The organism is Erythrobacter sp. YT30 (assembly GCF_001542875.1).
Taxonomy (GTDB): Bacteria; Pseudomonadota; Alphaproteobacteria; order Sphingomonadales; family Sphingomonadaceae; genus Erythrobacter.
The window spans coordinates 1,821,296-1,878,966 of sequence record NZ_LMAF01000002.1 but is presented as its reverse complement, the minus strand read 5'-3'; the positions used below and the strand labels follow the sequence as shown (position 1 = coordinate 1,878,966).

The following is a 57,671-nucleotide window of genomic DNA, read 5'->3' as shown; positions in this document are numbered from 1 at the left end:
GATGAAATGCGGACTACCGATCCATTCGAGAATTGAGCCTTTTCCGCCCGCGTCGCTCAAACGCAGATAATGCTCAAGCATATTGAAGCTTACCGCGATCATGATCAGCGGGATCGCGGTGCGTTGAAACCTGTTCCAGACAAATCCGACCACACTGCGCCGCGCCAACAGCAGCACTGCAAAGAAGCCGCCAACGAAGAAGAAAGTCGGTGTGACAAACAGGTGGAAGGCGAAAATCAGCCAGTCGAAAAAGACCGCGCGATCCTCATTGCCAGTGATCCATGGCCGCATAGGCGCATAGACAGTGCCCGCATGCAGCGCGACCGACAGGAACATCAGCACCGAACGCGCACCATCGATATCGTGATAGTGCTTGCGCTTCGGCGCGATGCCAGCGATGTTGGAGGCGGTGAGAGTCTCGGTCATTGAGAGCCGTGTCTATACCAGAATCGAGTTTCCTGATTGCAAAATTGCATTGCGTTTTTTGTCAGTGCTGGCGCGCAATACAAATGCCCGCACAGCCGCGTTCGAGATCAGGACTGTCGCGCTCCATTTCTTAACGAGGCGGCGTGAGGCTTGATTTGGGTAAAGGATGGGGTGAGACAGGGACTATGCTGTCCAAAACTATGACCCTAGCTAGCGCCGCCGCGTTGTTGGCCAATACGCAACCCCTCACCGCGAGTGATCAATCTCAAGACGAGCCGCGGGTCTTGGAAATCGGTCCCCACAAAGAAACTTCTACAAAAGAGACAACGCCGCCCAGTCGTGAAGAAATCCGCGCGATGATGGCTATGGCAGCCATAAACGAGCTCGATAAAGGCCCCGATGGTCTAAATTCGATTATCGCACTTGCGCCCAACATAATCGATCAAGTGCGCGCCCAGCAAAACCGCGGACTGCCTCTTGATGGCAAAACCGTGCTCGTCAAAGACAATATCGATACTCGCGAATTGCCAACAACCGCTGGCAGCCTGGCCTTGAAGGATAACTTTACAGGCCGCGATGCACCTTTGATTGCCAATTTGCGCGCGGCAGGCGGCGTAGTGATGGGCAAAACCAACCTGTCCGAATGGGCCAATATCCGAAGCGAGGATTCCACCAGCGGCTGGAGCGCCATTGGTGGGCTTACTCGAAACCCTCACGCCATTGATCGCAATTCGTGTGGCTCATCATCGGGCAGCGGGGCGGCGATTGCAGCGGGATTTGCGTGGGGAGCCATCGGTACGGAAACGAACGGCTCGATCACATGCCCCGCGTCGATCAACGGCATCGTCGGCTTTAAACCCAGCGTAGGCATCGTCAGTCGTACGCATGTTGTGCCGATTTCCTCAACGCAGGACACGGCAGGGCCCATGACGCGGACAGTGCGCGATGCGGCGCTCTTGCTGAGCGCGATTGCGGGCGAGGATCCTGACGACCCCGTAACGCTTATCGCGCCGCGCCTTGCTGACTACAGCGTTGGACTGGATGATGCCTCGCTCCAAGGGGTGCGCATAGGCGTGATGCGTAATCAGATCGGCAATCAGGCTGATCTGGCTGACGTTTTCGAGACAGCCCTTGCGGATATGGAAAGGGCTGGTGCGGCGCTGGTCGACATCGAATTCGACGTGAACAATCAGATGTTTCGCGACAGCTATATCGTTCTCAAATACGAATTGCGCGAAGGGATGGCAGAATACCTGCAATCAATCCCGGAATTGCCTGATGGCAAAACCCCGCGATCGCTCGCCGACTTGATCGCTTTTAACAAAGCCAATGCGGACACCGAATTGCGCTGGTTCGGCCAAGAAATCTTCGAAGCGGCCGAGAAAGAGACTTTCCGCGAGAAGTACGAATTAGCTCGATCAAACGCTTTGCGAATTGCCGGCGAGGAAACGCTCGACATGCTTCTTGCCGAGCACGACGTCGAATTCCTCATCGCCCCAACCCGCGGGCCTGCCTGGGTGAGCGATCTTGTGAATGGCGACAGCTTTAACGGCTTTATCGGTTTTGGATCACCTGCTGCTATTGCAGGCTATCCGCACCTCACCGTTCCTATGGGGCACATAGAGGGCCTACCGATCGGCATCAGCTTTTTCGGAGCTAAATGGGCTGACTATGATGTGTTGAACGTCGGCGCTGCATACGAAAAGGCGCGGACAGCTGAGCTGCCAACGCCTTCGTTCAAACGATGGGAACCGGCCGAGTGAACTCTCGGCCGGTTCGAAGTCTTAGTCAGCCTTCTTGGCAGGCGCCTTTTTGGCCGCAGGCTTCTTGGCAGGAGCCTTCTTCGCAGCCGGCTTCTTAGCCGCTGTCGTTTTCGCCGCTGCTGGCTTCTTCGCCGCAGTGGTTTTGGCAGCCGGTTTCTTCGCCGGGGCCTTTTTGGCTGGCGTTTTCTTGGCAGCGGGCTTTTCGTCAGCATCCGCCTTTTTGGCTGGAGCCTTCTTCGCAGGCGCCTTTTTCGCTGCTGGCTTTTTCGCTGGCGCTTTCTTCTTCGGAGCAGCCTTCGCCTTTTCAGCCTCAGCGTCTTCCTCAGCTTCAATCGCCGCCTGAAGTTCCTCTGCAGTCACTTCACGCTCGGTCACTTCAGCCGTATCAAACAGGAAATCGACCACTTTGTCTTCGTAAAGCGGCGCGCGCAGCTGAGCAGCGGCCATCGGGTCTGATTGCACGTATTGAATAAAGCGCTCGCGATCTTCCTCGCGATATTGCTGCGCCGCTTGCTGGATGAGCATCGACATTTCCTGGCTGCTCACCTCGACGTTGTTCGCCTGGCCGATTTCGGACAAAAGCAGGCCAAGACGCACGCGGCGTTCAGCGATCGCCTGATAGTCGTCCTTTTCAGCTTCGATTTCTTTCAGCGCCGCATCAGGATCTTCTTCCTTGGCCGCTTCCTGCTGAAGCTGGTTCCAGATCTGGTTGAATTCTGCATCCACCATCTGGCTCGGCACTTCGAAATCGTGCCCAGCCGCCAGCGTATCGAGCAGCGAACGCTTCATCTGGGTGCGCGTCAGGCCAGCGGTCTGCTGTTCGAGCTGACCTTTCATGATCTCTTTCAGCTTATCCAAGCTGTCGAGGCCGAGGTTCTTTGCGAACTCCTCGTCGATCTTGGTTTCGGTTTCGACCTTCACCGCTTTCACGGAAACATCGAAAGTCGCCTCTTTCCCGGCGAGATGCTCAGCCTGATAGTCATCGGGGAAATTGACCGTGATGGTCTTTTCATCGCCCGCTTTCACGCCGACCAACTGATCTTCAAAGCCCGGGATGAAGGAGCCTGAGCCGAGCACCAGAGGCGTATCTTCCGCCTTGCCGCCTTCAAATTCTTCGCCGTCGATCTTGCCAACGAAATCAATGATCAGCTGGTTGCCGTCGGCCGCTTTCTTCGTTTTTGCGGCGTCTTTATAGCTCTTGTTCTGACCAGCAATGCCCTGGATCGCTTCGTCGATCTGTTCATCGGTGACAGGAACAACCAGCTTTTCAAGCTTCAGCCCTTCAACGCTTGGCGCTTCGATTTCAGGCAACACTTCAAGCTCAACGGTAAGCTCAGCGTCCTTGCCCTCTTCGTAGCCTTCGCCAAGATTGATCTGCGGCTGCATCGCAGGGCGCAGCTCTTCATCTTTGATCAGACTGTCGACCGAGGACTGAATGACATCGTTCACCACCTGCGCGTGAAGCTGTTCGCCGTGCATCTTCTTCACGAGATTCGCAGGCACCTTGCCAGGACGGAAACCCGGCATTCTGACTTGCGGAGCGATCTTCTTGATTTCAGCGGTGATCTTCTCGCTGATCTCATCAGCGGTGATCGTGATCGCGTAAGCGCGCTTCAGGCCTTCATTGGTGGTTTGCTTTGTCTGCATGGGGCTACTTTTTTGAGAGCTTTCTTCTTCGCAAATTCAAAAGGGGTGCTTCGATCCGGTACCACGCGGTCCGGGGCGCGAATTGGTGCGGGCGAAGGGACTCGAACCCCCACATCTTGCGATACCAGAACCTAAATCTGGCGCGTCTACCAATTTCGCCACGCCCGCATTCCGAACGAAGCCGCGCGGGAAACCAAGCCGGCTCCCGCGCGCATCTGGGAGGCCCTGTATCGCCGCTTTTGCCAAAGGGCAAGCGTAGCCTGCGCCAATGAACAGGACAGTGTTCGCTTGTTTAGCAGCTATGAGCGCACTAAGGCGCGAAAAAACGGGCGTGCAAGCGCCAAACGCATAAGGATGGATATGTCAGACGAAACCCCCGAAACCAAGGAAACCAGCGCAAAGAGCGGCGCTGATGTGCCGCCCGATCACCTCGCCGTGCACCCTGCCAGCCCGCATTTCGATGCCGAAGTGCTGCAGCGCGGCGTTGGCATTCGCTTCAAAGGCAAAGCGCGCACCGACATCGAGGAATACTCGATCTCCGAAGGTTGGGTGCGCGTCCAGGCAGGCAAGACCGTTGACCGCAAGGGCCGCCCCTTAACGCTAAAGCTCACCGGCCCGGTTGAGGCATGGTTTGAAGACCTCGGCGATGATCCGCCTGTGGCGAAAAAGGACTAAATCGCGCCGCCAAGCGTCTTTTCCATGAGCACCTCTCCCCTTCCCCTGACCAAGCCCGAAGTTGTCATTATCGGGCGTCCCAATGTGGGCAAATCGACCCTGTTCAACAGGCTCGTCGGCAAAAAGCTCGCGCTGGTTGATGATCAGCCGGGAGTGACGCGGGACCGGCGGATGGGGGATGCAGAGATTGCGGGATTGCAGTTCACTGTAGTCGACACAGCAGGGTGGGAGGATGAAGATGACCTCACCCTTCCTGGTCGCATGCGCAAGCAGACAGAGGCCAGCCTTGAGGGTGCAGATGCCGCGATGTTTGTCGTTGATGCACGCGCTGGGCTGACCCCGCTCGACAACGAAATCGCGCGCTATCTGCGCGAATATGACGTGCCGATCGTGCTGGTCGCCAACAAGGCTGAGGGGAAAGCGGGCGAATCGGGTGTTCTTGAATCCTATTCGCTGGGTTTGGGCGATCCGGTGCCTTTATCGGCTGAACATGGCGAAGGGGTCGCCGATCTTTTCGGCGCATTGTGGCCTGTAATTGGTGAACAGGCCGAAGCATTCGAAGCCGCCGCATCGGCGCCGGCGGACGAGGAAGACGATGAGGACGCGCCGCTTGGCCCGTTAAAGCTCGCGATTGTCGGGCGGCCCAATGCTGGCAAATCAACGCTGATTAACCGCTTGCTTGGCGAAGATCGCCTACTCACGGGCCCCGAGGCAGGGATCACGCGCGATTCGATCGCTATCGACTGGCAATGGGAAGATCCCAAGTCTGGCGAAACCCGCGATATCCGGCTGATCGACACTGCGGGCATGCGCAAAAAGCGCAATGTCACCGAAAAGCTTGAGAAACTCTCGGTTGCCGATGCGCGGCGTGCGGTCGATTTTGCCGAAGTCGTCGTGCTGCTGCTCGATGCGACGCAAGGGCTGGAGCACCAGGACTTGAAGATCGCCAGCATGGTCCTTGAAGAGGGCCGCGCCTTGATGGTTGCGATCAACAAATGGGACGTCGCTGAGGATGCGAGCGGCTTATTTAACGGCATCCGGGCAGCGCTTGATGATGGACTTGCACAAGTGCGCGGCGTTCCCCTGTTCGCGGTAAGCGCGAAAACCGGCAAGGGGCTCGACACGATGCTGGGCGCTGCTTTCACCATTCGCGAAAGCTGGTCAAAGCGGGTGCCGACTGCCGCGCTCAATCGCTGGTTTGACGATGCGCTCGCCGCCAATCCGCCCCCAGCACCCGGAGGGCGCCGGATCAAGCTGCGCTATATCACGCAGGCAGGCACTCGCCCGCCGCGCTTTGTGGTGTTCGGTACACGGCTTGATGACCTGCCCAAAAGCTATGAACGATATCTGGTGAACGGCATCCGTGCGAAGCTTGGATTTGAGGCGGTGCCCGTTCGCGTGACGCTCAAAAGCCCCAAAAATCCCTACAACGCCAATCGCGGCGGAGGTGGGAATTATTCGAGCGGGGACAAGAAGTCGTGATCGAGCTTTTCTCAGCCGCAGGCATTGCGACGGAAATCATCGAGCGCACATCGAACACGCCTGACGTTCAACGCGCGGTGCAGCTCTCGCTCGCGCCCGCATTCCTGCTGGTTGCTATCGGCTCAATCATGAACGTGATGGTCACCCGGCTGAACTGGATTGCTGGACGCATTGAGAGACTGGATGAATTCCAGCCAAAAGAAGACAGCTCAATGAAAGCTGCCGAACTTGCATGGCTGCGCGCAAGGCGATCGATTTCAAGGAGGGCGATAAAATACTCGACCGGAGCCGCGTGCGTTATCAGCGTGGTGATCGCGCTGTTGTTCGTATCAGTCTACATCGATGCGCGGATCGGCACGTTTGTCGCAGTGTTATGGGTGGTGACGATGGGGCTCTTGATCTTCGCTCTGTCGCAATTCCTGCGCGAGACTTTGTTGGCCGCTGAGGGACCGCGCAAGGGCTAGTAGACCTCTCAAAAGAAAAGGGGCACTCGCATCAAAGCGAGCACCCCATTCGAGAGCAAATGTCTCACTTATCTTGGTTCAACCCTCGCCCTCGCCTGCGGCCTGACTTTGCAGTTGCACGTAGTTTTCCAGTCCCATGCGCTCAATCAGGTCGAACTGGGTTTCCAGGAAATCGACGTGTTCTTCTTCGTTATCGAGGATGTAGGCGAACAGATCGCGGCTCACGTAATCGCGCACGCTCTCGCAATATTCGATCGCATCGCGCAGCAGTGGGATCGCATCCTCCTCGAGCTTCATATCCGCTTCGAGGATTTCCTTGACGCTTTCACCAACCCGCAGGTTGTGGATCGCCTGGAAGTTGGGCAGACCGTTGAGGAACAGGACACGCGCAGCAAGCTTGTCAGCATGCTCCATTTCCTCGATTGATTCCTTGCGCTCATAGGCAGCAAGTTTGGTCACGCCCCAATCATCGAGCACGCGGTAATGGAGCCAATACTGGTTGATCGCGGTCAGCTCGTTCGTGAGCGCCTTGTTGAGAAATTCGATGACTTTTTGATCGCCCTTCATGGCGTGTGCTTCCTTATGAAATGTCACACGCGAATGCGTGCGCGGATAGTGTCTACGCATCGTAATATGCGCATCCACCCCCTCCGCACAAGGGGTGGGCCCGAAATTTTCCTATATTTTTCAGCTACTTGAAAACCGTTCTCAGTAACGGTGCACGCCCTTAGACTGCGACTCGATTGCAAGAGGTCGCGGCGCGGTGTTCGTCGATGATCTGGCCCGCTTTCACAAGGCATTGTCCGCAATTGGGTTTTTTGCCCAAGCTGGCATAGGTCGCCACTGCATCACCAAGGCTGTCTGACGCGGCGTTGCGCAAATCCGTTTCTCTGATTGCGTTACAGATACAGATATACATTGACTGAGAATCACTCCTGCGAAGCGTTTGCAAAAGCAATTTATGCGAATTATTCTCAGTTGCAAGGATTTCTTTTACTACGCAGCGCATCCGCGCCGCGATATCCTCGCTCATGCGATCAAAGATCGCGTCGCTGCGGGCGGGCAGTCGCCCTTGCGGTCGCTGCACGACCGTTTCCACTGGAGACCTCAACGCTTAAGAGGAAACAGCTTCCTATAAGTCAGGCACCGCCACAACCATTCGAGGGGACCATAGCGATAGCGGTCGAGCCACGGCTTTGACCACGCAAGCATCAATATGCAGGTGAGCGCGGTTACCAGGTAAAGCTGCGGGCGGTTGAGCTCTCCGAATAGCCCCAGCGCCCAGCCGTGGAAGACAAACATCATCACGATCGATGTGCCAAGGTAATTGGTGAAGGCCGCCCTTCCTGCAGCGCGTACCCGTTCTGCCAGCCATCCCGTCCATTGCGGTGAATACACAATCAGCAGAGCCGCAAGCCCCAGCACCATCGCAAGCCGCGGCAGCATGCTCCACGCAAGGAAAGCAGCATTGCCTGCGTAAAAGCCAAACCCGCTTTGCTTTACAACCAGCCCAATCCCGAAATGCGCAAGTCCGCCAAGTATCAGACCCGCCCAGCCCCAGCCGATCATCCGATTTCGGGGGAACTCACCGCTAAAAAATCCAAACCGGTAGAGCGCCATTCCAAGCAGCATCAGCGGCAGCGTTTCAAAGACAAAAAGCATCGCATTGGTGGGGATCATGATCCATTCTTCGATCACCCGCTTTTCAACGAGCCCCGCATAATCGCCGGACTGTTTGAGCTCAGCCGTCTCAGCGTCATCGGCGAGCGACTCGTCGATGCCATCGATCAGCCCGACACGCATTTCTTGGTAGACTTCCTGCTCGCCAGCGGGCGTTTCAGCGACGATGTAAAAGAAGGTGAAGACGACAGCGTAGAAAAGCGCCCCAAAGACATAACCGACAATACCAACTGTCAGCTGCATTCTCGCGGTCCAGCGCAGGCAAGCGACTGCGATAAAGCCGATGAGGCCATACATGGCGAGGATATCGCCCATCCAGATAAAGAAGAAATGCAAGCAACCAAAGCAGAAGAGGAGGAATAGCCGCCACATCTGCAAGGATCGCGAGCCGCCGCGTTCCCATACGCGCTCCATAAAGAGATACATGCCTGCACCAAAAAGCAAGGTGAACAGGCCGCGCATCTTGCCATCAATCAGCACAAACTGTGCGATCCACTGCCAGCCGCCTGGATCTGCTGGATCAACCATGAATGCCTCAGGATAGAAATACGCGCTGAAAGGCTGTCCGAAAGCGATAATATTGGCCGCGAGAATACCCATGACCGCGATCCCGCGGATAAAATCGAGCGTGCCGATGCGATTGGCCGACGTGACCGGCGCCTGCGGAGCATTCTCCTGATTGATAGTATCGCTCATGCCGTTCCCCCTTGCATCGCTCAGGGTTTAGCATGTGGTCTGATCAAGGAAACCCAAACCCGCCGAGCAACCGACTGGGCTCGCTCAGTGCAAGGAACAGGTCGGCCTCAAGTCTTCTTGACGAGACAATCCTGGCCTTGGCGTTTCAGCGCCGCACATGCGCGTCGTGCCGCGCTCTGGCTTTCAAAACCAACGGCAAGCAGGCGCGTCACCCGGCCACTTGGCACCAGTGATTTGCGAGTACCTGCAAGCGCTGGGTTGCTGGAAAGCCGCGACCAGAGCTTGTCCGCATTAGCTGAAACGCCGAAGGCTCCCAATTGCAGTCCCCAAGGCCCCGTAGCAGTGGTTGCAAGCGCGCCAGGCGCAGGCGTTGCTGCGACATCGCGATAAGGCGCGCGCTCATTGGGTTGCGGGGTCGGCAGGCGATATTGAGGAACCGGTTGTGGTGCAGGCGGAAGACCTTGCGGCGCTGTCGACGCCTGTGTCGAGGCCGGCGGTGCAGATGCGGTACGATGCGGCGCACGCGGTGCAGGGTCCACGATTGGAGTTCTCATATCAACAGGCTCTACCACGCCAAGGTCGACTGCAGCCAATCGCGTGGCCAAACGCTGATCGGCTTCGCTTTTTAGAGAAACAGCCAGCGACTGTGCCGCCTGGCGTTCCTTGACAGGAATGTACTGGTCCATCTGCGCGAGCGCCTTATTCGCCTGCGGCAAGCCAGCCGATTGAGAAAGCGTCATCAAGGCATAGGCGCGCACCCAGTCTTTTTCGGCATAGTCCGCGTTGAAATGCGCAAGACCCAAAATGTATTGCGCGCGCGGATCGCCGCGTCCTGCCGCTGCTTCAATCAACGGCATAGCCTTATCCTGCTCACCCTGCTGGAATAGCAGCAGACCATAATTATCGGCGGCCTTGATATGCCCCCGCTGTGCAGCCTGAAGATAAAGATCGCGCGCCTTATCGATGTCAGTCGGAACACCCCGGCCAAGCCGATACGCCTGGGCCAAATTGAACATGGCATCGACATCACCTTGCGCCGCGGGTTCGCGCCATTCCGCAACCGCGCGGGTGTAGTCTCCGGCGCTCCAAGCATCGACGCCCGCTTTCACATCGGCCAAAGCTGGTGCAGCAACTAACAATGCAGCAATTGCGCCCACGCCGGACAGCAGACGCCGTTGGCTCCGCATCTGATTGATAGATCGTATGTCCAAGCGCTTTGCCATGGTGATGAGCCCCTTTTGCTTTTCCGTCGGCACGCCGCCCATACCACAAATAAAGGTATGCCGCAGGACGCGCGTCAACTTGCGCCAATTTATAGTGAACGAAGTATTATCATTTCGTTGCAGCGCCTTGGCAACAAAAGACGCCTCTCCAAAGGCGCCCTGTTAACGCAAAATTAGGGGTAGTCTGCGATCTCAATGGCACATCACCGCAATGACGTGGCGATCAAGTTTTATTCAAGGTCTAAGATCAGGGGGACCAATCCTTGCGCGTACTCGCTTTGGCATCGCAAAAAGGCGGATCGGGGAAAACCACGCTCTCCGGACATCTCGCCGTGCAGGCACAGCGCGCTGGCGCTGGGCCGGTCGTTCTCATCGATATCGATCCTCAAGGTTCGCTCGCCGACTGGTGGAATGAACGCGAGGCGGAATATCCCGCTTTTGCACAAACCACCGTGTCGCGCCTCGCGAACGATCTGGCCGCTCTGCGCCAGCAGGGTTTCAAACTGGCTGTCATCGACACGCCGCCTGCCATCACCATGGCGATCCAATCGGTTATCAGCGTTGCTGAACTGATCGTGGTCCCCACTCGTCCCAGCCCGCACGATCTGCGCGCTGTTGGTGCGACGGTTGACCTGTGCGAGCGCGCTGGCAAACCGCTGGTCTTTGTCGTCAACGCGGCAACACCCAAAGCCAAGATCACTTCCGAAGCCGCTGTAGCCTTGTCGCAGCATGGCACGGTCGCACCGATCACTCTTCACCACCGCACCGACTTTGCAGCCTCAATGATTGATGGCCGCACGGTGATGGAAGTCGATCCGGAAAGCCGCAGCGCAGCCGAAATGACGGCTCTGTGGAAATACATCTCTGATCGGCTGGAAAAGAACTTCCGCCGCACAGTGTTTGCTGCGCCCGGGACACCGGTCGCAAACGGTGCTGGCGTAGGCCGCCCCACTGGCGGGTTTGGTCGCCGGGTTGCCAATTAAAAAGAGGAGGACTGGATGATGACAGAAGCCAGTTTCGCCTCTCTTGGCCCGCGTCTGCTCGCTCGCAAAGGCGGTGCAAAGCCTGCCATGCGGCCACAAGCCGCTGCCCTTCCCGAAGAGATCGCAAAAGCGACCGCTGCTGACGGCGATCCGCTGGATGATCTTGGCTGGAACGATATGGGCGGCGATGCGCCTGTCGAGGCCGAGGCAAGCGTTCAGCAGAGCACGGCTGACATCGTACCGATTTCGGCAAAAGCCAATGCACGCAAGGCGCTCGAACTGCCGGACGTCGCGGCAGACGTTGCCGCACCTAAGCCTAAATTGGGCAAGAAGAAAAAGGCGTCCAAAAGCTCAAAGCGCGCCGCCTTTACGCTTCGCCTCGACACGGATCGGCATATCAAATTGCGGCTCGCATCAACCATGCAGGGCGTCAGCGCACAGGCACTGGTGACCAAAGCACTGGATAGGATGCTAGCCGAAATCGAAGATCTTGATGCGCTTGCAGATCGCATGAAGCGCCACTGAGTTAATCACCGAAGATACCAACGGACAACCCTTTGAACGGGCCACAAAACCGGCCATTTGAAACAGGAAAAGACCCATGACACGCAGCCACAACAGCAGCACCGAAGGTCTCAACAAAGGCATCACAAAATCGCCGCGCATCGCCCTTATTATGGGAACGGCGCTGGCCAGCATTGCTTTGACCGGTTGCACGTCAAGCGCACCGCGCGCCGATGCCTCCTTCAGCAAGGCTCAGGTCGCGCTCCAAAAGGGTAAAGCAACCAAAGCTATCACGCATGCAGAAGCCGCCGTCTTGGCGGAGCCGCGCAATGCGAGCTATCGTGCGCTTCTTGGCGCAGCTTATCTTGAAGCGGGTCGTTTTCAATCGGCTGCAACCAGCTTTGGCGACGCGATGGAATTGGGCGATGAAGATCCTCGCACCATCTTGAGCTATGCGCTTGCGAAAGTGGCCACGGGCGACAACGCATCAGCGCTTGCCCAGCTCGAAGCCAATCAGAACGTAATTGGCGCTGCAGATTATGGTCTGGCCGTAGCGCTCGCTGGTAAGCCAGAACAAGGCACGCACGTTCTCGTCAACACGCTTCGCGCTGGTGAAAACAGCGCCAAAGTCCGCCAGAACCTTGCCTATGCTTACGCTCTGGCAGGCAATTGGCGCGCAGCCCGCGTCATGGCGGCAGAAGATGTGCCCGCGCACGAACTTGATGCCCGTCTTTCAAGCTGGGCAGTCATGGCGCGACCTGAAGCGTATCAGACCCGCGTTGCGAGCCTGCTGCAGGTTTCGGCGACTGGCGATGCTGGCATGCCACAGTACCTTGCCCTGTCGAACTTCCCGAGCAGCGAACAGATGATCGCAGAAGCTGCGGCGACTGCGCCTGTCGAACTCGCTGCTGCACCGGCCGAACCAAACGACATTGAAAAGGCCGCATTCAAGCCTGCGCCTGCTGCTTCGTCCGATAAAGCTGATAAGGTCGAAAGCATCGATCCGACTGTTGCCGGCATCCTTGCCGCCACTGGCCAATCGAAACCGAAAGCTGCACCTGAGCCAGCCGCCAAACCAGCTCCGAAGCCAGTACGCGTGACAGCGTCGCCTTCTGGCACATCGGGCAGTCGGTTCGTTTCAAAGCCTGTTGTGCAAAAACTTCCGGCAACAAAATCAACCACCGCGCCTAAGCGCGTTGCTGCTGCGCCAAAACCTGCACCGCAGCGCCGTATGGCCTTGAGCACACCAAGCGCGGACACGCACCTCGTTCAGCTCGGCAGCTATTCGAGCAAGGTAGAGGCAGAGCGCGGTTGGAAAGTGCTTTCAGCCAAGTTCCCTCAGCTCAAGTCGCACGATGTTGTGATCACGCAGGCCGAGGTGAAAGGCAAAACCTTCTTCCGCGTTGCAGCTGCCGGTTTCGGCCAGTCGAGCGCACGCAGCATGTGCCGCACTGTGAAAGCAGCAGGTCGCGGCTGCTTTGCCTACGCTGCATCCAATCCGCCAGCAGGCGCAGTGGATCGCGGTGTGCGGATCGCAGCACGCTCACGCTAAACGCTAGACTGCTTCAAGATTCAGCAAATCACCCCCGGGAGCGAGAGCTTCCGGGGTTTTTTTATTAGAGGGCGATCTCCACCCCGCCCTTGATCAGTGCGCGCACACGGCCCTGAGCGCCTTGCCGATCAAACGGAGTGTTGTCGGCGGTCGCTTCCATTTTGGTCCGATCAATCACCCACGGCGCTTCGGGATCAACAATCGCGATGTCCGCTTCGAGGCCCAATTCGATTGCGCCCGCGGGTACGTCCAAAAGCCTGGCCGGATTGCGCGCCAAAAGATCAAACGCGCGCGGCAGATCAATCACGCCATCGCGCACTAATCCCAAAGTCATCGCCAAAACTGTTTCCGCTCCTGCCATACCCGGAGCAGCATCACCGAATGGCAAGCGCTTATCCTCTGGCCCTCGCGGATCATGGCCGCTTGAGATCACATCGACGACGCCCTCGCCAATCGCAGCAATTGCTGCCTGCCGATCAGCATCGCTGCGCAAGGGAGGCGAGAGTTTGGCAAAGGTTCGGAAGTCCGCGGTTTCCAGATCCGACAATAGGAAATGCGCGGGCGTGATACCGCACGTAACGTTGACCCCGCGCGACTTGGCAGCACGCACCAGATCGAACCCTGCAGCCGTCGTCACCTGCCGGAAATGAAGCCGCGCACCTGTCATTTCTGCAAGCGCAAGGTCGCGGGCAAGCGCTAAAGTCTCCGCCTCTGCTGGAGCGCTTGGCAGGCCCAACCGCGTCGCAACTTCACCAGCGGTCGCTGCTGCTTCGCCCACAAGCGCAGCATCCTCTGAATGAGCAACAACGACGAGATCAAGCATCGCTGCGTATTGCAGCAGTCGCAGCATAACGCCGCTATCGGCGATCCATTGCCGCCCGGTCGCAACTCCGCGAGCGCCTGCATCGCGCATCAGGCCAATCTCCGCGAGTTCACTACCCTCAAGCCTGCGCGTCGCGGCTGCCAGAGGGTGAACCCAGAAATCCGGCTTTCCCGATTTCGCAATGTAGTTGACGCGGCTCGGGTAATCGAGCGGCGGGGATTGATCGGGCATCAAGGCCGCCCGCGTAATTCCGCCAAAGTGAAATGCGGGTTTATCGACCGCGAACACTCCCAGATCGACGATACCCGGCGCGACTAGCATTCCGCCAGCTTCAATCACCTGATCGTCGGCCTCAGCCGAAACATCAGGGCCATGGCCTGTAATCGCGCCATCGACCAGTCGAAGCGCGCCTTCCACGACGCCATCAGGCGTCACCAGCTTCCCGTCTGTGATAGTCAGAGGCCGCGCCTGCTTCATACGCTCCACCCCTCTACGCCGCGAGCAGTGCGCGTCAGCACATCGAGGCACGCCATGCGGATCGCAACGCCCATTTCCACCTGCTGGGTAATGATCGATCGGTCGAGCATATCGGCAACCTCGCTATCGATCTCCACGCCCCGGTTCATGGGCCCGGGGTGCATAACCAGAGCTTCGGGCGATGCACTCGCCAGGCGCGCTTTCGTGAGGCCGTAAAGGTGGTGATATTCGCGCGCTGAAGGGATGAACTGGCCCGCCATCCGCTCTTGCTGGAGGCGCAGCATCATCACAACATCGCAGCCTTCGAGTGCGGCATCGAAATTGGAGAACGGCTCCACCCCCATCGCCTCAATCCCCGCTGGCATCAAGGCAGGCGGCGCACACGCGCGCACTTGCGCTCCCATTGCCTGAAGGCACAACATATTGGACCGCGCCACTCTGCTGTGCAGGATATCGCCGCAAATCAGGATTGTCCGTCCGGTGAAATCTTCAGCTTCCTCGCCGCGCTCTGCCAGTTTTGCACGCAGCGCGAGCGCATCAAGCAAAGCCTGCGTGGGATGTTCGTGGCTCCCATCTCCCGCGTTCAAAACGGGGCAATCAACCTTGTCCGCGATCAACTGCGTCGCCCCACTCGATCCATGCCGGATCACAATCGCATCCGCTCGCATCGCATTAAGCGTGATCGCGGTGTCGATCAGCGTTTCACCCTTTTTCACCGAGCTTTGCGCAGCATGCATATTGACGACATCTGCGCCCAGCCTTTTGCCTGCAATTTCAAAGCTCAAAAGCGTGCGCGTCGAGTTTTCAAAAAATGCGTTGATGATAGTGAGCCCGGCGAGCAGCCCTGCATGCTTGGCGCTTTGACGATTGAGCTCCACCCATTGCTCCGCCGAGGCGAGCAGATAGAGAATTTCGTGCCGTTCAAGTTGCCCGATACCGGTCAAATCGCGATGCGGAAAAGCCAGACGCCCCGCGGGAAAGCGGTCTAGCGCAGGATTCGGTGCCGTATTGTCCATTAAAGCGATGCTGTTAGTCGAGCGGTGTCATTCGCTCAACCCAAGATTTGCGCGGTTTCCCATGGAAGTTTGGGGTTTGAGTGACTAGATCATTGTTGTCTTTGGCAGAGCTATTCACGCCCTCTGCCGCACATGGGAATTCAAATATGGCATTTGTTGGTAAGGTCTGGAAAGTTCTGGTTGGCATAAAGGACGCACTCGTCCTCATATTCATGCTGCTGTTCTTTCTCGCGCTGTTCAGCATTTTGTCCGCAACCCCCAACCCTGGCCAAGTTCGCGAAGGCGCGTTGGAAATCAACTTGTCAGGCTTCGTCGTTGAAGAACGCAGCCTGATCGATCCCTTTGCAGCGCTCGTAAGTGGAGAGGCTCCACCAACCGAATATCAGGCCCGTGATATTGTTCGCGCATTGGACAGCGCGGCAAGCGATGATCGGATCAAGGCTGTTGTCATCGACATGTCGGCTTTTCTCGGCGGCGGCCAGGTGCACTTGCAGGCCATTGGCGAAGCGATGGACCGCGTGCGCGCTGCTGAAAAGCCGGTGCTCGCATATGCGCTTGCCTACGGCGATGATCAGATGCTCCTCGCCAGCCATGCAAGCGAGGTGTGGGCCGATCCATTGGGTGGCGCGCTGATTGCAGGGCCCGGCGGCAGCATCCTTTTCTACAAAGACCTGATTGAAAACCTGAACATCAATGCGCGGATTTACAGGGTCGGTGAATTCAAATCGGCGGTCGAACCCTACGAACGCACCAGCCTTTCAGAACCAGCGCGTCAGAACATCGAAAGTCTTTACGGCGCACTCTGGGAGGAATGGCAGGCCAATGTGAAGAAGGCCCGCCCCAAAGCAGATCTTGACCGTGTGACCGGCGATGCCGTCGCATGGGTTGAGGCATCATCAGGCGATCTTGCCGAGGCGGCGCTTGATGCTGGATTAGTCGATAAACTCGGCAACCGTGTTGAATTTGGCGAACGCGTGGCCGAAATCGCTGGCGAAAATCGGTGGGACGATGGCCCTGGCACCTATGCCAAGAGCGATCTCGGCCCATTCCTCGCCGATACCGCGCCCAGTACGAGCGGCAAGAAGATCGGCGTTGTCACCGTTGCAGGCACGATCATTGATGGCGAAGCGGGCCCCGGCACCGCTGGCGGCACACGGATTGCTGACGTTCTCGACAATGCGCTTGATGATGATCTGGCCGGGCTTGTTGTGCGCGTGGACTCGCCCGGCGGGTCCGTCACGGCGTCTGAAGAAATCCGCCGCGCTATCCTGCGGTACAAAGCCAAGGATATTCCTGTCGCTGTCTCTTTTGCCAATATCGCGGCAAGCGGCGGGTATTGGGTGGCAACAGCGGGAGACCGAATTTTTGCACAGCCTGAAACGATTACCGGATCGATTGGCGTCTTTGCGGTGCTCCCAACATTCGAAAATGCGATTGGCCAGATCGGCGTCGATGCCGATGGCTTTCGCACGACACCGCTCTCAGGACAGCCCGATATCGTCGGCGGCCTGACACCGGAAACCGATGCGATTTTTCAGGCGACGATCACCGACACTTACAGCGATTTCCTTGATCGCGTCGCAAAAGCGCGCGGGATCAGCAAGGACAAGGCCGATGAGCTTGGCCAGGGCCGCGTCTACGACGGGGGCACTGCGCGGCAGCTTAAGCTGATTGATCAGTTTGGCGGTCTTCAGGACGCGCTCGAATGGGTCGCAGGTCAAGCCAATTTAGAGGAAGGCGGCTGGAGCCCGGTCTATCTCGGCGCACAAGAAGACAGCTACGATTCGCTCATCCGCCAATTGCTAGCCAGTGATGCAGATTCCACGCCGCGTGGAGCTGATCTGTTCGCTCGCGCTGCGATGGGTCAGCAATTGCTGGTCAGTCGGGTTGCAGCTGATCTCGAGAGGCTGTCAGGCGCGCAAGGCATTCAGGCCTATTGCCTTGAATGCCCCACTCAGCCGAGCCCTCAAGGCGCTGCATCGAACCGCACCTGGCTATCTGTGGTAAAGGCACTCTTCGTCGACTAGATCGAAAGGCTGGACGCGGCTCGAAGCAGCGCTTGCCAATCGCAAATCCGAACAGTAAACGCCCGCCCTCGCCTTTGGCGCAGCTTTTGAAGAGCGAAATGAGGCGGGCGCGTAGCTCAGTGGTAGAGCACACCCTTCACACGGGTGGGGTCGCAAGTTCAATCCTTGCCGCGCCCACCATTATTTTCAATGGTTGTTTCAGCATTCAGTCCTCTCTTCCTCTGAGCCGGGTAGATCGAGGCAGGCAAAGTCTTTCTGTCCAAAGCTAGCAGCTGTAACTCGTACTGCACGCAGGCGACCTGATTTTACGCTCCAATACCTCGCCATAGCAGCTGTCGAGACGGAGGCTCGTCGCGACAAGAAACGTCTACGTCGTGCCGAAAGCGGAGGGCTTGTCGCTCTGGTTCAGCACAGTGAACACGTAGTCAGTGGCCCTGTGTGAATTGGGGGTCTTGCCAGAGGCACTTCGCCGTCGATCCTGTGACACTGGTCAAGAAAACGTCATGATCTGGGCTGATGTCCGCAGGAAACCAGCATTCATGTCGAAAGATTTATCTCGAGAATTTAGTAAAAACCGCGCCTTTTGTTTCGCTTCGACGACAGGGGGATGGCTGTGATGTGAAACAAAAGCTGCAATTGTAAGCGTTTGGTTATGCTCCGGTCGCATCGACGTAAACTTGACGTTCTACCGGATCACCCGACCGGGCCGCTCTGGCCATTGTTGGGGGATACCAAATGCTGCTTTCACGTTTACTCGCGACGTCCGGTGCGATCGCGCTGGCGGCGGGCCTTGCCACACCTGCGTTCGCTGGCGAAGTTCGCGGCACCGTATCGGATGCGTCTGATGTCGATGCCCTGCAGGCTGTAGAGGTTCGTATTGTTGAGCTAGGGCGCCGGACCACAACTGAGCGCGATGGTACCTTCGTCTTCAACGACGTTCCTGAAGGTTCATACACTATTGTTGCGAGCTATATTGGCGCAGATCCCGTGCAGTACACGGTCGCGGTCCCCGCCCAAGGCACTGTCACACGCGATTTTGCACTGGGGCAGACAGGGTCGCAAATCCTTGTGATCGGCCAAAGCGCCGCGCAGGCTTCTGCACTGTCGCGCAAGCGCGCTGCTGATGGCGTGTCCGATGTGCTTACGCGCGATGCGATTGGACAGTTTCCCGATCAGAACGTTGCCGAAAGTCTTCGCCGCCTACCGGGGATCAATGTCCTGAACGATCAGGGCGAAGGACGATTTGTGGCGGTCCGCGGTCTCGATCCAAACCTGAATGCAACTTCGGTAAACGGTGTCCGTATCCCTTCGCCCGAAGGCGATATCCGCGCGGTCGCGCTTGATGTCGTGTCGAGCGAAATCATCGAAAGCATCGAAGTCAAGAAATCGCTTACACCGGATATGGATGCCGACACGATTGGGGCTTCGATTGAAATCCAGACCACGAGCGCCTTTGACCGCAAGAAAGATCTGTTCGTTGCAAAGATCGGCGGCAGTTACAATGAGCTACGTGACACCTTCACAGCGGATTTGAGCGCCGATTTCTCCACTCGACTAACCGACAATTTCGGGGTCACAGGCGGCATATCGTATTATGATCGCGAGTTTCAGACAGACAATATCGAAGCTGATGACTGGCAGTTGGAAGACGGCCAGATTTACGCCGAGGAAGTCCAATATCGTGACTATCTCGTCGATCGCGAACGGATCAGTGCAACGCTGGGCTTCGATGCGCGCGTTGGTGAAAGCACCGAGCTGTACCTGAAAGGCGTCTGGAGCCAGTTCGACGATCAGGAATTCCGCCGCCGCCTGATCTTTGGGCTCGGCGATGCAAATGTCGGGGGTACAAGCGCCAATCCAACGTTCGACGATACCGACGCGGTCATTGAGGCAGAGCGCGACGTCAAAGACCGCTTTGAACGACAGCGTATCCGGACACTCGTATTCGGAGGGGAGAGCGATTGGGGCGATCTTAACGCTGAGTATTCGGTTAGCTGGGCCAAATCTTCCGAACTGGAAGAAGGCTCAGTCGACCCAACTGTGTTCGCTGCCGAATTTGAAGATAGCGGCCTTGGCGTCGCGTTCGACTTTTCAGAGCTACGCCGGCCTGTCTTCAGCGTGACGGGGAACAACGCCTTTTTCGATCCATCGGTTTATGAACTGGACGAGGTGGAACTGACGGTCCTTTCCGACGCTGAGGACGAGGAGTTCGCCGGACAATTCGACCTTGGCTATGACATTGTCACCGACAGCGGCGTTTTCACAATACAGGGCGGCGCAAAGGCTCGCTTCCGTGAGAAGACGTTCGAAGGCACAATCGAATTTTATGAGCGCGATGATTACACTTTGGCCGATGTGCTCGGCGAAGGGCCATCCAACACTCTCGCCAATCTTGCACCTTTGCCAGGCCTTGGTGAGGCAACCGAATTCTTCAATTCAAATTTCTCGACCTTTGAATTGGTCCAACCGGATTCCGCTATCGATAGTGCGAACCAAGACTACGCCGTCGAAGAAGACATACTGGCGGGTTATCTTCTAGGACGCTGGGAGACGGATAACCTGCTTGTGATCGGCGGCGTCCGGTACGAGCGCACAGACAACACTTTGAACGGCTTCACCACCGCGGTTGATGCCGACGAAAATGTCACTGTGACACCGCTCAATTTTGAGCGCGATTACGATCACTGGCTGCCAAGCATCAACGTCCGCTACGCAGCGCAAGACAATTTGATTATGCGCCTCGCTGGATATCGCAGCCTTGTACGGCCCAATTTCGAGCAGCTCGCGCCGCGTGTTGAAATCGACGAAGACAATGAGGCGGTGATCGGCAATCCCACGCTTGATCCAACGACCGCATGGAACATCGATGCGTCGATCGAATATTACATGGCCAATAACGGCGCGATCACGGCGGCATTCTTTTACAAGGATCTGGACGACTACATCACAGAGCTTGTCCTCGACAGCCCCGGCACATTGTTTGGCGTCGATTTCGAAGAGGCCGAAACATTCATCAACGGCGAAAGCGCCGAGATCTATGGTTTCGAGTTTGGCTTCTACCAAAAGCTCGATTTTCTTCCCGGCTTTCTTGATGGGACCTTGGTTCAGTTCAACTACACATATACCGATGCAAGCGGCCTGATCGCAGACGGCGATATTGGTGACATCAACGCAACACCCACGTTCCGCGAGATCGCGCTGCCGGCAACCAGTGAGAACACATTCAATGCTGTGCTAGGCTATGAGAAGGCGGGGTTGAACCTGCGCCTTGCGGGCACGTATCGCGATGGCTTCCTTGATGAAATCAATGGCGATGGTCCCGATTTTGACCGGTTCACGGACAGCCTGTTCCAGCTTGATTTCACCGCGCGATATCAGGCCACTGACAACGTCCAGGTTTATTTCGAATGGATCAACATCAACAATGCCGAATTCTTCGCATTCAACAATCTGGGCGGCCGCCAGAACATTCTCCAATATGAAGAATACAATTGGACGATGAAGGGCGGCGTTAGGCTGACTTTCTGATGTCCAAGGCATTTCATGGCTTTGCGCTGATCACGCTCGGCATTGCGGCGGCTTGCGCGACGATCCCGCGTGGCGACCCGGCTGTCTCAGTTATGGCAAGCGCCGAGACTGTACCCGTGGGCACGACAAACGAAGACGCGGCTGATGATCCGGCGATTTGGCGAAATCCCGAAGACCCAGCGAAAAGCCTGATTGTGGGGACCGACAAAAAAGCAGGGCTGCACATCTATAATCTGCAAGGTGAGCAGCTGAGCTTTCTAGAAGCGCCCGGTCTCAACAATGTCGATCTTGTCGAAATCGCTGGCTTTGTGGTCATCGTCGCAAGCGATCGATCGGACCTCGAAACAGCGCATCTTTCGGTCTCGATCATTGATCCGAGGAATCCGGAATTCGGGGGCGCGCGACGGATTCCCGTCGGTCCGGGAGAAGGTTACGGTATCTGTTTGAGCGAACCAGCCGCTGACCGCTCATTTTATGCATTCTCCGCGCCCAAGAGCGGAGTGATCTATCGCACCCTCATCAGCGAAGGCCCGTCCGGAGACCTCGCGCATGAGACGACCACGCTCGCGTCAGTTCCCAGTCAACCAGAGGGATGCGTCGTCGATGATCGGACGAACACTCTTTACTTAGGAGAAGAGGCTGCTGGCGTCTGGGCAATTGATATCGAGACGGGAGAAAAGGAGCTGGTCGCTCCAACAGGTACTGGCATGACCGTCCCTGATGTCGAAGGTCTGGCACTCGCTCCTGAAGGCGCAGATGGCGGTTACCTTGTCGCGTCAAGTCAGGGCGACAATGCCTTTGCCGTTTACCGCCTTCCAACCATGGAACCGCTTGGTCGCTTCCGCATAGTCGAGGGCGCTTTTGGAAGCGTTGAAGAAACCGATGGGATTGAGCTCGATCCGCGATCTTTCGGGCCCGAATTTCCCCGTGGTCTCTTCGTCGCTCAAGATGGAGTGAATCCTCCCGATGCCCAGAATTTCAAGCTGGTGCGCTGGGATGAAATCCTTGCCCAAATCGAGGACCGGGCCCGGCCTTAACGCAATTCCAACTCACTCATAAATCAAAAGAGCCACGGCCTATTTCCGAGATACTTCAAACTGAAATCCAAACGCCTCGATCCTGTCACGGGCGCCGATTACCGACCCCGTCAACCCTCTCCAAAACTCAAAGGTCTTTCCTGTGAAGCATACCCTAATTCGCACGCTCCTGCTCACTTCAGTCGCAACCATTCCAGCGCAGGCGCTTGCGCAGGATGAAGACAGTTCCTCCGGCAACCAGATCATTGTGACTGCTCAAAAAGTGGAACAGCGCGCGCAAGACGTGCCGATTACAATCAGCGCCACGACCGGCGAACGGATCGAAGAACTGGGCGTGACCGATCTGGATGAGTTTTCCAATTACGTCCCCGGCCTCCTGATTCAAGAGCAAAGCGCCAATAACCCTGGCGTCGTCATTCGCGGCATCACATCTGACAGCGGTTCCTCGCAGCAAGGTCCGCGAGTCACTCTCTATTATAATGGCGTCGACATCTCGCGTTCGCGGGGGTCCTATCAAGCGATTTACGATCTTGAGCGGGTTGAAGTTATCAAGGGCCCGCAGGCGACGCTCTTCGGCACGGCATCGGCCGTCGGCGCGATCAGCCTTGTTTCGGCGCGCCCGCGCGAGGGATTTTCGGGCGAGATCACAGGTGGATACGGCAATTTCGATCAGACCGTGCTTGGCGGCCATCTCAATATCGGATCAGACGTGATCGCAGGCCGCGTTGCTTTCGAATGGCGCACTCGCGATGGCTATGTCGAAAACCTGTCGCCCAACCAGGAAGAAGAGCTCTACGCACAGGATCAGTTCGGCATTCGCGGCTCGCTGCGCTTCACGCCGAACCCTGATCTCACGATCGATCTGATCGGCACATATGATCAACAGCGCAATGGCGGCACGCCATTTATCTCAGGCACTTTCCCCGCCTTTGCGGGCGCTCCGGGCGGCCCTGCCAATGCGTTCGAAGACGCCAATCTTGGTGGAAATCCAGCAGGCGCGGCAGCGCTTGGCGATGACCAGCTTGGTCTTAATCGCGAAGTCTATGACGTCAATCTCACCGCAGAATGGCAATTTGCCGACGAGTGGACCTTTACCACGGTCAATGGCTACCGCCGTTTCGACAGTGCGGAGGTGTTCGATGCCGATGGCAGCGCAGCGCCATTCCTTGAATTCACCGAGATCGCCGAAGGTGACCAGTTCAGCCATGAAGGCCGTTTCACCTATTCCGGCTCCAGTTTGCGAGGCAGCTTCGGTTGGAATGCATTTATCGAAGACGGCATTCAAAATGTTCCCTTCGCTACTGAGGAAGGCACTTATCTTCAGTGTCTCACTAGCTTGTTCGGCGCGCCGCTCATCCCCGGCATACCATGCGTTGCGCCCGATGGCAGCGTGCCGGCATCGGACGTGACAGAGCTCGCCACGATGGGGGCTGCAACCGCTATTCCATATTCATCGGTGTTTGAGAACCAGGGCGAAAACGAAGCCTATTCTGTGTTTGCGGATGTGACATGGCTTGCAACCGATCGATTGGAGCTGACAGCAGGCCTTCGCTACCTGTTCGAGGATCGCCAATCGGGCTTTTTCGCTTCGATCCCAAACAGCGTACTCAGCGGCGCACCACTCATTCCTGGTCAGGTCGATACGGGTGGACAGACCTTTATCGCCGAGGAGGATTTTGACGCGTTCCTTCCACGCTTCAACGCGCTGTATCGTTTGACCGATGACGTGAACATTTTCGCCACGATCTCCAAAGGACGCCGTGCACCTGTGGTTCAGCTGGCAGCCGGGCTCGATGGCGTTGGCAATCCAGTTCCGGATCTCGACATTATCGCCGAAGAAACCGTGTGGAATTACGAAGGTGGGATAAAGGTCGCCAGTGGCAGTATCTCGGCTTCGCTCGGTGTCTACTATCAGGTCTATGACGACTTCCAGGTTTCGGTCGCTCAACTTGATGCCAACGGCAATCCAACTGGTGCCTTCGAAACTGCCAGTGCGGGAAGCGCGAGCAATCTTGGCGTCGAAGGTGAAATTGCAGTCGATGCGACCGATTGGCTCCAGCTGTTCGGCAACTTTGGCTACATCGACGGCGGCATCGATGAAGATGGCGCATTCTCGCCCGAGTTTTCCGGCGCTCGTTTCCGGCTGCAGCCCGAATTCCAGGCCTCAGGCGGCATCAATATCGATTATGACTTGGGCAATGGCATGCGGCTTTTCGCGACACCCAGCATCACGCATCGCAGTCGTATCTTCTTTGAAGTGCCTAATAGTGACTTGATCTCGCAGGACGCGGTCACACTCGTCAATGCGCGCGCTGGGGTTAGCTTTGCAGAAGATCGTTACGAAGTCGCAGCCTTCATTCGCAACGCTTTCGACGAGGAGTATCTGCTGGATGCAGGCAACACGGGCGGTGCATTTGGCATCCCGACTTTCATTCCCGCGGAGCCACAATTCTACGGTGTGCAGTTAACGGCGAGGTTTGGGGATTGATAATCTAGCCTCTTTCAGTCGGGCCTAAGCCTAAGCGAAGTGATAGCTCCCAATACGATCAACCCGCTGACCAAAAAAGTGGATCATGGTGTCTCACATCGCGCGGTTACGCAGCGCTGAGATCGATATCAAAGCCCATAACAGCAAACCATTCGCGATCCTTGCCCGCTCGTTCTTTGGCAAGGGGAAGAATGGTCTTTGACAGCTGCGCTCGATAGGCGTCCTCACCTGATTGCCGAGCTGCAACCAGCAGATCATCTATCGCTCCGCGGACACTCTCAGCTGCGGTGCGCGGTTCGTTTCCCGGCTTGGCGAGTGCTGCCTTCAACGCCTCGTGCTGAGCCGCGCAAGTCTCAGGTGCCGGTCCCAGCGCAAGGATCGCATTGCCCATGGTGCTGATATCGACCAATTCGCCGCGCTCAAATTCGGGGGTCACGTCGCGCTGGGCTTGGATGATCTGGATCTGCCCCATGGCCAGCATGACCTGTTCTTGAGCAAGGCTCGCTGACTCCGGCAAAGCTGGCAAAACCACGGTTTCAAGCGCGCGCAGCACCGAATTCAAACGATCATCGACCGAGGGGTTCATTGGCTTTCCTCCATCATCAGCAGGCGGGCGAGCTCATCGACAAACATGGGCCCCGTCGCAGCAAGGAAGGTGAGCAACACGTCCTGATGATTGTGCGCCGTGCGCGCAGCCTGCATGCCCAGCGCGGAGACGAGAATGTAGCTTTTCCAAGCGTTGAACACGGTGAAGTAATGAAGCTTTGCCGGATCAACCTTGTTGCCGCTAGCTTCCTCATATCGCGCGATAATCTCTTCGGGTGGGGCAATGTCGCTTGCGCGGAATACGCCGTCTATCCTGCTACCGAAGACCGGCTGTAGCAACCAGCCAAGATCGGCGTGAAAATCACCGATGTAGCTCATTTCCCAGTCGAGGATCGCTGTCACCTCGCTGCTTTCTTCGTCGAACAAGTAGTTGCCTGTGCGATAGTCGCCATGGACAACACAGGGGTTGTCGCAGTCCGGTACGTTGTCTTCAAGCCATTGCGTCGCGAGCCTCAGAAGAGGTTCTTTGGTCACAGCATCTTGTTCCAGCAATTCCTTCCAGAACTGGATAAGCCAGCGCGTCGGCTGTTTCGGATCTGCGAGCGGTGCTGAGAAATGCTCAAGACCAGCCGCCTGCCAGTCGAAATTATGGATCTTTGCAAGGTTGGCAAAGTATTGCGGCGCAAGCATCCCGCGCAAAGGATCGCCCAGCACTGTGCCGAGCCCCGTTACGCTAACGCCCTCAGTCTCAGGCTTGGTCACACCCTCGACGAATTCCATAATGATGGCAGGCGTTGGAAAGTGGCTGGCATCTGCATCGAGCCAGATCGGCTCGGGCACCGGGACGACACCTTGAAAGGCTTTTAGGATTTCAAATTCGCGCTCCCGACTGGTCTCGGTAATGCCTTCCAGCGCATCCATGCGCAGCACATATCGCCGCTTCTCTCCCCCAGGCTTGGCGAGCGAGAAAACGAATTGCTCTTTGGATGCACCGCCACCAATTCGCGCGACATCGCCAACCTGACTTTCAGGCTCTTCTTTCGCAAAGAAGCTCTGCAAAAGCGCCGTCACATCCCCATCACGTTGGGGAATGTAAGGGGGCTTGGAACGGCGGGCCTTGCGCGCCTCCAGCATTTCGGCGAGTTGCGGTTCGGTATCGACCCTAGTGTGTATTCCGCTCATGCCGCTAGGAACCCGCCATCGACTGCATAAACCCCTCCAGTGCAATAACTTGCCTCGTCGCTTCCCAGGAACGAGACAAAGTCGGCGACTTCCTCGTTTGTGCCGTACCGGCCCATCGCAATGAGAGAGGTGAATCCGCTGCGTGCGAGCGATGGATCATCAGGACTCGCCTGCCCTTCAATCGACTCCATCATGGCATTATCGATCGGAGCCGGAGCAACGCAATTCACGCGCACTTTAGCCTGAGCGAGCTCGAGAGCGCCGACCTTTGCGAGGCCCGCAATACCATGCTTGCTTGCCGCATAGGCACCGATGCCTGAAACTCCGACAACGCCTGCGACCGATGACACCGCGATGATTGAGCCGCCGCGTTCTTGCATCGCCGCTCCGGCATGCTTGATGGCGAGGAATACACTGGTGACATTGGCGTGCTGCACCGCCTCGAAATCCTCAAGGCTGGTCATCGTGATCGGCATCACCTTCCCTTCGGATCCCGCATTGGCGACGAAGATGTCGAGTTGGCCGAACTTTTCGGTCGCGGCTGCAATCAAGGCTTCGACATCAGCCTCATCACTTGGCTGTCCTGCGCAGGTTGCAACTCGGTCCCTGGCATGAAGCGCATCGGCAGCGGCCTTCAACCGACCTTCATCTCGACCAGCCAGCATCAGTGTGGCGCCCTCGTCGAGCATTTTTCGCGCGATTGCGCCCCCGATACCACCTGTCGCGCCGGTGATGATGGCAACTTTGCCTTTTAGTCTTCCCTCACCTGTGCCCATGAGCCTCTCCCTGCTCTTTCTGGCTTGTCATTAAACGCGCCTTTTTTTGACGCGGCCAACCGTGTCTACGGCAGGCCTTGGATGGCTTCATGCCTAACCAGACTGGCTGTGTCACGTAAAAATGACATTGACATCACTTTTGCAAATAGGCCATTTTATAACAACGAGGCGCATTACAGCGACACAAAGCGTCTCCGGAGAGAGTGATGACGCAAGAGGCTGCCGAACCGGCACGACTGGACCTCCCGCCTACACGCAAAGGCAAAGCAACTCGCGAGAAGCTGCTAGCCGCGGCAAGCGTTGCTTTCGGCCAGCACGGATATGGCGCGGTTCGCATTGCAGATATCGTGGCCGAGGCGGGCATCAGCCACGGGCTTTTCTATCGCCATTTCCAGGACAAGGACGCGATCCTGCTCGCTGTGCTGGAGCAATTGAACGACAATTTGCGGCGCACATCGAGCCGCGCGCTGGGTGAGAATGACGCTCTTTCCCTCAATAGACTCGAGACTCGCAATATCCAGTTCTTCACTGATTACCGCCGCAACCGGTTGCTTTTGCGGGTCGCACGCGAAGCGGCGGCGCAACAGGATCCAAGCAGCTTTCGCCGGGTCTGGCTGCAAATGCGCGACCGCTTTGTCGAACGGGCTGAACGCTGGATCGAAAGGCTAGTCGAAGCGGGTGAAGTGCCCCCGATCACCGATATTCCAATGGTCGCCGAGGGGCTTTGCTCACTCACCGAACAATTGGCATATGTGCAGGTGGGCCTTGCGCAGAATGATCCTGACGATGCCTTCATTGAAAGGCTCGGAAAGAGCTGCGGTTTGATCTGGTATCGCACACTCAGCGGCGCGCCCGAATGAGCAAAATCGATCTGCTCGACCTAAGCCCGTTTGAGGCAACGCGAGAACATGAGCTTTTCGCCGAATTGCGCGCCTCACCCGGTCTTTTCTTCAACTCGGAACCTGAAGGCGAAGGGTTTTGGTCCGCGACCCGCTATGCCGACGTGGTCGAAGCTGCTCGCAATCATCAAGTCTTCCTTTCCGGCCATGGCACGCAGATCAAGAACCGGCGCGCCGAAGGGCATGGCGCGCCGAGCGTGCACAACGCGGACGGACCGTTGCATACGAAGCTGCGCGCCATCGCGATGCCTGGTCTATCGCGTACGTCGATTGGCGCGCGTTCCGCTCAATTCCAGTCAATCATCGACACGCTGATCGCCGATACACCGCGCGGGGAAACCTTCGATTTTGTAGACCGGGTCGCGGTGAAAATGCCGATGCTGGTCATCGCCGACGTCCTTGGCGTTCCGCGCGAAGAAGCTCCTGACCTCGTCGATTGCGCCAATCTGATGAGCGATGTGCGCGCAAGCGATGTCGAACAGGCCGAGGCGCGTCAGAAGCTATTTGAGTATTTCCGATCCCTCGCCGATAACAAGCGCAAGGCCCCGACGGATGATCTGGCAAGCCACCTGGTCACCGCCAATCTCGATGATGCGCCGCTCGAACAACAATTGCTCGATGCCTACTTCATGCTCATCACGATCGCAGGCAACGAGACTACGCGTTTCATGGTGACGGGCGGGTTGCACCAGCTTGTAAGCCAAGGGTCGTGGCCGGAATTGCGCGAAAACCCGGAACTGTGCGCCAGCGCCGTTGAGGAAATGTGCCGCTTCGTTTCGCCGGTGACACATATGCGCCGCACCGCGGCAAGCGACACCGAGGTCGCAGGCACAAAGATCGCAGCAGGGGCAAAACTGGTTCTCTGGTTCGCGAGCGCCAATCGCGACGAAACGGTTTTCGATCAGCCAAACTGCCTTGTACTCAATCGCAAACCCAATCCGCATGTTGGCTTTGGAGTGGGCGCGCATTTCTGTCTCGGTGCTCATTTGGCGCGACTTGAAAGCCGGATGCTGTTCGAGACTATGACGCGCGAGCTCAACACGATTGAGATCGTCGGCGAGCCTGAGCGGCTTCCCTCCAACTGGTTTACCGGATGGACCGCAATGAAGGTGCGCTGGGAGTGAGCCGCCGCATCCTTGTCACCGGAAGCGCCAGCGGGATTGGAGCTGCGCTTGCCGAGCAATTGCGTGCGAGCGGAGATCAGGTCATCGGCCTTGACCGGCACGACGCGGACATAGTGTGCAACCTTACCGACCCTGCTCAGATTGACGCCGCCGCCGCCAGTATTGCCGGAGAATTGGACGGTGTCGCTCTCGTCGCTGGTGTACCGGGAACCGCCGATCCCGAAACGATATTCGCCGTCAACACAATTGCGCCTCAAAGGCTCGCGGAGGGCCTGGCGCCGCAAATGCGCGAAGGCGCGGCAATAGTCGCCGTCAGCAGCGTGACTGCAGGTCGCTGTCCGCTCGACGTGCAGGCGTGCGATGCCTGGTTGGCGATGACGCCAAAGCAACTTGCGAACCAGTCGGAAATCGTCGATGGCAAGACGGCATATGAGTATTCGAAAGGTCTGCTCAACCGCTGGGTGCAGACCGCTGCGCTTCGCTTCCACCCGCGCAATATCCGGGTAAACTCTGTCAGTCCTGGTGCGATAGAAACGCCGATTTTGCGCGATTTCGAGGTATCCATCGGCGAGGAGCACCTTGCAAAAGCGGAACAAATGACTGGCCGCCACGGCCGGCCGGAAGAGATCGCATCGGTAATCCGGTTCCTTCTGGGACCGGACGCAGGATGGATCAACGGCGCCGATATCAAGGTCGATGGCGGGCTTCATGCCTTGCGAGCCGCTGGCAAGACCGTAGAGGAGCCAGCCTAGCATGCGCCTGATCCTCATTCGCCATGGCAAGCCCGAAACACCGGGCGGTTCGCGCGAAGGTAATCCGCCACTATCTGCACAAGGCCATGTTGAGGCGCGCGGCGTACGCGACCTGCTGCGCCACGAGGGAATCGAGGTCATTGTTCATTCGGGCATGACCCGCGCCGCCGAGACAGCCCAGCCAACGCTAGAGGCGCTGGGCCTTGATGCGCATGTCATCGAAGAACTGGGCGAGGTGGATCGTTATGGCGGAGACTACGCCAACCCTGAAATGGTAAAAGCCAAGGGGGAGGCGGAATGGGACCGCTTCCTTGCTGATCCGCTGGGCTATTTCGGCATCGACCACGATCGCTTCGTCTCCGAAACACTCTCAGGCTTCCAGTCACTGTTCGAAAGCTATCATCGCCAGACCATAGCGATCTTCACTCACGGCTTTCCGATCAACATCATGCTCAGCCACGCGCTTGAGCTTGACGGCATTGCCAATTTCGTACCCGGCTACGGTTCGGTGACGCGGCTCTCAGGCAGCGCGATGGATCGCCTTACCGTAGTAAGCGTCAACGAGACCGCGCATCTGGCTCCTGCATTCTCGAGAGAGAAGACCGCATGAGCCATCCGCACGCCATCGCCGAAAACGCGCCCGATCGGGCGGCCTTTATCCTCGATGATGAAACGCTGACATATGGTGAGCTTGCGCGCAGATCGACATATCTCGCCGGGCGGCTGAGCGCGCTCGGTTGCAAGAGGGGCGATACAGTCGCGATTATGCTCGGCAACAGCGCAGAGTTCTTTATTGGCGCCTGGGCTGCGCAGATGTCGGGTCTCTACTTCGTGCCAATCTCCCAGCGCCTTGCCCCGCCCGAACGCGACTACATCCTTGCAGACAGCGGCGCAAAGGTGGTGTTGGCCGAGGACGCGGACCTTCCATGCGCATTGGTGCCAGATCAATGGGAAGACGGCGAAACGGCCGAATTCGAGCGGGTCGAGGGCAGTGATATGCTCTACACCTCGGGCACGACCGGGCGGCCCAAAGGTGTCAAACGTCCGCTAAGCGGCGCGCCGTTGGGCAGCGATCCGCGCCGGGTGAAACGCGCGCGCGATCTGTTCGGTATGGGCGCGGACACGATCTTCCTCAGTCCGGCCCCGCTTTATCATGCGGCTCCGCTTCGTTGGGCGATGACTGTGCAGAGGCTAGGCGGGACAGTGGTAGCGCTGCGCCGCTTCGACGCGAGGGCTGCGCTTGAGGCGCTTGAGACACACCGCGTAACCCACAGCCAGTGGGTGCCGACAATGTTCTCGCGGATGCTGGCGCTTGGCGCGCATGGCCCGCTCCCCACCAATCCGGCCTCGCATATCTGCGCAATCCATGCAGGGGCGCCCTGCCCTCCTGAACTCAAGCGGCGCATGATCGACTGGTGGGGTCCGATCTTGCACGAATACTATAGCGGCACCGAAGCGGTTGGCTTCACCCACATCGACAGTCATGATTGGCTTGCGCACCCCGGCAGCGTTGGACGTGCTTATGGCAGCACAATCCATATTCTCGATGACGAGGACAATCCGCTGCCCGCAGGCGAAACCGGGCGCGTCTTCTTCGAAAGCAGCGCAGGCCACGCCTATCACAATGCGCCTGAAAAAGGTCGCTCGGCCAGCAGCCGACAAGGTTATGCGACAATGGGAGATATTGGTTTCCTCGACGAAGACGGCTTCCTCACCCTTACAGATCGCGCGTCCTTCACCATCATATCGGGCGGCGCGAACATCTACCCGGCCGAAATTGAGGCGGGGCTGCTCGCCAATCCAGACATTGTCGATTGCGCAGTCTTCGGCGTGCCTGATGCCGATATGGGCCAGGTAGTCCAAGCAATTGTAGAACTCAGCGAATACCCAGTCGATGAAGCCGAGCGAGCGGCTGAAATCGGCGAGAAATTGAGCCGCCAGGTGGCGGTCAACAAGCTCCCGCGGCGCATCGCTTTCGTGGATCGCGTACCCCGGCTCGAAACCGGCAAGGTGCGCAAGCGAGACCTGATGGAGACCTATGCCGACCCCGCCAGACGCGGTCATCCGGCAAGAATAAGCGAAACGAGTTGAGGTTCAAATAGGGGAGAGAGACCGTGAACCAAGTTAAAAGAAACGCCCGCCTGACGCTCAGTATCAGTGCTTCCATGGCCGCCCTTGCTCTGGCGGGTGCGCCCGCGCTGGCACAATCGTCCGACATCGCCAGTAACGATACTGACCCAGAACAGGCCGAAGGCGGCTTCAATGTCATCGTCGTCACTGCGACCAAACGGAGCGAAGACCTGCAACAGGTTCCGATTGCTATCTCGGCGATCACAGGCGATCAGCTGACCGAGCGCGGCATCACCGACACGAGCGACCTGATGGGCGCCTTGCCAAACCTGCAGGTAACCAGCGCCTATTCAGAAACCCAGCCAAATTTCTCGCTGCGCGGCATCGGCGTCGCCAACGAGTTTTCCGCGGCGACTGCCTCGCCAGTCGGTGTCTATGTCGACGAGGTTTACCAATCTTTCCGAGCGAGCCACGGTCAGCAGCTTTACGATCTGGAACGTGTCGAAGTTCTTCGTGGTCCGCAAGGGACCCTGTTCGGGCGCAATACGACGGGTGGCGCGATCAACTTCATTACTCGCAAGCCCGAGCTTGACGGCACGTCCGGCTATCTCACGCTGAGCTACGGCAATTTCAATCGAATATTCGCCGAGGGCGCAATCGAGGCAACGCTGGTGGACGACGTCTTTGGGGTGCGTATCGCCGGGACTTATGTCGATGCCGACGGCTACACCTTCAACCCTACGCTCAACCAAGACTTTGCTGAGACCAACAACGTATCGGGTCGTGTGACTTTTCAGTTAGAGCCCACGCCGGACCTGTCGGTGACGCTTAAGCTGTATGGTGCGCGCTCAAATCCTCGGCAGGATTTGCCCTATGGGATCGGCTATTTGGAAAACCGCACAGACGCTGCGGGGTATTCGCGCTTCCTGCCCCGACCCGAGCTTGGCGGACGGATTTTGGACGAGGATGAAGTCCAGGCTGACACTGCTGGCCGCTATTTCACTGACACGCTTGGCGCGGCTCTGACCGTTCAGGGGCAGCTTTCCGATTCCCTGACACTAACCTCGATCATGGGTTATGATGAAAGCTCCTACCGCTTGTCGCCCTTTGATTGCGATGGATCGCCCAATAATGTCTGTGCGATCCGCTACAATTCGGAAAGCTCCAACCTGAACTTCGACACGCGGTTGAGCTTTGATGATGGCGGGCGGTTCCGGGGCATTATCGGTGGCTATTTCGGTGTGGACTCGATCGACACGCGCGACGAACCAGACTTTTTCGGCTTCCTACGTCCGCTCCTCCAAGGTGCCGGGGTGCCGGACAATTTCAACAACATTCCGATTGCAGTGGGCAATTCGCTGCGCACCCTGCCGGCCTTCGCGATCGATCCAACGCTCGCAATCACCGATCCTGGCTTCTGCGCGCCGGTTGTCATTAATCCCGCCGGTTTCTTCGATGCGCGCTCCCTGATCGCATTCAATGCCGATGTCGCCGCCACCAACAGCGCGGCGGGAACGGCGGTGCAGGCGGCCTGCGCTGCGGCAGGAGCCCCGCCTTTCGGACCAATCCTTGCCGAACAGCAGTTCACGATCGAGCGGCCAAGTTTCGCCATCTATGGCGAAGGTGTGCTCGATATCACCGACAAGCTCTCGCTGACGGTTGGGCTTCGCTACACTTGGGACACAGTGCGCTACAAGAACGGTTCTGCGGTGCTGTTCGACCTTGGCGGGCAGGACATCTTCGCCACCACCGTTCCTTATGAATTCCCCTTCGACGGCACCCGCGAAAGGGTCCGGCAGGAAGAGGATACGGGAGAGCTCACGGGCCGCATAATCCTTGATTATCAGGCAACCGACGACATCCTGCTCTACGCAAGCTATTCGCGTGGGTATCGTGCGGGCACATTCAACGCACTAGCCTATCAGGACATCAGCCAAGTCTATTTCGTCGATCCTGAGCAGGTGAACGCATACGAAATCGGGATAAAGAGCCAGTTTGCTAACTCTTTGCAGCTCAATCTCGCAGGCTTCTATTATGATTATACCGGCCAGCAGATTGCGCAGATCATCGGTGCGACCAGCTTCCTGCGATCAGCAGACGGCAGGCTGTTTGGCGCTGAGGCGGAACTGACCTGGCAGCCGGCAGACTTCATTCGCCTTGATGCGGCACTCGGCTATCTCAATTCCGAGTATCAGGGCAATGAGGTAGACCCGACCGACCCTACCGCGCTCACGCTCAGCATTAACGGCAACGACTTCCCCAACGCGCCCGAACTGACCTTCAATGCGGGCGTGGAGCTTATCCCGTTCGACGATGGTCGCAACAAGCTGACGCTGCGCGGCAATGCGAGCTATATGGGGGAGTACTTCTTCGACCCCTTCGGCGATTACGGTCAGGATCCATGCGATCAGCCTGTTGCCGGGTCAAATGTCTTGTTGGCAACGCCCGAACTGGCGTGCGGCAACCCTAGCTATTGGCTTTTCGATGCGCGCGTCACTTATGAGCGCGACGACTTTTCAGTCTCGCTTTGGGGGCGCAACCTCACAGACAAATTCTACTACGTCTACGGGCTGAACCTCAACGCGTTCTTCCAAGACTATCTCACCCGCGGCGCCCCGCGCACCTATGGCGTAGAGGCTTCGGTCCGCTTTTAGGATCTTCCTGATCCTCCCCATGATCCCCTTGCGTCCTCTGTGACGCGGGGGATCGGTGGAGGGTGGGGGTCATTGGTCCCTTCTTCCAAGATCGCAAAGAAGACGCTGCTTGGAGTTTGGCTACTAGCTAAGAGGCGTGGTCGTAGGGAAACTCAACCACTTGCCAAAGGTTTTGGATTTTCTTGTTCATGATGCTTGTGTCCATGATGGCGGGGCGGATTTTCCTGGGCTTCGGCTCTTGGGAAGTCGTACTCGATTTCATTTCGCGGAGAAGCTAAGTCGGTCGTTCCATGCCAAGCAATCACGCCGATTGTCCCTAACAGGAGCACTGCCCTGAAGCCAATCGATCCAACGATCATCACAGACCTACTGCCAATCTGGACTTCTTGGCTGTGGGCGAACAAATTTGTGGTCGCCGGTTGGATCATCGCTCTGGTAGCTTTCGTGCTTGTTCCTTTTCGCAGGCCTCCTGCCGAAGCACGCAGCTGGCTGCTTGTCTTTTTGGGTCTGCCATGGGTCGCGCTGGTGGCCTATGCACTGATAGGACGACCGTATTTCGCCGCAGATCGAAAGGCTCGGATCGAGCAGCTCCCTGCGCTTTTGGAACGCATCCAATCGCTAATTGAAGACGCTGGAGCACGGCCGGACCTGTCTCCCGACAACAAAGCAGTCGAGAGCCTTGCCAAAGGCATCGGCGGTTTTCCCGCAACCCGGGGGAACAAGATTGAGATGCTCGATATCTACGAACAAGCTGTCGACGCAATCATCGAGGATATCGATGCGGCAAAGCATCATGTCCATCTTGAGTTCTACATATTCAGGGATGATCGCATAGGCAGGCTCATTATCGATGCACTCGAAAAGGCAACTGAGCGGGGTGTTCGATGTCGTCTTCTTGTCGACGCGCTAGGCTCTTACGGTTCTTTGCGAAAGCTGAAACGACGCTTGAAAGGTGTTGGTGTTGAAGTGCACGATATTCTTCCCCTTCGCCGGCGTCTGCGAAGTTCGAGGGTCGATCTGCGCAATCACCGCAAGATCGCAGTAATCGACGGCACAGTGGGATATACTGGTTCGCAGAATATCTGGGACCCGACCCAACATTCGCGACGTGTGAACAAGGATTTGCTGCTTCGGATCGAAGGACCGGCAGTCTCGCAACTCCAAGCCGTGTTTGCCCTCGATTGGTATCTCGAAACAGTTGGGGAGCTGTTGAGTGCGGACCTCTTTCCGGCAGCTGCGAAATCAGAAGGCTGCACTGCACAAATAGTGGCGACAGGACCGGAGAACCCTGAAGTTGGAGTGGACCTCATCTTTGCTCAGGCCATGTACAACGCTGCCGAAGAGATCGTCATCACAACACCCTATTTCATTCCCAACGACGCGATGATTTCTGCCATAAAGGCTGCGACACTTGGCGGGGTTCGAGTGTGTCTGATCACACCTGAGCGCAGCGATCACCGCCTGGTTGGGCTGGCGCAGCAAAGCTATTATTCCGAGCTTATGACCGCAGGCCTGGAAATCTACCTCCACGGCCCCGAATTTCTCCACGCCAAACACTTCCGCGTCGATCACGAGGTAACAATCGTCGGAACAAGCAATATGGACGTACGATCTTTCGAGTTGAATGCTGAAATAGATCTGATTTCGTTTGATGCTGGTGTTGCCGAAGAGTTACGTCAGATCGAGCAAGAGCTGCTGCAGAGTTGCAAGAGGCTTTCTTTGGAGACTTGGACTCAGCGCTCCCTGCCCTCGAAAGTGGCCCAAAACACAGCACGTTTGATGGCGGATCTGATCTGATGGATGCCACTGAACTAAAGATCGCGAGCTACAATATTCGCAAGGCTATCGGCACCGACAGGACGCGCAGGCCTATTCGTATCCTGAATGTCCTTGAAGAAATCGATGCGGATATCGTGGTCCTGCAGGAGGCTGATCGTCGATTTGGCAAACGTCAGAGCGCGCTACCCGCCTTCCTGATCGAGGCGCATTCAGACTACAAAGCCGTGCCCCTCGATGTCCAACGCGATTCCATGGGATGGCACGGAAATGCAATTCTCGTGCGTGAGGACATCGAAATCGAACATCACGACATCATCCATATTCCCTACCTTGAACCGAGAGGCGTCATCACCGCCAGATTGAAAGTAAGGGGGCAGACACTGTCCGTTTTCGGTATGCACCTTGATCTCTCCGGTCTTTGGCGGACAAAGCAGGCCAACGTAATCGCCGATCTTGCGCGGGAAGAACAACAGCATGGCCCGACCATTCTGACCGGCGATCTGAACGAATGGCGCCGCAACGCTGGTTGCCTCAAGGTTTTTCAAAGATACTTCTCTGTCCTCGATTGCGGGCGAAGCTTTCACAGCCAGCGCCCGCTCGCCCGGCTTGATCGCATCATGCATTGCGACCGGGTCGAAGCATTGGAATGGGGCGTCCACCATAGCTCTCTTGCGACACGGGCGTCCGATCACCTGCCTGTGTGGGCAAGATTGAAGCTCTGACATGGACAGCAAATTCGCTACATGACTAAGTCCGAGGCTCTTGACGAACTTCCGCACACCCAAGATCGCGAGAAAAGCCCCAAGCTAAAGCGGGCACTCTCCTGGCCTTTGCTCAGCCTCTATGGCCTTGGGGTCACTCTTGGCGCTGGGATATATGTTCTTATCGGTGCCACGGCTGAGCAGGCTGGCATTTACGCACCGATCTCGTTTCTGATCGCAGCGGCGATTGTCGGTATCACGGCGCTGTCCTACATCGAGCTGGCGACCCGGTATCCCGTTAGCTCTGGGGCTGCAGCTTACGTCGAAGCGGGCTTTCATAAGCCCTGGCTAACTACGTCGATCGGCCTTCTGATCGCTCTGTCAGGCATCGTGTCGGCGTCTGCGGTGGCGATTGGTGCAGGAGGATACCTTAGCGGACTGACCGGATTGCCCATCCCAATTCTGGCGATCATGACGGTGATAGTCATGGGGTTGCTCGCCGCGTGGGGCATAAAAGAATCCGTCACCGCTGCTGCTGTCATCACCCTCATCGAGATTGCTGGGTTGCTCCTCGTCATCGGATGGAGTTTCGCTGGTCCAGCTCCAGTAATTGTCCCAGCGGTCGATTTGCTGCCCAAATTCGAGGTAGCTCATTGGTTTGGAATCTTTGCCGCTTCTACGCTGGCATTTTTTGCCTTCATCGGGTTCGAGGATATGGCGAGCGTGGCTGAGGAGGTAAAGGAACCACGCCGCGCCTATCCAAGGGCTGTGCTTGTAACTTTGGCTGTATCAAGCGCTCTCTATGTTTTGACGACCATCGCCGCCATAATGACAATCCCGATAGAGGCGCTTGCGCGCAGCTCATCACCTCTTTTGCTTGCATTCGATAATGCGCCAAGGCTCCTGCGAGATGCCTTTGGGGTTATCGCGGTAGTTGCAACCGTAAACGGCATCCTGATCCAGATCATCATGGCGTCGCGGATGGTCTATGGCATGGCGGATAGAGGCTATCTGCCGCGGCAATTCGCCTGGGTTTCGAAGCGCACTCAGACCCCGCTGGTGGCAACCTTGGCGGTCGTTCTGGTGATCATCACGCTCTCCCAACTCTTTCCTATCGAACTGCTTGCGGAGCGCACGTCGCAGATTGTTCTGGTGACTTTCGTGCTCGTCAACATATCGCTGCTGCGGGTGAAACGTGGCGAGGATCGGGCACCACATGAGTGTTTCATTGTTCCGCCGATTGTCCCTTTGATCGGTGCGCTTGCTTGCGGGTTCTTGTTGACCTTGGGCCTCCTGTAGCGCGCCGCGTGATCACTCGTCCGAGCGAGCCTTCTCGCGCAAATCTGCACCCATCGCTGCGAGCGCTTCGCTATCGAGCAGTCGTCCATTGACGATCACTGCATGAGGTTCGCGCAAAGTCTCCAGCCCTTCCAATGGGTTGGCGTCAAGTAGAACAAGGTCGGCACGCCGTCCTATCGCTACTGTCCCATCTTGGTCACCAAGCTCGAAGAAACGTGGAGGTGCCACCGTTGCGGTGTAGAGGGCCTCACGTGGAGTCAGTCCAATCTCAACATAAAGGTCAAGCTCGTCGAGCAAAGAAAATCCATGAAACAGATAGGGATTGGCGAAGGACGCATCGGACGAAGCAAGGATCGGCACGCCCGCGCGATGCGCCAATAGGAACGTCTTTCGGTCGAGAGCGATGCTTTCCTGTGCCAAGCCGCGAACCTCATCGGTCATCGCTTGCAATCGGAAATCGGGCCGGCCCCAGGCTTCGCGCACTTGCGGAGGGATTAGCTGCATCCTTGGCGCGTCGGCCGAAGGCCAGTTTCCAAGGTAGAAATCGGCGACAACCAAGGTTGGACTGACGTGAAGTCCGGCGGACGCAACTTGCGCAAGAACTCGCAGGCAAAGCTGTTCGTCCCAACTCTCCAGGATGATCCGATTTCGCGAAGCCATAATGGCAAAAACTTCTTCCCTTGCAGCCTCTCGCTCCATTGCTGCCCGGAGTTCGCCGATCATTCGATCCTCCGCAGTCGAGCATGCCATCGGGATGCGCCCGAAATGCTCCATCCCGTCTTGTCCCGCGGCTATGGCTGTCTCTAGCCCCACCCGCTCTGGAATATGCCCGACGATGCGAAGGCCGGCGCCTTCGCTTGCCTCTGCTAGGGCGAGATATGTTGCTTCATCTAGCATCGAATAGGATTTGACTGCAGCCCAGCCTTCTTCTTCTATTTGAGCCACAACTTTCCGCGCTTCAGCGGGTGTGTCGGCCAAAAACATACCCGGCCAAGAACCCGGTCTCGCATCAACCCAAGCACCAGACAGAATTAGCCTTGGTCCAAGTACAGTGCCCGTCTCGATCTTTGCTTGAAGCGCTTGTTGATCCTCAATCGGCCACAATGCACCCATATCGCGCACACCAGTGATACCATGCATCAGATATAGTGGCAGCGCCGTGTCAGGCTCGTTCGGCGATGAAAAAATATGGACATGGCTATCCCACAGGCCGGGAATCAGAAATTTGCCTTCGCCATCTATGCGCTCTGCCGTGACAGGAGGTTCAAATCGTTCGGCAATTCGGGTGATCCGATTGCCTTCGATCAGAACCGTTTGATGCTCGGTAATCTCGCCATTCTCAACGTCGACGATATTGACGTTCTCAATGACGACATCTGCGTGCGCGGAGTCGGCGGCAAATGTAAGGTAAACGCAGCATAGTATAGCTCTGCTGATCGTACTTTTGATGGCCCCACCGATCATTGGCAATCTCCAGTCTTTCTTTTCTCGCAACTTGCCAACGTTGATCACCGAGCCTCATACTTGACCAAACGCAGGTGACCATAGGTAAAAGGGCCTTCGGGCAGATGCCAGATCGCATCGCCCTCGCTTGCGAGGCGCCAATTGCCGAACCTGCGATAATTCCCGAGCGGCGTCGACCAGCGTGCAGTGCGCAAAGTACCGTCCTTTTGCATCATGCCCCGATCTTCGGAGATGAAGTCCACCAGTTCACCTGCATCATTGAAAATTAGCTCTGCCGAAACCGTGTTTGCCCCAAGCGTGAATTCGACCTTGGCGCTCTTGTCATCGACTGCGGTCCATTTCAGCCGCTGATCGACGAGCCTCGATGGAGCGAAAAAGGCAATATCATTGAGTATTGTTACCGTCTCGGTGCGAGTCAGTTCAGGGCCACTTGCGTCCACGACATTCATTAACCCCGCAGCGCGAACCTTCATCGTTGCCCGATCAGCGTCGAAGTCATGCAACACACTGATGGGCAATCCCTTCATGTGCGTTCGCATGAAGAAAAGGCGGTGCATCTCGTCGAAACGATCATATTGCGATGCCGGGCCGGTCATGCCTTTGGCTCCCGGAGCATCGTACATGGTCGCTTCGAATTCCATCTTGATTTCGGTAACGACCGGTTCGCCAATCGAACCGGTAATTTCAATGTAGCGCTGCACTGGCTTGGGAAGATGTGCGATGTCTTTGTTTTCTAGTTTCTTTACTTCCAGCAACGGCTCCCAAGACGCCTCACGACGCCGGCGCTTAAACTCACGCGATAGGTTGGTCGACCATGCGTAGACTGCGCTGCCAAGAATGAGCGTGCCTAGAGCCCTAGCTATCCACATGGCCGGTAGTCTCCGTTAAAGCCCAGAGCATCAACTAGTGGGACAGGAACAGAGGCAATTGCGGCTCGCGAAGCATATCGCGCGTTACGCCGCCAAGTATCCGCTCACGGAAGCGAGAGTGGCCATAGGCTCCCATAACGAGGTATCCCGCCTCGCGGATCTTGGATGCTGTCACGAGAGTTTCGGCAATCGAGTCGCCTTTCTTTCTAGGAAGCTCGATCAACTCGCTCGTTATATCGTTTTGAGCCAGATATTCCGAAGCCTGCATGGAAGGCAGGTCAAACTTCTCCTCCCGTTTGGTCTTTTTCTTCTCCTCGACTGTGAGAATTTGAACAGAACTGCTTCGGCTCAGGAGTGGCAGCGCGGCTCTCAGGGCATGCGCACTTTCCGGTGCTCCATTCCAAGCCACCGTAACCGGTCCATCGACATCGAAGGACTTCACATGTTCCGGAACAACCAATATCGGAGCGCGAACGCGCTCGAGCAGTTCCCCTACAAACCTCGATGGCGAGCCCTTAAGCTGTAGCGGATCGTGCGCACCGACAATAACGAGGTCATGAATGGGCGCATGGCATGCGATGAGATTCATCGCTGAACCGCCCGATGAAGCCCAACTCCAGGCAACCCCTTCGTTGGAAAGCTCTTTCTCCACTTTGGCGCGAAACTTCTTTGAAGTCTTGGTGTACTCAACCATCATTTCGGCCGACATGGCACCATAGAAGTCGGTTGGCATACCGAAGTCATAGGGAGCAGCTTGCGCGCAAGTGAGGCGTCCTTTGCACTGTCGTGCAATATCAAGCGCGACTTGAAGCCGTGCTTCAAAGCATTTGTCGTCGTAAACGTGCAGAAGAATGGATCGCATCGGAATTTCTTTCACTGGAGGGTATGAAGTGCGGTCAAAATAGCCTGCCTCACTACATTCGAACTACGTAAATTGCCGTAGCGCCTTGGGCGTCCGGTGCGCCCTAAGAAGAGAGATCGCCGTGGTGGTCACGGCTGCTTATCCGGATTGCACCCATGACAAAAAATGCCCAATTCGCAACTGTCCTCAAAGCACGTTTCAAGGATCTTCTTGATCGCGCAGAGATCATTGAGGACGACCTGCGCCACCCGCTCGATGCCGATTTCAGCGAGCAAGCGGTTGATTTGGCCGATGACGAGGCGCTGGAAGGCATTGATGATGCGCTCAGAGCCGAGATGAAACAGATTGGCTATGCCTTGGCGCGCATCGAGAACGGGACTTACGGGACATGCGCTCAATGTGGCAACGCGATCGCCGAGGAACGGCTTAAAGCCCGCCCGATTGCAACTCGCTGCATCGCTTGCGCTTCGTAAATCTGTCGAGAAAAGGCAACTGAGCGCATCATCCGGACATTTACGGATACTGGCTACCAACCACGAGCGGCACAATTGGTAAATAGTCGGGCAAAGCGCTCGGCGTGAAGGGATTTGCCATGACTGTCTTCAAAAATGTGCCTCTCAAACGCCTTACACTTGGATTGATCGCCGCATGTGGCGCTCTTGCCTTGCCAGCAAGTACCGTTGGCCAAAGTGTAGAAGAGTCGAACTCAACAAACGCATTTTTGGAAAGCGACATGGTTTTCGCCGCTGCCGAGGATCTGAACGTTTCACAAAAGACAACGGATGATCTCTTTGCCGCTGGAAGTACGATTGAGGTGAGCGGCGCAGAGGCTGATCACCTCTTTCTTGCTGGCGGCGATTTGAGAGTATCGAATGCTCAAGTGAATGATCTTATTGCAGCCGGAGGGGATATCCAGATGGACGCTGCAACAGTCGCCGACGATGTCATTATCGCTGGCGGTGAAGTCGTCGCGAGAGAGACTTTCGAGATCGGTGGCACTGCTGTCGTCGCTGGCGGAGAGGTGCGTTTCGAAGCACCAGTTGGCCAGGACCTTCGGATTGGCGCGAACGAAATATTCGTGAACTCAGTTGTTTCGGGAACGGCTCGTTTGTCGGGTGATACGATCACTTTTGGCCCCAGGGCTCGGATCGAAGGCGATCTCATATATCGCGGCTCCAATCTGGTGGTTGACCCGGCAGCAGTTATTGAGGGAGAGCGGACCCAGCTGCAATCTTCCGACGCCTACGAAGTAGAAGACGCAGCAAAGGGTGTTGGACAGTTCTTTTTGTTCTTCAGCATATCGATGATCATCAGCTACTTCGTGATAGTCGCTCTGCTCGTCTTGATTGTCCCGCGCGTGATGCACGCAACTTCGCAAATGCTCGGTGGGAAGCCACTTCAAGCCCTTGGCATAGGCGTCCTGTTTGCGTTCATAGTCCCGGTATTGGGAGTTTTGCTTTTTTGGACTGGTGTCGGAATCCCACTCGCCATCTTCCTGTTCGTGGCGTCACTAGCCCTCACTCCAATTGCTGTTGCAGTCACCGCACACTTCATCGGTATGGCTGCGCGCAAAGCGCTCACGCGAAAGGCCGGAGATGCCGAGAGCACATTTGAGCAAATCATGTGGCCGTTGGGTGGCGTTGTAGTCCTATTGGCGCTCGCACTGATCCCCATTGTTGGCTTGGTCGTTATGCTCCTCGCGATGCTGTTCGGGCTCGGTGCATTTGGCAGGCAGGTGTTGGGCATGCTTTCCAATCCGCCTCAAGCCGCTCCAACCGCGCCCGCAATGGCTTGATGGGATGACCGATTGAATTGTCGGAACCACGGCGGCCCGAAAAGCGTGTCGCCGTGTCCAACTGCAAGATTGCCGTAAAAGAGCCCGCCAATGACGCCATTGTGGCAATCGGTCTTTGTTTTTGTTCTAGCAGCGTCAGCTGTCTGGTGGGCTGGCACTAGGCTCCCAGCATACGTCGTGGCCTTAAGCGACAAGACCGGCATCGGTCAGGGTATAGCGGGAATGCTGGTGCTTGGTGGCATCACGTCCCTTCCCGAACTCGCCACTGGAACCACAGCAGCTGCCATCGGCGTTCCGCTCCTTTCGTTGGACGATATATTGGGCAGTGCGAGCCTTAACCTACTGCTACTGGCTCTTGCAGATATGGCCATGGGGTCAAAGCCCTTGACGTCGGTTGTCGCGCGCCCGGTGACCCTGATCCAGGGTGTTTTGAGCATGACGCTTTTTGCATTTGTGGGGGCGGCCATCGGTATCGGTGGAGGTGATTGGGGCGGACCCGCCAGTGCCTGGTCCTTTGCCATTTTCGCTTGCGTCGTCGTTGCCCTCCTTATCTCTGATCGCGCCGAACGCCGCCCAATGTGGCAGGTCGTTAATCCACCTGACCTCGAAGTGACCGAGGAAGCGCGTCAGAGATCTATTCCAACGGGCAGACTTGCTCTCGCGCTTACCGGTTTCTCAACCGTCATCCTTGTTGGAGGAGTTACTCTTGCCAATGCTGGGGAAACCATTGCCATCGAGACTGGATTGAGCACGGGTGTTGTCGGCCTGCTCATAATCGCAGTGGCAACATCATTGCCCGAAGCCAGCGCCATTCTGGGGGCAATGCCACATCGACGCTACGAACTCGCTATCGGCGAAATTTTCGGCTCGAACATGTTCAATCTCGCGATAATCCTTGCGATTGATCTCGTGGCTCCGGGACCCAGTGTAATCGAGCAGGCAGGTGGCTTTGAAATAGCGGCAACCATGTTGGCCCTGCTTCTGACAGGGTTGTTTGTAATAGGTCTGATTGAGCGGCGAGATCGTACAGTCCTGCGGATGGGCGAAGACTCTATCGCAGCGATTATCGTCTATTTCGCCGGTGTCACTCTGCTCCTGTCTCTTGCGCCATGACGGTGCCCCTCATCTCAGGTTCAGTCGCATTTTTGTGACTCGTCTCTATTGTTCGGGATATTCAATCTGTGGAGAGAGACGCTCGCTTACTTCGCGAGCATCGAAGCTGCGCAAATTGCCGTTAGGCCGAGTGCCCTTGCCAAGCGCAATATCGGCGCTTGCCTCGAACCTCTCGATAGTTCGTACGCTATAGCGGTCTGCCCAGAACGGATCTCCATAATACGGATACCAATGATACCAGCCCGCTCCCACGCGGTAATATCGCCAGTATGGCCGCCAATATCCGTACCGATTGGCAAACCAGGGATCGTACAATAGGTCGCGCTGAAATTCGCGCTGGATCTGGTGCTCTACCTCTCGATCCTCAATTATGAAGTAATCATAGCCTTTGAGCAGCGTCAGTTCGGCGGCGCGAAAAAGCAGATAGCTCTCAACCCGTTCGCGTGACGTGAGGCGGTTGCCAGCAAAGCTCACCCTGTAGTGCGTTTCGTCAATGCGAAGGTCGGAATATCCACCCGATACTCTGCTTCCTGCACTCAGGGGTTGGTACGGGGTGATGCTCATTGCGCATCCCGTCATGATGAGCGCAACAGCCCCGGTCATTGCCATTGTAAAAGCGCGAAACCTTGTACGCATGCGACTTGATCCTCCTTCGAATACGCCGAAGGAAAGTGAGCTAGTTGGCACCAAGGAGATATAGGTAAATCTCCGATGGTCTCCTTAATCGGAGGTCAAATCAGACCACGCGCGTGCCAGTGATCCTCACCCTCTGGTTCACCGCTTGTCAGCTGGATCAAGTGAGCGATTGCTCTGTCGTGCGTCAGGAACACTATGCCATGAAGCTCCTCAAGGATGTCGGAATTTTTCAGCGCATCCATCACCGGTCCTTTGATCTCAGATAGGTGGAGGCTGATCCCGGCATCGGCCAACCTGTGATTAATCGCCTCCAGACTTTCGAGACCAGATGCATCAATCGAATTCACCGCCGAACACAGGAGGACGACATGACGCAGTTCAGGCTTCTCCGCCATGCGCTCGAGCACGTAATCTTCCAGCCAGCGAGCGTTGAGGAATATCAGACTTTCATCGATGCGGATCGAGAGGATATGAGGCCATGTAATGACCTCGTGACGGTCTATGTTTCGGTAATGCTCTGATCCCGGCACACGGCCGACCACTGCTGCATGGGGTCGAGAAGCTCTCCAGAGATAGAGTATCAGACCGGTGACCACGCCCACAATGACGCCTACTTCTACGCCCATTGCCAGCGTCATCACAATGGTCGCAGTGTGGGCGGCAAAGTCGCTCTTTGAATACTTCCACAGGTGCAGCGGTGTCTTAAAGTCAATGAGACTAACTACTGCGACGATAATGGTCGCTGCGAGGGTAGCGATGGGAAGCAAGAACAGGAGCGGGGTGAGAAAGATCGAAGCCAGACCAATGCCCACCGCGGTATATGCTCCTGCTGCAGGAGTGCGCGCTCCTGCATCGAAATTCACCACCGAACGTGCAAAGCCCCCTGTAACGGGATACCCACCTGAAAAGGCGGCTGCGATATTACTCGCGCCAAGGCCGACAAGCTCTTGATCAGGCGAGATGCGCTGGCGGCGTTTGGCGGCGAGCGTCTGAGCGACCGAGACGCTTTCGACAAAACCGATTATTGAGATAAGCAGCGCGGGTAACCAGAGCTGGCTCCACAGGCCGAAATCGACTTGAGGCACTGCGAACGGCGGGAGCCCGCTTGGGATTGCACCAACGACAGCGACGCCGCGTTCCGTGAGCCCGCCGAGCATCACCGCGAGGATTGCAGCGATCACTGCCAGAATTGGGCCGGCCTTTGCCAGTATGTCGGCGATGTTCGGCTTGAAGCCGAGGATCACAAGAAGCGGCTTGGCGCCCTTTCGCACCCAGAACAGGAAAGCGAGACTGCTGACGCCGATTAGGATAGTCGGGATGTTAAAGTCGCCGATGTTGGGCGCCAGCCCTTTAATCTGTTTCGGGAGTGTATCCCCCCCTCCCTCAATCCCGAGGATGTGCCTTAGCTGGCTTGTAGCAATCAGGATGCCGCTTGCAGTGATAAACCCTGAGATCACAGGGTGCGAAAGGAGGTTGGCCAAAAAGCCTGCGCGCACAAATCCCAGAACTGCAAGCATAATCCCAGAAAGAAAGGCCAGAGTAATGGCCGCTTCGAGATACTCGGCTGTCCCGGTTGCGGCCACGCTTCCTGCTGCCGATGCCGTCATGAGTGAAATGACAGCGACGGGTCCCACCGCGAGCGTTCGGCTCGTTCCTAGTAGAGCGTATGCCACAAGCGGCAGGATCGAGGCATAGAGACCCACCACCGGAGGCAAACCAGCGAGCAACGCATAAGCAAGACTTTGCGGAATAAGCATAATGGTGACGATCACAGCCGCCATCACGTCGCTGCCCAAGGCACCGCGATTATACTCCCGCACCCACTCGAGGATCGGGAGATATCCGGCAAAGCGGGACAAGGCCTTCACCCTAGACCATCATGCTACGGATCGCTGGCTTTGGACTAACTCGCTCGACAGCCGGAAGAGCCACATCCCAGCAAGCATGGCCGCCACGAAAACGATTGGCTGCCAATCTGCGAAAGCGATACCTGCAATCGCAGGTCCCGGACAATATCCGGCAAGCCCCCAACCCGCACCGAAGATAAGGGCGCGGATGATCAATCTTCCATCAATCGTGCGGTTTTGGGGCACGAAGAATTTCTCTTCGATCAGCGGTCGTGTGAGTTTCTTTGAGAACCAATAAGCGATGGCAGAAGGGATTATCGCGCCACCCATGACGAATGCCAGCGCTGGATCCCAATCGCCAAATACATCGAGGAAAGCGAGCACACGGGCCGGATTGACCATGTCGGAAACAACCAGCCCGCCTCCAAAAAATGCTCCAGCCATAAGTGCGATGAGAATTCTCATGAAGGCCTTATCCAGCTGCGAGGAAACGAGTGGCCGCGACAATCGCGAAGCCAGTGAACATAAAGGATCCCGTAGCTACAAGTGAGCGCGGCGAGAGGCGCGCCATGCCGCACACCCCATGTCCGCTAGTGCAGCCATTGCCCATTCTCGTGCCGACACCCACCAAAAGCCCCGCCGCGATCAATAACGGGACTGAATTTGTAACGACGATTTCGGGAGACCGCACCCGTGAACCAACCAGGAATGCGCCAATAGGCATTCCAATCACGAATGCCATCGCCTGTCCCATAGGCATACCTCCACTCGAGGTTCCCGTCGCGCGAGCAACGATGCCACTGATCCCCGCTATGCGCCCGGAAAAAATAAGCAGCACGCCTGCAGCAACGCCGATCATCAGGCCGCCGCCTAGCGCGACAAACGGATCCATCGGATCAATTGGAGACATCGCCTGACCTTTTCTTAGAGGCTGTTGAGAGGCAGTTTCAGATAACGCGTGCCATTTGGCTCCGGTTCGGGGAGGTGCCCGGCACGCATGTTAATCTGGATCGAAGGGAGGATGAGCTTCGGCATACCCAGCGTCTTGTCGCGCGCAGTGCGCATGGCGACAAAGTCATCTTCGCTTATGCCATCATGCGCGTGGACGTTTTCCTCGCGCTGCTTTCCGACCGTGGTTTCCCAAACGAAATCCTCGCGTCCTGGCGCCTTGTAATCGTGGCACAAGAAGACGCGTGTTGCGTCAGGCAATGCCATAAGGCGGCGGATCGAACGGAACAGTGTCCGCGCATCGCCGCCGGGAAAATCTGCCCGGGCAGTGCCGTAGTCGGGCATGAACATTGTGTCGCCCACGAACACCGCATCGCCAATGACATAGGCTAGATCAGCTGGAGTGTGGCCTGGAACATGAAGAGCAAGGATCTCCAACTCGCCAAGCTGCAACTGCTCCCCATCGCTAATCAAACGGTCGAATTGCGAGCCATCGCGTGCGAAGCTGGTGCCTTCGTTGAATACCTTGCCGAATACCTCCTGTACGGTCAGGATTTCGTGACCGATTACGATCTCTCCGCCCAGCTGCTCCTGCATATATGGGGCGGCGGAGAGGTGATCGGCGTGTGCGTGAGTCTCGAGGATGAATTCCACTCCCAACCCAGCATCGCGGATGTAGTCGATCATTGCATCTGCAAAAGCGCTCGAGGTTCGGCCTGATGCCTGATCGAAGTCGAGCACCGAATCTATGATCGCGGCACGACTGGTGGCCCGATCGTGCACGACGTAAGAGGCGGTGAACGTGGGTTCGTGAAAGAAACCGCGAACAATTGGCGCGGTTGCCTCCCCGCTAATGACCTGCCCGATCATGTCGCTCGCAGTCGTAATGTGCTGATCAAGCGTCATGGTCGTCATGTTCGTTCCTCACCATCGATTTGCTGCTCGTTGGTGCAAAAGAGATCATGCAGCGTTTCGAGTATGCGTTCGGCGCGCCAGTCGGCGATCCTGTAAAAGAGCGTTTGAGCCTCGCGGCGGTAGGCGATCATTCCCTGAGCGCGCAGCTTTGCAAGATGCTGCGACAAGGCCGATTGGCTTATCCCGATGCGATCAACCAATTGCCCCACTGATAGTTCTTGCGCATCGATAAGGTGGCAAAGGATCAGTAGCCGGGGCCGGTTCGAAAGCGCGCGCAGATAGTCCGCAGCCTCGCCAGCATTTGCCTTCATTGCTTCGAAGTCGAGTGAGCTTTCAATGTTCATCTCAGCAATGTATAAACACATTCTAAATTAGCAACACCTAATTTAGAATCTAATAGACCTTCATTGCTGAAAAAGGGCCATCCCGCCCCGGTTGGATTGGCGCAGGATGGCCCGTGAGCTGGCTAGAGGTTCTCTCCCCAACCCCGCTCAGCTCTTTGCGGAAATCTCAATTTTGCGCCCCTTGTCAGGAGCGGTTTTGATCCGCGGGATAGTGATTGCGATCACGCCATTTTCAGAACTCGCCTCAATGCCTTCGACATCGCAATCAGCTGGAAGCGCAACTCGCCGCTCGAACATCCCATAGCTACGCTCGGAGACTGTATAGTCGCGCTCCTTCTCTTCGCGCTCTTCCTTTTTCTCGCCTTTCACGATCAGCAGATCGCCTTCGACGCTGATATCGACTTCATCTCCTGGCACGCCGGGCAATTCGACCGAAAGATGGTATTCCTTGTCCGTCTCCCGCATCTCCAATGCAGGCATCGGCAATGACGCCAGGTAGCGAATTCCAAGATTTGTCGCCGGAAACCGGGGTGGGAATTCGTCGAAAATCCGATCGACTTCTCCGCGCAGCCGGTTGAACGGTTCGCGTAGGTAATCCGAAAGGCCGGAATGTTCGCGTGGTCTTTCGGCAAGCATTGTTTCGTCACTCATTTCAGGTCTCCCAAGTGTCTCGTTAAGGGGGAGGCCTTTTTACTTCTCGAAACGCTCCGTCCAGATACGGAAACCTCCTTAGGCGGGGCTTTGGAACTCCTTTTCAGCGACTATCATGCCCGGATGATCGGGGCAGGATTTGATTCTGAAACCCATCTCTCGTTCCAGCTTCACCGCATCATGTTGGTCAGCGCTCTCAAGCGAGGTAAGCTTCTTCACTCCCATAGCTTTCGCATAGCGAACGGCGTGATCGAGCAACGCCCAACTAATCCCCAACCCCTTTGAATCTTCCCGCGTACAGACGGCGAATTCGGCGCGTTCAAAAGTCTTGTCAGCGCCAAGCATCGCACTGGCCAAAATCTCACCCGTCCATGGATCGAAAGCGAGGAAATCGATGGTCCAAGCGTTTGAGTCGTCGACCATCTCCGTCAGCCGGTCTTCATCGACCTTGCGTATGCCCGACAGGAAGCGGAAATAGATGTCGCTGCGCGCGACGCCATCGAAGAAACGCCTGAGAGCCTCTTTGTCATCGGGCCGCGCCGGGGTGATCAAAATCTCGACGCCTCCTTGAGTGGTGACTTCAGCGCTCCAATCGCCTTCGGCTTCACGATTGGAAAAGCGCTTTGTACTCTCAACTGGCGATTTAGTGACGTTCAGCTCTGGCATGCATGCTCTCCTTCGATCCTGTAGAGTTTGATCGAAGCAAGTTTCAAAGGTGATCCGTAAACCCCCGTAGACCCCAAATAGAAGGTATTGGTCAGCTTCACCGGATCACGATTGTAGACGTCTTCCAAAAAGCGAATGCTGCCATTTTTTGTGGGCTCGGCGGTAAAATAGGTAACGTAGAGTAGGACGCTTTCTGAAAGATCGAATGTCTGCGTTTTGCCGGTAGCGACCTCGCGCTCTACGCGAGCAAAGTCCCATCCATCACGAGCGAAGAGTGTACCAACAAAACTCAACGCTTGGTCCACCCTGATGCATCCGTGGCTGAAGAACCGGCGATCTTCAGCAAACAATTCACGATTGGAAGTGTCGTGTAGGAACACGCTATAGGGATTGGGCATGACCAATTTCATTCGACCCAAAGCGTTGTTATCGCCTGGCATCTGCCTGTATCGACCATTTTGGAAGACATAACCGCGAGCGCGCGCTGCAGCCGGGCTCCGTCTGACGAAACCGGCAATGCCTTCGCGGGCGATGCTTGAAGGGATTTCCCACCAGGGATTGAGTACGACCCCGCTTACTTTCGTGGTGAAAACCGGAGTGCGCGTGACAGGCTTGCCCACAATCACTCGCCGTCTGTCCTTTTCGACTCCCTCCTCCCACAAGGTCAGTTCCTGTGCGGCAATGTTCACGAGCAAGTAACGCTTACCGAGCTGCGCGGGCATCCAGCGCCATCGCTCTAGATTGGCAATGATGACGCGGCGTCGATCGGGATCGCTTTCCTTGGCAAGAGCATCGATCAGAGCGGCGTAGTGTGAATGCGTTGGGCGAGTGGATCGGAGATATAGGTCGAGGTAGCCAGCTTCCAAGGCCAGCTGCAACCCGGCTTGCAGGTCCGCGTCATTTGACCGGCCATCAATGTGCCACCATGAAGCTTTGGCCGTGCCGCAGCACCGTCCCCGCCATGCTTGCATTAATGTGAGAGCTGCCTGATCAGCTACGGGACCGAGGCGGTCGAGATCGCCCGCGTCAATTGCGGCGCGCAACTCACTGCTCTCGTTATCGGGCAGATCGAGCCCCTCCCCTGCCGCGCGCTCCATCCAACGATACAGAATTTCCGCCTCGGCGGTAGACCATGAGCTCTGTGCATGTGCTGGCTGCGCAATGACGGCCAACGCTGAGAGAAGAACCAAGCCCAGGCGCATCATGGCACGAGCACTGCCGCGCCTGTAATTGTGCCTGAGCGAAGTCTTTCAAGCGCTTCATTCGCCTGATGCAGCGGGAAGGTTTCGATGTGCGTTTGCACCGGGATTGCAGAGATTGCTGCGAAGAAGCTCTCGCCATCTGCACGCGTCAGGTTTGCCACAGAGCGAATGTGTCGCTCACCCCATAACAATTCGTAAGGGAATGACGGGATGTCACTCATATGAATTCCCGCACATACCACGGTTCCTCCCTTGCGGACTGCGGCCAGTGCCTGCGGCACTAGCTCTCCTGCCGGCGCAAAGATTATCGCTGCATCCAACTCAAAAGGAGGCAGCATGTCAGAACCACCGGCCCACACACACCCCATTTTCCGCGCGAAGTCTTGGGCTGTATCATCCCCAAGCCTAGTGAAGGCGGCGATCTTGCAGCCTAGTCCTGTCGCAAGCTGTGCCACAATATGCGCTGAGGCCCCGAAGCCATAAAAGCCAATCCGCAAAGCGTCACCGCACATCGAGAACGCACGATACCCGATCAAGCCAGCGCAAAGCAGCGGTGCTGCGTGAATGTCATCAATGTTTGGCGGGATAGCGAAGCAGTAGTCAGCATTTGCGATGCAATGTGACGCAAATCCACCATTAACCGAAAACCCGGTAAAGCTGGGTTCGTCACACAGGTTTTCCTGGCGGTGTCGACAATAACTACATCGACCGCATGATGAACCAAGCCAAGGCACTCCTACCCGCTCACCAATGGCGAAGCGGCTCACCTGATCGCCCTTCGCAACCACGCGGCCAACCACTTCATGGCCGGGCACGATCGGTAGTGTGTTTTCGATATCGCCATCCACTATGTGGAGGTCAGTGCGGCATACCCCGCAGGCAAGGACCTCCAACAATATCTCTTTTGCTTCGGGCATTGGAACGGGTCGCTCAACCATTTGAAGCGGCGATCCCACAGACGAAAATTCCATGGCTTTCATGGTCACCACCGAAATATCGTCAGCAATTAAGTTCATCGCCCGCGCCGTCCGAGTTCCTCGACCCGCCGCAGCCATTTCTTGCGATAGCCAGGCCAACTGTCCACGCGGCCAATGATCGTTGTGAAAACCGGATCGATGCCGACAAAATGGAGAATGTGCCGCTTCAGGCTCTTCACACTGTGAGAACCGAAGAAAAAACGATAGATCGGCGCGGGCGTGCCCATAGTCACAATGACACGTGCTAACTTGCCCTTCAGCAATGCTCGCCATTTCGCCTTTGCCGTGATTTCGACAGCAAAGCCTGGCCGGAATACCTGCTCAAAGAAGGCTTTCAGCAGTGCTGGCACATCACCCATCCAAAGAGGATAGAGGATGACGATGTGATCGGCCCAGGCAATGTCTTTCTGTGCTTTTACGATGTCCTCTTCCGGCTCTAGATCGTTCCAGAGTCGGGGTTCTCGGAGCATCGCAAACTCAAGGAAACCGATATCGATCCTTCTAACCTGATGCCGCTCCTCAGCGCCCATCTGATACGCCGACGCGAAAGCCGGCACAAAGTGCTTTGGTTCTCCGCTTGGATGACCATTGATGATGAGGATGCGCGTCATGGGGCTGGAATGCCCAAGGCCTGACTCCCCATGTATCCGTAATTATCCTAAGGTCCTTAAGAAACCGAAGGCCATGTTGGTCTTGGAGGTTTGGTAGATAGCGTGACGCGGACGGAGCTTAAATCGAAAAGGCCAAAATCGTTCATCGCCCTGCGCACGGCGGAGGAACTGCACGCGCTTATCGATACTGTGCCCGATGCCATGGTGATTTCTGATCATGACGGCGCAATTCAGTCATTCAGCAGGGGTGCACAAAACATGTTCGGATATGCTGAGCATGAAGTGATCGGCGAGAATGTGAGCCTATTGATGCCTTCCCCTGACCGGGAAGGCCACGACCAGTACATGCACAAATACTTGGAAACAGGCGCGGCCAAAATCATCGGCATCGGTCGCGTTACAACAGCTCGCCATCGCGACGGGAGCACGTTTCCGATCAAGTTGGCTGTCGGTGATCTCAAGCTCGCCGATCAACGCGGTTTCGTTGCCTACATTCGCGATCTAAGCGAATCTCGTGAGACCGAGCGGGAATTGCACACTCTCCAAAACGAGCTTGCACACGTTTCTCGTATCTCGTCGATGGGTTCGTTAGCCACCTCACTCGCGCACGAGCTTAACCAGCCACTTACCGCAGTCACGAACTACGCGCATTCGGCCCGAGATTTGCTGGCCGATCCCTCGCTTGAAAACATCAAACTCGTGCGTGAGGCGATGGACGAATGCGCAAATCAAGCCCTGCGCGCAGGTCAGATCGTCCACCGGCTGCGTGACTTCATCAAGCATGGTGAAACTGACAGGCAAGTTGCAAGTCTTGGCCGCATAATCCAGGAAGCGTCAGCGTTGGCTCTCATGAATGGCGACGGTCAGGGCGTAGACTTTGAAACCGAGCTCGATGCCGCCGCCGACGAAGTGCTGGTCGATCCAGTGCAGGTGCAGCAAGTAGTGCTCAACCTGATCCGCAATGCATTGGAAGCCATGCACGAATCTCGCCACAAGCAGCTTCGAGTACAGACCGAGCGAGTAGCTAGCAGATTTGCCCAGATAACAGTCGCCGATAGTGGGCCTGGAATGAATCAAAAGGTCGCCGAACGTCTCTTCCACCCCTTCAACACATCGAAAGCTGATGGCATGGGGTTGGGACTTTCGATCTGTCACACGATCGTGCAATCGCATAATGGGAAAATCTGGGTGGAAAAGTCTGAGTTGGGCGGAACTGCATTTCATTTCACAATACCGCTTGCGGAGGTGGAGAATGGCCAAGACTGACTACTCGATCTACCTAGTCGATGATGACGACACCGTTCGCCGCTCGGTTGGTTTCATGCTCAAAACCTCCGGACACAAAGTCATTGCATTTGAAGACGGAGCCAAGTTTCTCAAAGAGGTGAAAGGTCTTGAACCGGGATGCGTGCTCCTCGACATCCAAATGCCGGAAATCGACGGCCTTGAAGTCCAGGCTGAGTTGCGTGAGCGCGGCGTAGCCTTTCCTGTTGTCGTGATGACCGGGCATGGCGATGTCGATGTGGCTGTGCGCGCAATGAAAGCAGGAGCCGTGGACTTTATCGAGAAGCCTTTTGCCAAAGAGACGATGATCGAAGCCATTGGTGAAGCTTTCGACCAGTTGGACAGGTCCAGCGAAAAGAGCAAAAGGCGCGAGGAAGCCGAACTGCTGGTGAACGGCCTAACGCGCCGCGAGCATGAGGTTCTGGTAGGGCTCACCAAAGGCCATCCGAACAAGACGATCGGCTATGATCTCGATATCAGTGCACGCACAGTGGAAATTCACCGCGCCAATCTGATGAAGAAACTGAACGTCTACAACTTGTCGGACCTGCTGCGTATCGCATTCGCTGCCGGTGTGGGCGAAGAACCGGCCGCGATACGGGAGCCCGTCGTCAATTCCGATACGACACCAACCGCCTGAAGCCGCTTAGTCGATCCGAATATTTGCCACCACGAATGGCAAAGGTTTGTTTTCTGTTTCTGAGACGTAGATCGTCGACGCGATAACTAGGGCACAATCCTCGAACCAACCGATCATAGAGCCCTCACTCTCAATACCTGATGAGACCATCTCCCATCGCGAACAGTTCTGCCTGAGCTTACCCGATCGGATTTTTTCGCTTGGCCAAAACCGCCGAACTGTTGAGCGATTGGGATCTAGTGAGTGAATTTCCCCGTCTATGTGTCCGTTCGCTTTTAATGGAATACGAAGCAGGTACCCTCGAACTGCCGAGCCGAACGGAAATGCGCTCGACGGGCCATGCTCAAGCCTGACTAGTCTCCACGGCATCGTCTGACCGTCCCCCAATCTCTAGGGCTGAAACGCAATTGCGCTACTACTCTGATCAGGGAGATCATCTCAGATCCATCACGGCGGTCATTCCGTAAATCCCCCTAGATCTTTGGTATTATGCTGAATGCGCCTCTGGCCGCTCAAACTAAGGATGTTTCCGGATAAGCTGCGCTCTTCGCACCGGCGATAACAGTGCCCGCAAAACAGCGAGGACACTGCAATGGCTACCGGAAACAAATCTTCATTCTCACCATTCTGGGTAATCTTGATGCTGCTTCTGTTAGTCTTAGGGGCGGTGTTCTTCTTCATCGACTTTACGCAGGGGGAACAGGCACCTGAACGAGAACTCGAGCAGCCCTCCACAGAGTGGACCACTGCACCAGAGGGCGGAGTTGAAGTCGACTTGCCGGACACTCCGATGCGGGTTGTACCGGAAGAGGAGACAACACCCGAGGAACCGTTGCAGGGTGAGGAGCAATAACCCACTTATGCTGCGCGCTGACGTCATTCAGCATGCAAGCTATGTTGGAAGACAAAAAACGGCTGGAGAGGTCTTGCGCCCTGCCATTCACGTGGTTCCTATTTATTCCCGCGCGGAAAAGGTAGCTGACATGAATTCCGATGGCGCCTCCATAGCGGGCATAACCTACCCCGGAGGCGAGTTTGCGGGTATCGTCAACTGGCGCAATCTGATCGACGCGATGAAAATTGACCATGCTTTTGGCCGAGCGCAGCCACGCAGTCAGGAAGCGAACCTCGCTCTAGACTTGCAGATCGGAGATTTGAGATCCTCAACCTCACTTTTCTAGGGGCTGCCGATACAGTCACGGGCGCCAAGTTTCTCGTCGAAACCTCACGCAGTAAAGTACTGGTCGATTGTGGTCTCTTTCAAGGCTACAAGGTCCTGAGGGTTCGAAACCGCAATCACTTGCCTGTCGATCCTGCAAGTATCGATGCAGTGGTCCTGACACATGCACACCTTGATCACTCAGGCTACCTACCTTTGCTGGTGAAGAATGGCTTCATGGGGCAGGTGATATGTACTGAGGCCACACGCGCACTCTGCGGTCTCCTTCTCCCGGATAGCGGATACCTGCTCGAAGCGGACGCGCGGTATGCCAACAGACGCGGCTTCAGCAAACATAGCCCGGCGCTGCCTCTTTACACCCGCGCGGACGCTCTAGAAGCGCTTAAGCAACTCACGCCAAAGCCTTTCGGCAAGCGCGTCGATGTGACCGAAGACTGTACGATCCGATTTCGATATGCTGGCCATATTCTGGGAGCTGGGACAGTCGAGATGATTGTCGATGGCATTCGCATCGTTTTTTCAGGAGATCTAGGTCGGTACGACGATCCTTTGATGTTCGATCCCCAGCCAGTGCCGGAAGCCGACTACCTGCTCGTGGAGTCGACATATGGTGATCGGCTACATCCAGAGATTGACCCGCAGGAAGAGCTTGAAGAAGTCATCAAGAGGACCATCACTCGCGGCGGGAGCGTGATAATCCCCTCTTTCGCAGTCGGTCGCGCGCAATCCTTGTTGTTTCACATCGACGCCATACGTCAACGCGGAAACATCCCCGACGTCCCCGTCTATCTCGACAGTCCGATGGCTTGCAGTGCAACCGATATGTTCTGCCAATATTCATCCGACCACCGCCTCAGCGCCCAGCAGTGCCGGGGGGCTTGGGATGATGTGATCTACACGCGCGATGTTGAGCACTCAAAGAGGCTCGACACAGAACCGGGATCAAAAATCATCATCTCTGCCAGCGGCATGGTGACCGGCGGGCGCATACTTCACCGCCTCAAACGGTATGCCCCAGACGAAAAAAGCGCGATTGTAATGGCAGGCTATCAAGCGGGCGGTACACGCGGGGCAGCACTCTTGAAAGGCGCTGAGGCAATCAAAATCCATGGGGATTATGTGCCGGTAAGGGCTGAAGTGAAATCGCTCGACATGTTGTCAGCTCATGCGGACAGAGACGAACTGCTGCGCTGGCTGGGCGAATTCAAATCACTTCCCAAAGAGTGTTTCGTCGTTCACGGCGAATCCGAAGCGTCCGACCGCTTTCGGCTCAGGATCGCAGAAGAGTTTTCATGGAAAGTGCGGGTGCCGGAGCATGGCGAACGGGTCGCTCTACACTAGGCACGGCTGCACTGCTGAGACAGCCTCACCAAACGGCTGCCAAGAACCAACAT

Annotated in this window: 52 protein-coding genes and 2 tRNA genes (1 of these 54 cut by a window edge); 29 read left to right on the top strand and 25 right to left on the bottom strand. The window is 56.6% G+C overall.

The window, feature by feature from the left end; all coding sequences use genetic code 11:
- Positions 1 to 426 carry the 5' end (the start) of an acyltransferase family protein gene (locus AUC45_RS13635; protein ID WP_067603479.1) on the bottom strand. 915 nt of this gene lie to the left of the window's left edge, so only the first 426 of its 1,341 coding nucleotides appear in the window; it begins with the start codon at positions 424 to 426; its stop codon lies beyond the left edge, outside the window.
- A 185-nt stretch (positions 427 to 611) separates the two neighbouring features.
- Here AUC45_RS13635 and AUC45_RS13630 point away from each other — a divergent pair, with 185 nt between their 5' ends.
- Positions 612 to 2,189: an amidase gene (locus AUC45_RS13630; RefSeq protein WP_082701134.1), complete on the top strand. Its 1,578-nt coding sequence runs from the start codon at positions 612 to 614 to the stop codon at positions 2,187 to 2,189.
- A gap of 21 nt (positions 2,190 to 2,210) precedes the next feature.
- Here AUC45_RS13630 and tig read toward each other — a convergent pair whose 3' ends face one another.
- Both tig and AUC45_RS13620 read right to left on the bottom strand, forming a co-directional pair.
- Positions 2,211 to 3,836, bottom strand: coding sequence for a trigger factor (gene tig, locus AUC45_RS13625; protein ID WP_067603477.1), 1,626 nt, complete (start codon positions 3,834 to 3,836; stop codon positions 2,211 to 2,213).
- 83 nt (positions 3,837 to 3,919) lie between these two features.
- Positions 3,920 to 4,004, bottom strand: a tRNA-Leu gene (locus AUC45_RS13620).
- Between the two features lie 192 nt (positions 4,005 to 4,196).
- Between AUC45_RS13620 and AUC45_RS13615 the strand changes: the two genes are divergently transcribed.
- Genes AUC45_RS13615 through AUC45_RS13605 form a run of 3 tightly spaced genes read left to right on the top strand, consistent with a single transcriptional unit; the run spans position 4,197 to position 6,457 of the window.
- A complete protein-coding gene (locus AUC45_RS13615) occupies positions 4,197 to 4,511 on the top strand; it encodes a DUF3297 family protein (RefSeq protein WP_156423859.1) in 315 nt (104 codons plus the stop codon).
- A gap of 24 nt (positions 4,512 to 4,535) precedes the next feature.
- Positions 4,536 to 5,993: a ribosome biogenesis GTPase Der gene (gene der / locus AUC45_RS13610; protein ID WP_067603476.1), complete on the top strand. Its 1,458-nt coding sequence runs from the start codon at positions 4,536 to 4,538 to the stop codon at positions 5,991 to 5,993.
- Positions 5,990 to 6,457: a DUF2721 domain-containing protein gene (locus tag AUC45_RS13605; protein ID WP_067603474.1), complete on the top strand. Its 468-nt coding sequence runs from the start codon at positions 5,990 to 5,992 to the stop codon at positions 6,455 to 6,457. Before der ends, AUC45_RS13605 begins: the two co-directional genes overlap by 4 nt.
- 78 nt (positions 6,458 to 6,535) lie before the next feature.
- Here the strand turns inward: AUC45_RS13605 and bfr are convergent, their stop codons facing one another.
- The 3 genes from bfr to AUC45_RS13585 form a co-directional block, all read right to left on the bottom strand.
- Positions 6,536 to 7,024, bottom strand: coding sequence for a bacterioferritin (gene bfr / locus AUC45_RS13600; RefSeq protein ID WP_067603471.1), 489 nt, complete (start codon positions 7,022 to 7,024; stop codon positions 6,536 to 6,538).
- Positions 7,025 to 7,564: 540 nt separating this feature from the next.
- The gene (locus tag AUC45_RS13590; RefSeq protein ID WP_067603469.1) at positions 7,565 to 8,833 is read right to left on the bottom strand and encodes a DUF418 domain-containing protein; all 1,269 of its coding nucleotides are present in this window, start codon (positions 8,831 to 8,833) and stop codon (positions 7,565 to 7,567) included.
- Between the two features lie 107 nt (positions 8,834 to 8,940).
- Positions 8,941 to 10,056 carry an SPOR domain-containing protein gene (locus tag AUC45_RS13585; RefSeq protein WP_233998791.1) on the bottom strand — a complete coding sequence of 372 codons (1,116 nt, stop codon included), beginning with the start codon at positions 10,054 to 10,056 and terminating at the stop codon, positions 8,941 to 8,943.
- Positions 10,057 to 10,319: 263 nt separating this feature from the next.
- Here AUC45_RS13585 and AUC45_RS13580 point away from each other — a divergent pair, with 263 nt between their 5' ends.
- From AUC45_RS13580 to AUC45_RS13570, 3 genes are all read left to right on the top strand, one after another.
- Positions 10,320 to 11,039: a ParA family protein gene (locus AUC45_RS13580; protein ID WP_067603467.1), complete on the top strand. Its 720-nt coding sequence runs from the start codon at positions 10,320 to 10,322 to the stop codon at positions 11,037 to 11,039.
- A gap of 15 nt (positions 11,040 to 11,054) precedes the next feature.
- Entirely contained in the window at positions 11,055 to 11,564 is a 510-nt protein-coding gene (locus AUC45_RS13575; RefSeq protein WP_067603466.1) for a hypothetical protein, read from the top strand.
- 76 nt (positions 11,565 to 11,640) lie between these two features.
- Positions 11,641 to 13,095 carry an SPOR domain-containing protein gene (locus tag AUC45_RS13570; RefSeq protein ID WP_067603465.1) on the top strand — a complete coding sequence of 485 codons (1,455 nt, stop codon included), beginning with the start codon at positions 11,641 to 11,643 and terminating at the stop codon, positions 13,093 to 13,095.
- Positions 13,096 to 13,159: 64 nt separating this feature from the next.
- Here AUC45_RS13570 and AUC45_RS13565 read toward each other — a convergent pair whose 3' ends face one another.
- Positions 13,160 to 14,395 carry a dihydroorotase family protein gene (locus AUC45_RS13565; RefSeq protein WP_067603464.1) on the bottom strand — a complete coding sequence of 412 codons (1,236 nt, stop codon included), beginning with the start codon at positions 14,393 to 14,395 and terminating at the stop codon, positions 13,160 to 13,162.
- On the bottom strand, positions 14,392 to 15,411 hold the full coding sequence (locus AUC45_RS13560) for an aspartate carbamoyltransferase catalytic subunit (RefSeq protein WP_067603462.1): 1,020 nt from the start codon (positions 15,409 to 15,411) through the stop codon (positions 14,392 to 14,394). The genes AUC45_RS13565 and AUC45_RS13560 overlap by 4 nt, the downstream gene beginning before the upstream one ends.
- Positions 15,412 to 15,557: 146 nt before the next feature.
- Here AUC45_RS13560 and sppA point away from each other — a divergent pair, with 146 nt between their 5' ends.
- The 5 genes from sppA (at position 15,558) to AUC45_RS13535 (ending at position 24,491) form a co-directional block, all read left to right on the top strand.
- On the top strand, positions 15,558 to 17,438 hold the full coding sequence (gene sppA / locus AUC45_RS13555) for a signal peptide peptidase SppA (RefSeq protein WP_067603461.1): 1,881 nt from the start codon (positions 15,558 to 15,560) through the stop codon (positions 17,436 to 17,438).
- A 105-nt stretch (positions 17,439 to 17,543) separates the two neighbouring features.
- Positions 17,544 to 17,618, top strand: a tRNA-Val gene (locus AUC45_RS13550).
- A gap of 555 nt (positions 17,619 to 18,173) precedes the next feature.
- Complete coding sequence (locus tag AUC45_RS13545) at positions 18,174 to 20,966, top strand: TonB-dependent receptor (protein WP_067603459.1); 2,793 nt, start codon at positions 18,174 to 18,176, stop codon at positions 20,964 to 20,966.
- Positions 20,966 to 22,003, top strand: coding sequence for a phytase (locus AUC45_RS13540; protein ID WP_067603457.1), 1,038 nt, complete (start codon positions 20,966 to 20,968; stop codon positions 22,001 to 22,003). Before AUC45_RS13545 ends, AUC45_RS13540 begins: the two co-directional genes overlap by 1 nt.
- A 142-nt stretch (positions 22,004 to 22,145) precedes the next feature.
- Positions 22,146 to 24,491: a TonB-dependent receptor gene (locus AUC45_RS13535; RefSeq protein ID WP_233998788.1), complete on the top strand. Its 2,346-nt coding sequence runs from the start codon at positions 22,146 to 22,148 to the stop codon at positions 24,489 to 24,491.
- 106 nt (positions 24,492 to 24,597) lie between these two features.
- On the opposite strand, the gene AUC45_RS13530 is transcribed toward AUC45_RS13535, so the two are convergent.
- The 3 genes from AUC45_RS13530 to AUC45_RS13520 are packed head-to-tail and all read right to left on the bottom strand — an operon-like array spanning position 24,598 to position 26,995.
- Positions 24,598 to 25,077, bottom strand: coding sequence for a hypothetical protein (locus AUC45_RS13530; RefSeq protein WP_067603455.1), 480 nt, complete (start codon positions 25,075 to 25,077; stop codon positions 24,598 to 24,600).
- Positions 25,074 to 26,219, bottom strand: coding sequence for a phosphotransferase family protein (locus AUC45_RS13525; protein WP_067603451.1), 1,146 nt, complete (start codon positions 26,217 to 26,219; stop codon positions 25,074 to 25,076). Before AUC45_RS13525 ends, AUC45_RS13530 begins: the two co-directional genes overlap by 4 nt.
- A complete protein-coding gene (locus AUC45_RS13520) occupies positions 26,216 to 26,995 on the bottom strand; it encodes an SDR family NAD(P)-dependent oxidoreductase (RefSeq protein WP_067603449.1) in 780 nt (259 codons plus the stop codon). The genes AUC45_RS13525 and AUC45_RS13520 overlap by 4 nt, the downstream gene beginning before the upstream one ends.
- A 206-nt stretch (positions 26,996 to 27,201) precedes the next feature.
- Here AUC45_RS13520 and AUC45_RS13515 point away from each other — a divergent pair, with 206 nt between their 5' ends.
- The 9 genes from AUC45_RS13515 to AUC45_RS13475 all read left to right on the top strand — a co-directional run bounded on the left by AUC45_RS13515 (position 27,202) and on the right by AUC45_RS13475 (position 38,273).
- Positions 27,202 to 27,855 carry a TetR/AcrR family transcriptional regulator gene (locus AUC45_RS13515; protein ID WP_067603447.1) on the top strand — a complete coding sequence of 218 codons (654 nt, stop codon included), beginning with the start codon at positions 27,202 to 27,204 and terminating at the stop codon, positions 27,853 to 27,855.
- Complete coding sequence (locus AUC45_RS13510; protein WP_067603446.1) at positions 27,852 to 29,018, top strand: cytochrome P450; 1,167 nt, start codon at positions 27,852 to 27,854, stop codon at positions 29,016 to 29,018. The genes AUC45_RS13515 and AUC45_RS13510 overlap by 4 nt, the downstream gene beginning before the upstream one ends.
- Positions 29,015 to 29,770 (top strand): SDR family oxidoreductase, encoded by a 756-nt coding sequence (locus AUC45_RS13505; protein WP_233998786.1) that lies wholly within the window; start codon positions 29,015 to 29,017, stop codon positions 29,768 to 29,770. The genes AUC45_RS13510 and AUC45_RS13505 overlap by 4 nt, the downstream gene beginning before the upstream one ends.
- 1 nt (position 29,771) lies before the next feature.
- The gene (locus AUC45_RS13500) at positions 29,772 to 30,380 is read left to right on the top strand and encodes a histidine phosphatase family protein (RefSeq protein WP_067603443.1); all 609 of its coding nucleotides are present in this window, start codon (positions 29,772 to 29,774) and stop codon (positions 30,378 to 30,380) included.
- Entirely contained in the window at positions 30,377 to 31,861 is a 1,485-nt protein-coding gene (locus tag AUC45_RS13495; RefSeq protein WP_067603442.1) for an AMP-binding protein, read from the top strand. Before AUC45_RS13500 ends, AUC45_RS13495 begins: the two co-directional genes overlap by 4 nt.
- A gap of 23 nt (positions 31,862 to 31,884) precedes the next feature.
- Positions 31,885 to 34,494 (top strand): TonB-dependent receptor, encoded by a 2,610-nt coding sequence (locus tag AUC45_RS13490; RefSeq protein WP_233998784.1) that lies wholly within the window; start codon positions 31,885 to 31,887, stop codon positions 34,492 to 34,494.
- A gap of 408 nt (positions 34,495 to 34,902) precedes the next feature.
- Positions 34,903 to 36,291 (top strand): cardiolipin synthase, encoded by a 1,389-nt coding sequence (gene cls, locus AUC45_RS13485; RefSeq protein WP_233998781.1) that lies wholly within the window; start codon positions 34,903 to 34,905, stop codon positions 36,289 to 36,291.
- Positions 36,291 to 36,995: an endonuclease/exonuclease/phosphatase family protein gene (locus tag AUC45_RS13480; RefSeq protein ID WP_067603437.1), complete on the top strand. Its 705-nt coding sequence runs from the start codon at positions 36,291 to 36,293 to the stop codon at positions 36,993 to 36,995. Before cls ends, AUC45_RS13480 begins: the two co-directional genes overlap by 1 nt.
- A gap of 21 nt (positions 36,996 to 37,016) precedes the next feature.
- Positions 37,017 to 38,273, top strand: a complete 1,257-nt coding sequence (locus AUC45_RS13475; RefSeq protein ID WP_067603433.1) for an APC family permease — start codon at positions 37,017 to 37,019, stop codon at positions 38,271 to 38,273.
- Positions 38,274 to 38,285: 12 nt separating this feature from the next.
- Here the strand turns inward: AUC45_RS13475 and AUC45_RS13470 are convergent, their stop codons facing one another.
- From AUC45_RS13470 to AUC45_RS13460, 3 genes are read right to left on the bottom strand one after another with little or no spacing between them, the layout of a single operon-like run.
- A complete protein-coding gene (locus AUC45_RS13470) occupies positions 38,286 to 39,737 on the bottom strand; it encodes an amidohydrolase family protein (RefSeq protein ID WP_156423858.1) in 1,452 nt (483 codons plus the stop codon).
- Between the two features lie 44 nt (positions 39,738 to 39,781).
- Positions 39,782 to 40,606 carry a DUF6544 family protein gene (locus AUC45_RS13465; protein WP_156423857.1) on the bottom strand — a complete coding sequence of 275 codons (825 nt, stop codon included), beginning with the start codon at positions 40,604 to 40,606 and terminating at the stop codon, positions 39,782 to 39,784.
- 34 nt (positions 40,607 to 40,640) lie between these two features.
- Positions 40,641 to 41,468, bottom strand: coding sequence for a universal stress protein (locus tag AUC45_RS13460; protein ID WP_156423856.1), 828 nt, complete (start codon positions 41,466 to 41,468; stop codon positions 40,641 to 40,643).
- Positions 41,469 to 41,623: 155 nt separating this feature from the next.
- Between AUC45_RS13460 and AUC45_RS13455 the strand changes: the two genes are divergently transcribed.
- The 3 genes from AUC45_RS13455 (at position 41,624) to AUC45_RS13445 (ending at position 44,376) form a co-directional block, all read left to right on the top strand.
- The gene (locus AUC45_RS13455) at positions 41,624 to 41,941 is read left to right on the top strand and encodes a TraR/DksA family transcriptional regulator (RefSeq protein ID WP_067603422.1); all 318 of its coding nucleotides are present in this window, start codon (positions 41,624 to 41,626) and stop codon (positions 41,939 to 41,941) included.
- Positions 41,942 to 42,060: 119 nt separating this feature from the next.
- Positions 42,061 to 43,263 (top strand): polymer-forming cytoskeletal protein, encoded by a 1,203-nt coding sequence (locus tag AUC45_RS13450; RefSeq protein ID WP_067603420.1) that lies wholly within the window; start codon positions 42,061 to 42,063, stop codon positions 43,261 to 43,263.
- A gap of 90 nt (positions 43,264 to 43,353) precedes the next feature.
- Complete coding sequence (locus AUC45_RS13445; protein ID WP_067603417.1) at positions 43,354 to 44,376, top strand: sodium:calcium antiporter; 1,023 nt, start codon at positions 43,354 to 43,356, stop codon at positions 44,374 to 44,376.
- Positions 44,377 to 44,421: 45 nt separating this feature from the next.
- Here AUC45_RS13445 and AUC45_RS13440 read toward each other — a convergent pair whose 3' ends face one another.
- The 11 genes from AUC45_RS13440 to AUC45_RS13390 all read right to left on the bottom strand — a co-directional run bounded on the left by AUC45_RS13440 (position 44,422) and on the right by AUC45_RS13390 (position 53,173).
- Positions 44,422 to 45,012, bottom strand: coding sequence for a hypothetical protein (locus tag AUC45_RS13440; RefSeq protein ID WP_233998779.1), 591 nt, complete (start codon positions 45,010 to 45,012; stop codon positions 44,422 to 44,424).
- A gap of 95 nt (positions 45,013 to 45,107) precedes the next feature.
- Complete coding sequence (locus AUC45_RS13435) at positions 45,108 to 46,880, bottom strand: SulP family inorganic anion transporter (protein ID WP_197409578.1); 1,773 nt, start codon at positions 46,878 to 46,880, stop codon at positions 45,108 to 45,110.
- A 9-nt stretch (positions 46,881 to 46,889) separates the two neighbouring features.
- A complete protein-coding gene (locus AUC45_RS13430; protein ID WP_067603415.1) occupies positions 46,890 to 47,324 on the bottom strand; it encodes a DUF6691 family protein in 435 nt (144 codons plus the stop codon).
- Between the two features lie 7 nt (positions 47,325 to 47,331).
- Complete coding sequence (locus AUC45_RS13425; protein WP_067603410.1) at positions 47,332 to 47,769, bottom strand: YeeE/YedE family protein; 438 nt, start codon at positions 47,767 to 47,769, stop codon at positions 47,332 to 47,334.
- Between the two features lie 14 nt (positions 47,770 to 47,783).
- On the bottom strand, positions 47,784 to 48,677 hold the full coding sequence (locus AUC45_RS13420; RefSeq protein WP_369815251.1) for an MBL fold metallo-hydrolase: 894 nt from the start codon (positions 48,675 to 48,677) through the stop codon (positions 47,784 to 47,786).
- Positions 48,678 to 48,718: 41 nt separating this feature from the next.
- Complete coding sequence (locus AUC45_RS13415) at positions 48,719 to 49,087, bottom strand: helix-turn-helix transcriptional regulator (protein ID WP_233998777.1); 369 nt, start codon at positions 49,085 to 49,087, stop codon at positions 48,719 to 48,721.
- Positions 49,088 to 49,213: 126 nt separating this feature from the next.
- Positions 49,214 to 49,717 (bottom strand): Hsp20/alpha crystallin family protein, encoded by a 504-nt coding sequence (locus AUC45_RS13410; protein ID WP_067603406.1) that lies wholly within the window; start codon positions 49,715 to 49,717, stop codon positions 49,214 to 49,216.
- Between the two features lie 78 nt (positions 49,718 to 49,795).
- A complete protein-coding gene (locus tag AUC45_RS13405) occupies positions 49,796 to 50,383 on the bottom strand; it encodes a GNAT family N-acetyltransferase (protein ID WP_067603404.1) in 588 nt (195 codons plus the stop codon).
- A complete protein-coding gene (locus AUC45_RS13400; RefSeq protein ID WP_067603403.1) occupies positions 50,371 to 51,588 on the bottom strand; it encodes a L,D-transpeptidase family protein in 1,218 nt (405 codons plus the stop codon). The genes AUC45_RS13405 and AUC45_RS13400 overlap by 13 nt, the downstream gene beginning before the upstream one ends.
- A complete protein-coding gene (locus tag AUC45_RS13395) occupies positions 51,585 to 52,601 on the bottom strand; it encodes a zinc-dependent alcohol dehydrogenase family protein (protein WP_233998775.1) in 1,017 nt (338 codons plus the stop codon). Before AUC45_RS13395 ends, AUC45_RS13400 begins: the two co-directional genes overlap by 4 nt.
- Positions 52,598 to 53,173, bottom strand: coding sequence for an NAD(P)H-dependent oxidoreductase (locus tag AUC45_RS13390; protein WP_067603402.1), 576 nt, complete (start codon positions 53,171 to 53,173; stop codon positions 52,598 to 52,600). The genes AUC45_RS13395 and AUC45_RS13390 overlap by 4 nt, the downstream gene beginning before the upstream one ends.
- 102 nt (positions 53,174 to 53,275) lie before the next feature.
- Between AUC45_RS13390 and AUC45_RS13385 the strand changes: the two genes are divergently transcribed.
- The 5 genes from AUC45_RS13385 to AUC45_RS13365 all read left to right on the top strand — a co-directional run bounded on the left by AUC45_RS13385 (position 53,276) and on the right by AUC45_RS13365 (position 57,618).
- The gene (locus AUC45_RS13385; protein WP_233998773.1) at positions 53,276 to 54,439 is read left to right on the top strand and encodes a sensor histidine kinase; all 1,164 of its coding nucleotides are present in this window, start codon (positions 53,276 to 53,278) and stop codon (positions 54,437 to 54,439) included.
- A complete protein-coding gene (locus AUC45_RS13380) occupies positions 54,426 to 55,097 on the top strand; it encodes a response regulator transcription factor (RefSeq protein ID WP_067603400.1) in 672 nt (223 codons plus the stop codon). Before AUC45_RS13385 ends, AUC45_RS13380 begins: the two co-directional genes overlap by 14 nt.
- Positions 55,098 to 55,689: 592 nt before the next feature.
- Positions 55,690 to 55,950 (top strand): hypothetical protein, encoded by a 261-nt coding sequence (locus tag AUC45_RS13375; RefSeq protein WP_156423855.1) that lies wholly within the window; start codon positions 55,690 to 55,692, stop codon positions 55,948 to 55,950.
- 7 nt (positions 55,951 to 55,957) lie between these two features.
- Positions 55,958 to 56,278: a hypothetical protein gene (locus AUC45_RS16055; protein ID WP_067603398.1), complete on the top strand. Its 321-nt coding sequence runs from the start codon at positions 55,958 to 55,960 to the stop codon at positions 56,276 to 56,278.
- Positions 56,257 to 57,618 carry an MBL fold metallo-hydrolase RNA specificity domain-containing protein gene (locus tag AUC45_RS13365; protein WP_067603396.1) on the top strand — a complete coding sequence of 454 codons (1,362 nt, stop codon included), beginning with the start codon at positions 56,257 to 56,259 and terminating at the stop codon, positions 57,616 to 57,618. Before AUC45_RS16055 ends, AUC45_RS13365 begins: the two co-directional genes overlap by 22 nt.
- Positions 57,619 to 57,671 lie beyond the last annotated feature (53 nt).

Bases quoted from the DNA above. Each gene is read 5' to 3' on its own strand.
- sppA (WP_067603461.1), top strand. From the start codon at position 15,558: ATGGCATTTGTTGGTAAGGTCTGGAAAGTTCTGGTTGGCATAAAGGAC.
- AUC45_RS16055 (WP_067603398.1), top strand. From the start codon at position 55,958: ATGCTGCGCGCTGACGTCATTCAGCATGCAAGCTATGTTGGAAGACAA.
- der (WP_067603476.1), top strand. From the start codon at position 4,536: ATGAGCACCTCTCCCCTTCCCCTGACCAAGCCCGAAGTTGTCATTATC.
- AUC45_RS13475 (WP_067603433.1), top strand. From the start codon at position 37,017: ATGACTAAGTCCGAGGCTCTTGACGAACTTCCGCACACCCAAGATCGC.
- AUC45_RS13615 (WP_156423859.1), top strand. From the start codon at position 4,197: ATGTCAGACGAAACCCCCGAAACCAAGGAAACCAGCGCAAAGAGCGGC.
- AUC45_RS13520 (WP_067603449.1), bottom strand. From the start codon at position 26,995: ATGGGCACAGGTGAGGGAAGACTAAAAGGCAAAGTTGCCATCATCACC.
- AUC45_RS13460 (WP_156423856.1), bottom strand. From the start codon at position 41,468: ATGCGATCCATTCTTCTGCACGTTTACGACGACAAATGCTTTGAAGCA.
- AUC45_RS13415 (WP_233998777.1), bottom strand. From the start codon at position 49,087: ATGTGTTTATACATTGCTGAGATGAACATTGAAAGCTCACTCGACTTC.
- AUC45_RS13450 (WP_067603420.1), top strand. From the start codon at position 42,061: ATGACTGTCTTCAAAAATGTGCCTCTCAAACGCCTTACACTTGGATTG.
- AUC45_RS13395 (WP_233998775.1), bottom strand. From the start codon at position 52,601: ATGAACTTAATTGCTGACGATATTTCGGTGGTGACCATGAAAGCCATG.
- AUC45_RS13410 (WP_067603406.1), bottom strand. From the start codon at position 49,717: ATGAGTGACGAAACAATGCTTGCCGAAAGACCACGCGAACATTCCGGC.
- AUC45_RS13545 (WP_067603459.1), top strand. From the start codon at position 18,174: ATGCTGCTTTCACGTTTACTCGCGACGTCCGGTGCGATCGCGCTGGCG.
- tig (WP_067603477.1), bottom strand. From the start codon at position 3,836: ATGCAGACAAAGCAAACCACCAATGAAGGCCTGAAGCGCGCTTACGCG.
- AUC45_RS13525 (WP_067603451.1), bottom strand. From the start codon at position 26,219: ATGAGCGGAATACACACTAGGGTCGATACCGAACCGCAACTCGCCGAA.
- AUC45_RS13470 (WP_156423858.1), bottom strand. From the start codon at position 39,737: ATGATCGGTGGGGCCATCAAAAGTACGATCAGCAGAGCTATACTATGC.
- AUC45_RS13480 (WP_067603437.1), top strand. From the start codon at position 36,291: ATGGATGCCACTGAACTAAAGATCGCGAGCTACAATATTCGCAAGGCT.
- AUC45_RS13510 (WP_067603446.1), top strand. From the start codon at position 27,852: ATGAGCAAAATCGATCTGCTCGACCTAAGCCCGTTTGAGGCAACGCGA.
- AUC45_RS13425 (WP_067603410.1), bottom strand. From the start codon at position 47,769: ATGTCTCCAATTGATCCGATGGATCCGTTTGTCGCGCTAGGCGGCGGC.
- AUC45_RS13455 (WP_067603422.1), top strand. From the start codon at position 41,624: ATGACAAAAAATGCCCAATTCGCAACTGTCCTCAAAGCACGTTTCAAG.
- AUC45_RS13575 (WP_067603466.1), top strand. From the start codon at position 11,055: ATGATGACAGAAGCCAGTTTCGCCTCTCTTGGCCCGCGTCTGCTCGCT.
- AUC45_RS13570 (WP_067603465.1), top strand. From the start codon at position 11,641: ATGACACGCAGCCACAACAGCAGCACCGAAGGTCTCAACAAAGGCATC.
- AUC45_RS13515 (WP_067603447.1), top strand. From the start codon at position 27,202: ATGACGCAAGAGGCTGCCGAACCGGCACGACTGGACCTCCCGCCTACA.
- AUC45_RS13375 (WP_156423855.1), top strand. From the start codon at position 55,690: ATGGCTACCGGAAACAAATCTTCATTCTCACCATTCTGGGTAATCTTG.
- AUC45_RS13430 (WP_067603415.1), bottom strand. From the start codon at position 47,324: ATGAGAATTCTCATCGCACTTATGGCTGGAGCATTTTTTGGAGGCGGG.
- AUC45_RS13445 (WP_067603417.1), top strand. From the start codon at position 43,354: ATGACGCCATTGTGGCAATCGGTCTTTGTTTTTGTTCTAGCAGCGTCA.
- bfr (WP_067603471.1), bottom strand. From the start codon at position 7,024: ATGAAGGGCGATCAAAAAGTCATCGAATTTCTCAACAAGGCGCTCACG.
- AUC45_RS13560 (WP_067603462.1), bottom strand. From the start codon at position 15,411: ATGGACAATACGGCACCGAATCCTGCGCTAGACCGCTTTCCCGCGGGG.
- AUC45_RS13440 (WP_233998779.1), bottom strand. From the start codon at position 45,012: ATGCGTACAAGGTTTCGCGCTTTTACAATGGCAATGACCGGGGCTGTT.
- AUC45_RS13530 (WP_067603455.1), bottom strand. From the start codon at position 25,077: ATGAACCCCTCGGTCGATGATCGTTTGAATTCGGTGCTGCGCGCGCTT.
- AUC45_RS13390 (WP_067603402.1), bottom strand. From the start codon at position 53,173: ATGACGCGCATCCTCATCATCAATGGTCATCCAAGCGGAGAACCAAAG.
- AUC45_RS13590 (WP_067603469.1), bottom strand. From the start codon at position 8,833: ATGAGCGATACTATCAATCAGGAGAATGCTCCGCAGGCGCCGGTCACG.
- AUC45_RS13495 (WP_067603442.1), top strand. From the start codon at position 30,377: ATGAGCCATCCGCACGCCATCGCCGAAAACGCGCCCGATCGGGCGGCC.
- AUC45_RS13405 (WP_067603404.1), bottom strand. From the start codon at position 50,383: ATGCCAGAGCTGAACGTCACTAAATCGCCAGTTGAGAGTACAAAGCGC.
- AUC45_RS13500 (WP_067603443.1), top strand. From the start codon at position 29,772: ATGCGCCTGATCCTCATTCGCCATGGCAAGCCCGAAACACCGGGCGGT.
- AUC45_RS13630 (WP_082701134.1), top strand. From the start codon at position 612: ATGCTGTCCAAAACTATGACCCTAGCTAGCGCCGCCGCGTTGTTGGCC.
- AUC45_RS13565 (WP_067603464.1), bottom strand. From the start codon at position 14,395: ATGAAGCAGGCGCGGCCTCTGACTATCACAGACGGGAAGCTGGTGACG.
- AUC45_RS13380 (WP_067603400.1), top strand. From the start codon at position 54,426: ATGGCCAAGACTGACTACTCGATCTACCTAGTCGATGATGACGACACC.
- AUC45_RS13420 (WP_369815251.1), bottom strand. From the start codon at position 48,677: ATGATCGGGCAGGTCATTAGCGGGGAGGCAACCGCGCCAATTGTTCGC.
- AUC45_RS13585 (WP_233998791.1), bottom strand. From the start codon at position 10,056: ATGGCAAAGCGCTTGGACATACGATCTATCAATCAGATGCGGAGCCAA.
- AUC45_RS13400 (WP_067603403.1), bottom strand. From the start codon at position 51,588: ATGATGCGCCTGGGCTTGGTTCTTCTCTCAGCGTTGGCCGTCATTGCG.
- AUC45_RS13465 (WP_156423857.1), bottom strand. From the start codon at position 40,606: ATGTGGATAGCTAGGGCTCTAGGCACGCTCATTCTTGGCAGCGCAGTC.
- AUC45_RS13540 (WP_067603457.1), top strand. From the start codon at position 20,966: ATGTCCAAGGCATTTCATGGCTTTGCGCTGATCACGCTCGGCATTGCG.